Origin of the sequence: Streptomyces sp. JJ38, assembly GCF_019303475.1 — a bacterium.
GTDB lineage: Bacteria > Actinomycetota > Actinomycetes > Streptomycetales > Streptomycetaceae > Streptomyces.
Genome location: NZ_JABLSI010000011.1, coordinates 1 through 57,671, shown reverse-complemented (window position 1 = coordinate 57,671; position 57,671 = coordinate 1). Strand labels below are relative to the sequence as shown.

Annotated in this window: 45 protein-coding genes (1 of these 45 running past the window's edge); 27 read left to right on the top strand and 18 right to left on the bottom strand. The window is 71.4% G+C overall.

Going from position 1 to position 57,671, the window contains the following annotated elements:
* The 4 genes from HPT28_RS07875 to HPT28_RS07860 all read left to right on the top strand — a co-directional run.
* A protein-coding gene (locus tag HPT28_RS07875) for a serine/threonine-protein kinase (RefSeq protein ID WP_219090235.1) crosses the window boundary here: on the top strand, positions 1-772 show its final stretch. Its footprint begins 1,565 nt before the window's first position; the window shows 772 of its 2,337 coding nt (coding positions 1,566-2,337); the start codon falls outside the window, past its left edge; the stop codon is at positions 770-772.
* 223 nt (positions 773-995) lie between these two features.
* Complete coding sequence (locus HPT28_RS07870; RefSeq protein ID WP_219090234.1) at positions 996-3,272, top strand: serine/threonine protein kinase; 2,277 nt, start codon at positions 996-998, stop codon at positions 3,270-3,272.
* 235 nt (positions 3,273-3,507) lie between these two features.
* Positions 3,508-5,106 carry a succinic semialdehyde dehydrogenase gene (locus tag HPT28_RS07865; RefSeq protein ID WP_219090233.1) on the top strand — a complete coding sequence of 533 codons (1,599 nt, stop codon included), beginning with the start codon at positions 3,508-3,510 and terminating at the stop codon, positions 5,104-5,106.
* 58 nt (positions 5,107-5,164) lie between these two features.
* Entirely contained in the window at positions 5,165-7,015 is a 1,851-nt protein-coding gene (locus tag HPT28_RS07860) for a GMC family oxidoreductase N-terminal domain-containing protein (RefSeq protein WP_219090232.1), read from the top strand.
* 51 nt (positions 7,016-7,066) lie between these two features.
* Here the strand turns inward: HPT28_RS07860 and HPT28_RS07855 are convergent, their stop codons facing one another.
* From HPT28_RS07855 to HPT28_RS07845, 3 genes are all read right to left on the bottom strand, one after another.
* Positions 7,067-7,654 (bottom strand): hypothetical protein, encoded by a 588-nt coding sequence (locus HPT28_RS07855; RefSeq protein WP_219090231.1) that lies wholly within the window; start codon positions 7,652-7,654, stop codon positions 7,067-7,069.
* 266 nt (positions 7,655-7,920) lie between these two features.
* Positions 7,921-9,066: an LAETG motif-containing sortase-dependent surface protein gene (locus HPT28_RS07850; RefSeq protein WP_219090230.1), complete on the bottom strand. Its 1,146-nt coding sequence runs from the start codon at positions 9,064-9,066 to the stop codon at positions 7,921-7,923.
* Positions 9,067-9,282: 216 nt separating this feature from the next.
* Positions 9,283-9,735 carry an ATP-binding protein gene (locus HPT28_RS07845; RefSeq protein WP_219090229.1) on the bottom strand — a complete coding sequence of 151 codons (453 nt, stop codon included), beginning with the start codon at positions 9,733-9,735 and terminating at the stop codon, positions 9,283-9,285.
* On the opposite strand from HPT28_RS07845, the gene HPT28_RS07840 reads away from it, so the two are divergent.
* The 5 genes from HPT28_RS07840 to HPT28_RS07820 all read left to right on the top strand — a co-directional run bounded on the left by HPT28_RS07840 (position 9,736) and on the right by HPT28_RS07820 (position 21,375).
* Positions 9,736-9,924 carry a DUF397 domain-containing protein gene (locus HPT28_RS07840; protein ID WP_219090228.1) on the top strand — a complete coding sequence of 63 codons (189 nt, stop codon included), beginning with the start codon at positions 9,736-9,738 and terminating at the stop codon, positions 9,922-9,924.
* 203 nt (positions 9,925-10,127) lie between these two features.
* A complete protein-coding gene (locus HPT28_RS07835; RefSeq protein WP_219090227.1) occupies positions 10,128-13,829 on the top strand; it encodes a LamG domain-containing protein in 3,702 nt (1,233 codons plus the stop codon).
* Between the two features lie 134 nt (positions 13,830-13,963).
* Positions 13,964-20,341 carry an RHS repeat-associated core domain-containing protein gene (locus HPT28_RS07830; RefSeq protein ID WP_219090269.1) on the top strand — a complete coding sequence of 2,126 codons (6,378 nt, stop codon included), beginning with the start codon at positions 13,964-13,966 and terminating at the stop codon, positions 20,339-20,341.
* A gap of 504 nt (positions 20,342-20,845) precedes the next feature.
* Complete coding sequence (locus tag HPT28_RS07825; protein WP_219090226.1) at positions 20,846-21,034, top strand: DUF397 domain-containing protein; 189 nt, start codon at positions 20,846-20,848, stop codon at positions 21,032-21,034.
* A 176-nt stretch (positions 21,035-21,210) separates the two neighbouring features.
* Complete coding sequence (locus tag HPT28_RS07820) at positions 21,211-21,375, top strand: hypothetical protein (RefSeq protein WP_219090225.1); 165 nt, start codon at positions 21,211-21,213, stop codon at positions 21,373-21,375.
* Positions 21,376-21,458: 83 nt separating this feature from the next.
* On the opposite strand, the gene HPT28_RS07815 is transcribed toward HPT28_RS07820, so the two are convergent.
* From HPT28_RS07815 to HPT28_RS07800, 4 genes are all read right to left on the bottom strand, one after another.
* Positions 21,459-21,968 carry a hypothetical protein gene (locus HPT28_RS07815; RefSeq protein ID WP_219090224.1) on the bottom strand — a complete coding sequence of 170 codons (510 nt, stop codon included), beginning with the start codon at positions 21,966-21,968 and terminating at the stop codon, positions 21,459-21,461.
* The gene (locus HPT28_RS07810) at positions 21,965-22,900 is read right to left on the bottom strand and encodes a class I SAM-dependent methyltransferase (RefSeq protein ID WP_219090223.1); all 936 of its coding nucleotides are present in this window, start codon (positions 22,898-22,900) and stop codon (positions 21,965-21,967) included. The genes HPT28_RS07815 and HPT28_RS07810 overlap by 4 nt, the downstream gene beginning before the upstream one ends.
* Positions 22,901-23,064: 164 nt before the next feature.
* Entirely contained in the window at positions 23,065-23,652 is a 588-nt protein-coding gene (locus tag HPT28_RS07805) for a hypothetical protein (RefSeq protein WP_219090222.1), read from the bottom strand.
* Between the two features lie 428 nt (positions 23,653-24,080).
* Complete coding sequence (locus tag HPT28_RS07800; RefSeq protein WP_219090221.1) at positions 24,081-24,368, bottom strand: chorismate mutase; 288 nt, start codon at positions 24,366-24,368, stop codon at positions 24,081-24,083.
* 285 nt (positions 24,369-24,653) lie between these two features.
* Between HPT28_RS07800 and guaA the strand changes: the two genes are divergently transcribed.
* From guaA to HPT28_RS07785, 3 genes are all read left to right on the top strand, one after another.
* Positions 24,654-26,234 (top strand): glutamine-hydrolyzing GMP synthase, encoded by a 1,581-nt coding sequence (gene guaA, locus HPT28_RS07795; RefSeq protein WP_219090220.1) that lies wholly within the window; start codon positions 24,654-24,656, stop codon positions 26,232-26,234.
* A 157-nt stretch (positions 26,235-26,391) separates the two neighbouring features.
* Complete coding sequence (locus tag HPT28_RS07790; protein WP_219090219.1) at positions 26,392-26,832, top strand: cold shock domain-containing protein; 441 nt, start codon at positions 26,392-26,394, stop codon at positions 26,830-26,832.
* A gap of 240 nt (positions 26,833-27,072) precedes the next feature.
* Positions 27,073-27,855: a thioesterase II family protein gene (locus HPT28_RS07785; RefSeq protein WP_219090218.1), complete on the top strand. Its 783-nt coding sequence runs from the start codon at positions 27,073-27,075 to the stop codon at positions 27,853-27,855.
* Between the two features lie 311 nt (positions 27,856-28,166).
* Here the strand turns inward: HPT28_RS07785 and HPT28_RS07780 are convergent, their stop codons facing one another.
* Together HPT28_RS07780 and HPT28_RS07775 are read right to left on the bottom strand one after the other, a co-directional pair.
* A complete protein-coding gene (locus HPT28_RS07780; protein ID WP_308119124.1) occupies positions 28,167-31,214 on the bottom strand; it encodes an AAA family ATPase in 3,048 nt (1,015 codons plus the stop codon).
* 1,302 nt (positions 31,215-32,516) lie between these two features.
* Positions 32,517-33,191, bottom strand: a complete 675-nt coding sequence (locus HPT28_RS07775; RefSeq protein ID WP_257578226.1) for a maleylpyruvate isomerase N-terminal domain-containing protein — start codon at positions 33,189-33,191, stop codon at positions 32,517-32,519.
* Between the two features lie 274 nt (positions 33,192-33,465).
* Here HPT28_RS07775 and HPT28_RS07770 point away from each other — a divergent pair, with 274 nt between their 5' ends.
* The 3 genes from HPT28_RS07770 to HPT28_RS07760 all read left to right on the top strand — a co-directional run bounded on the left by HPT28_RS07770 (position 33,466) and on the right by HPT28_RS07760 (position 36,602).
* A complete protein-coding gene (locus tag HPT28_RS07770; RefSeq protein ID WP_219090216.1) occupies positions 33,466-34,473 on the top strand; it encodes a GlxA family transcriptional regulator in 1,008 nt (335 codons plus the stop codon).
* A 264-nt stretch (positions 34,474-34,737) separates the two neighbouring features.
* Positions 34,738-35,847, top strand: coding sequence for a hypothetical protein (locus HPT28_RS07765; protein WP_219090215.1), 1,110 nt, complete (start codon positions 34,738-34,740; stop codon positions 35,845-35,847).
* A 335-nt stretch (positions 35,848-36,182) separates the two neighbouring features.
* The gene (locus HPT28_RS07760; protein WP_219090214.1) at positions 36,183-36,602 is read left to right on the top strand and encodes a peptidoglycan-binding domain-containing protein; all 420 of its coding nucleotides are present in this window, start codon (positions 36,183-36,185) and stop codon (positions 36,600-36,602) included.
* Positions 36,603-36,841: 239 nt separating this feature from the next.
* Here HPT28_RS07760 and HPT28_RS07755 read toward each other — a convergent pair whose 3' ends face one another.
* From HPT28_RS07755 to HPT28_RS07745, 3 genes are all read right to left on the bottom strand, one after another.
* Complete coding sequence (locus HPT28_RS07755) at positions 36,842-37,048, bottom strand: DUF397 domain-containing protein (protein ID WP_219090213.1); 207 nt, start codon at positions 37,046-37,048, stop codon at positions 36,842-36,844.
* A gap of 174 nt (positions 37,049-37,222) precedes the next feature.
* Positions 37,223-37,939, bottom strand: a complete 717-nt coding sequence (locus tag HPT28_RS07750) for a response regulator transcription factor (protein ID WP_219090212.1) — start codon at positions 37,937-37,939, stop codon at positions 37,223-37,225.
* A complete protein-coding gene (locus HPT28_RS07745) occupies positions 37,936-39,201 on the bottom strand; it encodes an ATP-binding protein (RefSeq protein ID WP_219090211.1) in 1,266 nt (421 codons plus the stop codon). The genes HPT28_RS07750 and HPT28_RS07745 overlap by 4 nt, the downstream gene beginning before the upstream one ends.
* 136 nt (positions 39,202-39,337) lie before the next feature.
* On the opposite strand from HPT28_RS07745, the gene HPT28_RS07740 reads away from it, so the two are divergent.
* From HPT28_RS07740 to HPT28_RS07715, 6 genes are all read left to right on the top strand, one after another.
* Positions 39,338-40,900, top strand: coding sequence for a PspC domain-containing protein (locus HPT28_RS07740; protein ID WP_219090210.1), 1,563 nt, complete (start codon positions 39,338-39,340; stop codon positions 40,898-40,900).
* Positions 40,897-41,196 (top strand): hypothetical protein, encoded by a 300-nt coding sequence (locus HPT28_RS07735; protein ID WP_219090209.1) that lies wholly within the window; start codon positions 40,897-40,899, stop codon positions 41,194-41,196. The genes HPT28_RS07740 and HPT28_RS07735 overlap by 4 nt, the downstream gene beginning before the upstream one ends.
* Positions 41,197-41,287: 91 nt before the next feature.
* Positions 41,288-42,223 (top strand): AraC family transcriptional regulator, encoded by a 936-nt coding sequence (locus HPT28_RS07730; RefSeq protein ID WP_219090208.1) that lies wholly within the window; start codon positions 41,288-41,290, stop codon positions 42,221-42,223.
* 44 nt (positions 42,224-42,267) lie between these two features.
* Positions 42,268-43,104 carry a carbohydrate-binding protein gene (locus HPT28_RS07725; protein WP_219090207.1) on the top strand — a complete coding sequence of 279 codons (837 nt, stop codon included), beginning with the start codon at positions 42,268-42,270 and terminating at the stop codon, positions 43,102-43,104.
* 166 nt (positions 43,105-43,270) lie between these two features.
* Complete coding sequence (locus tag HPT28_RS07720) at positions 43,271-44,665, top strand: helix-turn-helix domain-containing protein (protein ID WP_219090206.1); 1,395 nt, start codon at positions 43,271-43,273, stop codon at positions 44,663-44,665.
* 196 nt (positions 44,666-44,861) lie between these two features.
* The gene (locus tag HPT28_RS07715) at positions 44,862-46,136 is read left to right on the top strand and encodes a M64 family metallopeptidase (RefSeq protein ID WP_219090205.1); all 1,275 of its coding nucleotides are present in this window, start codon (positions 44,862-44,864) and stop codon (positions 46,134-46,136) included.
* Positions 46,137-46,265: 129 nt separating this feature from the next.
* Here the strand turns inward: HPT28_RS07715 and HPT28_RS07710 are convergent, their stop codons facing one another.
* Entirely contained in the window at positions 46,266-46,754 is a 489-nt protein-coding gene (locus HPT28_RS07710; protein WP_219090204.1) for a DoxX family membrane protein, read from the bottom strand.
* Between the two features lie 176 nt (positions 46,755-46,930).
* Here HPT28_RS07710 and HPT28_RS07705 point away from each other — a divergent pair, with 176 nt between their 5' ends.
* From HPT28_RS07705 to HPT28_RS07695, 3 genes are read left to right on the top strand one after another with little or no spacing between them, the layout of a single operon-like run.
* Complete coding sequence (locus tag HPT28_RS07705; protein WP_374226934.1) at positions 46,931-47,113, top strand: hypothetical protein; 183 nt, start codon at positions 46,931-46,933, stop codon at positions 47,111-47,113.
* Positions 47,113-47,292, top strand: a complete 180-nt coding sequence (locus HPT28_RS07700) for an ADP-ribosyltransferase (RefSeq protein ID WP_219090203.1) — start codon at positions 47,113-47,115, stop codon at positions 47,290-47,292. Before HPT28_RS07705 ends, HPT28_RS07700 begins: the two co-directional genes overlap by 1 nt.
* Positions 47,293-47,315: 23 nt before the next feature.
* On the top strand, positions 47,316-47,699 hold the full coding sequence (locus HPT28_RS07695; RefSeq protein ID WP_219090202.1) for a hypothetical protein: 384 nt from the start codon (positions 47,316-47,318) through the stop codon (positions 47,697-47,699).
* A 67-nt stretch (positions 47,700-47,766) separates the two neighbouring features.
* Here HPT28_RS07695 and HPT28_RS07690 read toward each other — a convergent pair whose 3' ends face one another.
* A complete protein-coding gene (locus HPT28_RS07690) occupies positions 47,767-48,861 on the bottom strand; it encodes a C40 family peptidase (protein ID WP_219090201.1) in 1,095 nt (364 codons plus the stop codon).
* A gap of 248 nt (positions 48,862-49,109) precedes the next feature.
* Here HPT28_RS07690 and HPT28_RS07685 point away from each other — a divergent pair, with 248 nt between their 5' ends.
* Complete coding sequence (locus tag HPT28_RS07685; RefSeq protein ID WP_219090200.1) at positions 49,110-49,463, top strand: hypothetical protein; 354 nt, start codon at positions 49,110-49,112, stop codon at positions 49,461-49,463.
* Between the two features lie 4 nt (positions 49,464-49,467).
* Here HPT28_RS07685 and HPT28_RS07680 read toward each other — a convergent pair whose 3' ends face one another.
* Positions 49,468-50,091 (bottom strand): DUF1707 domain-containing protein, encoded by a 624-nt coding sequence (locus HPT28_RS07680; protein ID WP_257578224.1) that lies wholly within the window; start codon positions 50,089-50,091, stop codon positions 49,468-49,470.
* Positions 50,092-50,158: 67 nt separating this feature from the next.
* Here HPT28_RS07680 and pcrA point away from each other — a divergent pair, with 67 nt between their 5' ends.
* Positions 50,159-52,708, top strand: a complete 2,550-nt coding sequence (gene pcrA, locus HPT28_RS07675; protein ID WP_219090199.1) for a DNA helicase PcrA — start codon at positions 50,159-50,161, stop codon at positions 52,706-52,708.
* A 71-nt stretch (positions 52,709-52,779) separates the two neighbouring features.
* Here pcrA and HPT28_RS07670 read toward each other — a convergent pair whose 3' ends face one another.
* Entirely contained in the window at positions 52,780-54,438 is a 1,659-nt protein-coding gene (locus HPT28_RS07670) for a M23 family metallopeptidase (RefSeq protein WP_308119123.1), read from the bottom strand.
* A gap of 242 nt (positions 54,439-54,680) precedes the next feature.
* A complete protein-coding gene (locus tag HPT28_RS07665; protein WP_219090198.1) occupies positions 54,681-55,574 on the bottom strand; it encodes a triacylglycerol lipase in 894 nt (297 codons plus the stop codon).
* Positions 55,575-55,852: 278 nt separating this feature from the next.
* Between HPT28_RS07665 and HPT28_RS07660 the strand changes: the two genes are divergently transcribed.
* A complete protein-coding gene (locus HPT28_RS07660) occupies positions 55,853-56,263 on the top strand; it encodes a cobalamin B12-binding domain-containing protein (protein ID WP_219090197.1) in 411 nt (136 codons plus the stop codon).
* A gap of 51 nt (positions 56,264-56,314) precedes the next feature.
* Here HPT28_RS07660 and HPT28_RS07655 read toward each other — a convergent pair.
* Positions 56,315-57,671 (bottom strand): DUF5691 domain-containing protein (locus HPT28_RS07655; protein WP_257578223.1); only part of this gene is annotated, 1,357 nt, incomplete at its 5' end.

The following is a 57,671-nucleotide window of genomic DNA, read 5'->3' as shown; positions in this document are numbered from 1 at the left end:
CGCGGCGATCGTCGTCGTCCTGGTCGGGGTGCTCGGCGCGGTGCTCGCCTTCACGCTCAACAGCGGCGACGGTGACGACCCGTCCGGCAAGGACGACGCGTCGTCGAGCGGCGTCACCTCCGGCGGCGACGGCGGCGGCTCCGGCGACGGTGGCACCGGCGGAGGGGACGGCAACACCGACGGCGAGAGCGGTTCCGAGGGAGGCGCCGGGGACGACGGTGCGAACGGCGGCGAGGACGCGGGCGGCACCGGCGATCCGGGCAGCGGCGAGGACGGGGGCGGCAACGACGAAGAGCCCGGCAACGGGCTGCCCGACGGCTACACCATGGTCACCGACGACCGCTTCCACTTCTCCATGGCCATGCCCGAGGGCTGGAGCCGCGTCGGCATAGCCGGCCGGAACTCCGGCGGGATCTACGCGGCCGAGAAGGGCGGCGTTCCCAGCGTCCAGGTCGACTACACCAGCAGCCCGACGGACAGCGCCATGTCGGCGTGGGAGCTGCTGGAGAAGGCGGTCAAGGGCAACTTCCGCGACTACTCGCTCGTCGGCATCGAGCCCGTCACGTGGCGGGACTACCCGACGGTCGCCGACTGGACGTACGAGCACACCCGCGACGGCCAGCGGCTGCGCTCGCTCAACCGCGGCTTCCGCGTGGACGCCGGACGCGGGCACGCCATCCTCATCACCTGCCGGGCCGACGCCTGGGACGGAGAGGAGTGCCGGACGCTGCGCGAGACGGCGTTCGCGACCTTCAAACCCGAGGAGAAGTAGAGGGGACGGGGAAGTGTACGGGGGTGGACAAGCGTGGGACGCGAGGGCCCGGGTGTGCGCCGGTTGCGCGGTCGCATGCTCCGCCGAGTGCGCCGAGGTGTCCCGCGGCGCCCCGACAGCACGTATCGTGAAAGGCCGGAGACCGTAAGCATCCGCAATCGGGCCGCCACGGAGCGCTTCTGACGGTCTCGGCGCGGTGTGGTCCGCCTGGTGGGGAGGCGTCGTGGACGAGTTCGCGGGTCGGCTGCTGGCCGGCCGCTACCGCCTGCCCCGGCCGTCGCCGGAGGACCACGAGCTGTGCGAGGCCGTCGCCTACGACACGGCCAGCGGTCAGGAGGTCCTCGTCCGCCAGGTGCCGCTGCCGGAGGTGGTGGACGCGGAGGTGCTCGGGGAGCCGGGCACCGCAGGCTGGCCGCGGTCGCGGGCGACGCGGGAGCCGGGCGACCCGGCGGTGCGCCGCGCCGTGGACGCGGCCCTGGCCGCCGCCCGGATACCCGACCACCCCCGGCTGGACCAGGTCTTCGACGTCTTCGTCGAGGACGACGGCCTGTGGATCGTCAGCGAACTCGTCGCGGGCCGGACGCTCGCCGCCGTCATCGCGGACGGCCCCCTGACCCCGCACCGGGCCGCCGAGATCGCGGCCGACCTGCTGGCGGGCCTCAGCGCCGTGCACACCTACGGCTGGACGCACCGGAACATCACCGCACGGTCCGTGCTCGTCTGCGACGACGGGCGCGCCCTGCTCACCGGCCTCGCCTCCGGAGCGGCGGAGGAGGCCCTGTGCGGGTACGACCCGCTGCCGACGGAAGGCCCGATGGCGCCGGACGTCGACGAGCCGTCGCCCGAACAGCCCGCCCGGGACAGTGGCCCCGGCCCCGGCCCCGGCTTCGAGCCCGAGGAGCGGCCCCGGCCGGAGCCCGAGCCGGAGCCGGAGCGTCGGCGCGCGCAGTACGGTCCCTGGGGCGGTGACAAGCCCGGGCCGGCCGCCCATCGCTCCCCACTCCCGCCGCTGCCGCCCGAGTACACCTACGCCGAAGCCGGACGGGACGCGGGCCATGACGACGTGCCGCACGACGCGTACGCCGAACACGACGCGTACGGCGTGCCGTACGGGGACGCCGACACCGCGCCGGACGTCTGGGGCGAGCCGGAGCCGGAGCCCTGGTCCGAGCCGGTGACGCCGGGCCGCTACCGGGGCCCGGAGACGGCACTGGCCGCCGAACGGGCCCGGCAGGCCCGGATGACGACGGTCGGCCCGGTGACCGAGCGCTGGGCGCCGGAGCAGGCCGGCCCCGTCCACGAGAACTGGCGGCTGGCGCCGCCCGTCGGCCCGGCGGCGGACCTGTGGGCCGTCGGCGCCCTGCTCTACCGTGCGGTGCAGGGGCACGCCCCCTATCCCGAGGACAGCGTGCCGGAGCTCGTGCAGATGGTGTGCGCGGAACCGCCCGCGTTCGCCGAGGAGTGCGGCCCGCTGCGTCCCGTCATCGAGTCGCTGCTGCGTCAGGACCCGACGGAGAGGCCGCAGTTCGAGGAGCTGTGCGGCTGGCTGCGTTCGCTTATCCGCTCGGCGCCCGAGCCGGACGCCGGCCGTAACCTCGTCACGGCGCACCCGTCGCTCACCTCCGGGCGCCGCACGGACCCGCGGCGGCTGCCCATCCTGCGGCTGCGGGGGGAGTTGGTGCGGCGCAGGCGGACGGAGAAGCGGCCGGTGCCGGTGCCGAGGTCGCGCCACCGGGGCGGCCGGTCCCGGCGGCCCCGCAGCCCGCGTCGGCTGGGGCTGCTGCTGCTCGGTGCCGTGCTGCTGGGGCTGGTCTCGGCCGTCACCGCGGCGGCGCTGCTGATGCCGCCCGCCGACCCGTCCGACCGGAACCGGCCCGGCTCGGTCGGCGAGGTGCCGGGCGAGCGGCCCCGGGAGGAGCAGGACCCGCCGCCGGGCTCGCCGGAGCCGGGCGCCTCGGAGGACGCCGAGCCGCCGGAGGAGGAGCCCGAGCCGGGGCAGTCGTCGGAGACGCCGCAGTCCGGGGAGCCGGACGGCGAGGAGCAGGCCGTGCCGGACGGCTACGTCCTCCACCGCGATCCGGCCGGGTTCCAGATCGCCGTGCCGGAGGGATGGACGCGGGGGCGTACGAGCAACGGGCAGGTCCGGTTCAGCCAGGGCGCGCTGCAACTGGTCGTCGTGCCCGGCCGGGACGGGACGGGGACGTACGGGACGGACCCGCGCGAGTACCAGCTCGCCGATGAGCCCGAGCTCGCCGACTACCGCGAGTCCACCGCCTGGAAGACGGTGAGTGGGGTCCGCAGCATCACCGTAGGCGACACGGCGATGGCGGAGGGCGAGTTCGTCTGGGAGTCGGGCGGGCGGCGGACGCTCGTGCGCAACCGGGCGATGCTGCTGGGGTCCAAGTACCACGTCGTGCTGGTGCGGGGCCCCGAGGACCGCCGGGCCGAGATCGACGCGCACTTCTCCCAGGTCGTCGACACGTACCGCGCCACGGGCTGACCGGCTGCGACGCCCTTGGCCGCCGGGCCGCCGACGCCCTTGGGCGCTGGGCCGCCGACGCCCTTGGTCGCCGGTCGGCCAGGCCGCCGTGACGCGGCACTCGCCCCGCCGGGACGGCGCGTCCGGCCTCGCTCGGACGGGTGAACGATTCACGCCAGTGATTACTGGCAGATTTTGCAAAAACAGTGTTACCGCCGGGTACCCAATCGCTTTCCCGGGCCGTACCCTCCCCTCTATGACGGACTCCCAGCACAGGAACCCGGTCGCCGCTGCGCCCGCCGGCGCCCGTGGCGCCGCCGACGTCGTCACCCCGGAACTCCTCGCCCGCCTCACCCGCGACGTCCGCGGCTCCGGCCGCACCGCGTCGCACACCCCGCTCACCGGCGACCGCCTGGCCGAGCTGCCGGAGTCCACCCCCGAGGACGTCGCCACCGCCTTCGAGCGGGCCCGCGCGGCCCAGCGCGCCTGGGCGGCCCGGCCCGCCCGTGAGCGCGCGGCCGTGCTGCTCCGCTTCCACGACTCCCTCCTCCGCCGCCAGGCCGAGGTCCTCGACCTCATCCAGCTGGAGACGGGCAAGGCGCGGCTGCACGCCCACGAGGAGATCCAGGCCGTCTGCCTGGCCGCCCGGCACTACGGCCGCAAGGCCCCCGCCTACCTGGCGCCCAAGCGCCACGCCGGCGCCGTCCCGCTGCTGACCCGGACCCGGCAGCTGCGCCAGCCGCGCGGTGTCGTCGGCATGATCTCGCCGTGGAACTACCCGCTGGAGCTGAGCGTCGGCGACGCGTTGCCCGCCTTCGCCGCGGGCAACGCGGTCGTCATGAAACCGGACACCGAGACCGCGCTCACGGCCCTGTGGGCCCGGGACCTCATGGTCGAGGCCGGCATGCCCGCCGACGTCTGGCAGATCGTGATCGGCGAGGGACCCGTCGTCGGCCCCGCCGTCGTCGAGCGCGCCGACTACGTCTCCTTCACCGGCTCCACCCGCACCGGCCGCGAGGTCGCCCAGCGCGCCGCGGCCCGGCTCGTGGGCAGCACGCTGGAGCTGGGCGGCAAGAACGCCATGATCGTCCTGCCCGACGCCGACCTCGACAAGGCCGCCGCCGGGGCCACCCGCGCCTGCTTCTCCTCGGCCGGCCAGCTGTGCATCTCGATCGAGCGCCTCTACGTGCACGCCTCCGTAGCCGACTCCTTCGTGGAGAAGTTCGTCGCCCGCACCCGGGCCATGCGGCTCGGCGCCTCCCTCTCCTTCGGCGCCGACATGGGCTCGCTCGTCTCCGAGGCGCAGCTGGGGACCGTCTCCCGGCACGTCGACGAGGCCGTGGCCAAGGGCGCCACCGTCCTCGCCGGCGGGACCGCCCGCCCGGACATCGGCCCGCTGTTCTACGAGCCGACCATCCTCGAGGGCGTCCAGGAGCCCATGAGCGTCTGCACCGAGGAGACCTTCGGCCCCGTCGTCTCCATCTACCGCTACTCCGATCCGGACGAGGCGGTCGCCCAGGCCAACGCCACCCCGTACGGCCTGAACTCCAGCGTCTGGTCCCGCAGCGCCCGCTCGGCCTGGGACGTCGCCGCCCGGCTGCGTACCGGCACCGTCAACATCAACGAGGGGTTCGCCCCCGCCTACGGCAGCGTGCAGGCACCGATGGGCGGCATGGGCGACTCCGGGCTCGGCCGCCGCCACGGCTCCGAGGGCATCCTCAAGTTCACCGAGGCCCAGACCATCTCCCAGCAGCGTCTGCTCCCGATGGCGCCCTCCCTGGGCATGTCCGACGCCCAGTACGCGGCCTTCATGTCCCGCTCCCTGAAGGCCCTCAAGGCGCTCCGCTTCCGCTGAGCCCCCGTTCCCGAGCCGTCGTCCCCCCTCTTCCGCCTCTTCCGCCTCGGAGGTACCCGTGTCCCAGGACGAGTCCGTCCGCACGCCGTCCCCGTCCTCGTCGTCCGCCGACGACGGTTACGACTACGACGTCATCGTCGTCGGCTCCGGCTTCGGCGGCTCCGTCACCGCGCTGCGGCTCTCCGAGAAGGGCTACCGCGTCGGCGTCCTCGAAGCCGGACGCCGCTTCGACCGGGAGACGCTCCCGAAGAACTCCTGGGACATGAAGAACTACCTGTGGGCCCCGGCCCTCGGGCTGTACGGCATCCAGCGCATCCACCTGCTCAGCAACGTCATGATCCTGGCCGGAGCCGGGGTCGGCGGCGGCTCCCTCAACTACGCCAACACCCTCTACGTGCCGCCGCCCGCCTTCTTCCAGGACCGCCAGTGGGGCCACATCACCGACTGGCAGGACGAGCTGAAGCCCTACTACGACCAGGCCAAGCGCATGCTCGGCGTCCGGCTCAACCCGACCATGACGCCGTCCGACGTCCACCTCAAGGCCGCCGCCGACCGCATGGGCTGCGGCGACACCTTCCACATGGCCCCCGTCGGCGTCTTCTTCGGTGACGGCGAGGACGCCGACGGCGCCGCCAAGGCCAAGCCCGGCGAGACCGTCCCCGACCCCTACTTCGGCGGCGTCGGCCCCTCCCGCACGGCCTGCACCGAGTGCGGCGAGTGCATGACGGGCTGCCGACACGGCGCCAAGAACACCCTCAACGAGAACTACCTCCACCTCGCGCAGCGGGCCGGAGCCGTCGTCCACCCCATGACGACCGTCACCGCCGTCACCGAGGACGGGGAGGGCGGCCACGCCGTCACCGTCGTCCCCACCGACCAGCGTCGCCGCCGCAAGGCCAAGCCGCGCGTCCTGCGCGCCCGCCAGGTCGTCATCGCCGCCGGTACCTACGGCACCCAGACCCTGCTCCACCGCATGCGCGACGAGGGCCTCCTGCCCCGCCTCTCGCACCGCCTCGGCGAACTCACCCGCACCAACTCCGAGGGGCTCGTCGGCGCCCAGACCGCCGGCATGCGCTACCGCAGGAAGTGGGGCAAGGACGCCACCCTCGACTTCACCCGCGGCGTCGCCATCACCTCCTCCGTCCACCCCGACGCCAACACCCACATCGAGCCCGTCCGCTACGGCAAGGGCTCCAACGCCATGGGCTTCATGACGACCCTGGCCGTCCGGCACAACTCCCGGCTGCCGCGCGCGCTCGGGCACGTCCTGACGTACCTCAAGCACCCCTCGCAGGCCGTGCGCTCGCTGTCCAACTACAAGTGGTCCGAGCGGGTGATCATCGGCCTCGTCATGCAGTCCCTGGACAACTCCCTGACGACGTACCGGAAGAAGAAGGGCCTCGGGAAGGGTCTGCTCACCGCCCGGCAGGGCCACGGCGCGCCCAACCCCCTCCACATCCCCGAAGGCGCCGAAGCCTGCCGCCTCCTGGCCGACGAGATCAACGGCTTCGCCGGTACCAACGTCGGCGAGGTCATGGGCACACCGCTCACCGCCCACTTCCTCGGCGGCTGCCCCATCGGGGAGGACGCCGACCACGGCGTCATCGACCCCTACCACCGCCTCTACGGCCACCCCGGCATCTCCGTCGTCGACGGCGCCGCCGTCTCGGCCAACCTCGGCGTCAACCCGTCGCTCACCATCACCGCGCAGGCGGAACGCGCCATGTCCCTGTGGCCCAACAAGGGCGAGGCCGACCCGCGCCCCGAACAGGGCGCCGCCTACACCCGGATCACCCCCGTAGCCCCCCAGGCCCCCGCCGTCCCCGACTCCGCGTTCGCGGCCCTGCGCCTGCCCGTCCTGCCCGTCCCCACGGTGCCCCCGAAGGCCCCCGCCTCCGGCACCGACTGACGCGGCGTCGCACGCGGCCTCGGGTGCCGGGGCCGCGTCCGACGCGGAGTCCTACCGTTGCGGGAGCCGCTGCTCACGGCTGACCGGCGGCTTCGCGGAGACGGCCTGCTCAGGGAACGGGACGCGCAGGGCGTCCTGGCGCATGCCCTGCCGGAGGAGTTCCTGGAACACGGCGTCGGCGTGCGTGGTGCTGACGGTGATGTACTGCCCGTCCCGGCTGACCATCTCGATGCCCGGGCCGGGCTCGACGACGATGTTCTTCCGCGACATCCGCCACCGGTTCGACCGGCTGAACTCCGCCTTGCCGATGTAGGCGATGGCACCCACGGGGACGTTGACCTTCTTCTGTCCGGTCGAGACCCGCAGCACGCCGTCCTTCAGCTCCATCCGCGCGGCGGCCATGTAGTAGGCGATGCCCCCGACGAACAGGACGCCCAGCAAACCCGCCAGCACTGCCCACAGCCAGACCGAGCCGCCCTCGGCGTCGGCCATCGCGCCTCCGATGCCGCCGAACGCCGCACCGCCGAACAGGCCCAGCGGCCCCGCTTGCAGCCACACGGTCCGCGGGTGGTGCGCCCACTCGAACCTGCCTTCGGACACCTCACCGTTTATGCGTACGTACGTGTTGTCCTGCGCCATGCTTCGCCTCCCCGTGCTCGCACATTCCGGCCATGTGGCCGGAACTCCCCTGCTCAGGGGTACGGCCAAGCCTAGGCACGGCAGGCGCTCGCCTCGTGAAGGGGGTGCGGCGTGCGGAGTTCACGCCCGGAGCACGGCAACCGCGCCGCCTGCCCGCACTGTCCACCCCTCGACCCCAACCCCGGAACGCGCTGGGCCCCGGCCTCCCAACGACGGAGAACCGGGGCCCAGCGGCCGTCTGCTGCGGCCTGATGCTCGCCTGAGGCTCAGGCGGCGGCGTCGGCGTCCTTGCGGCGACGGACGACGAACATGGCACCGCCACCGAGGGCGATGGCCGCGGCACCCGCGATGGCGAACATCGGCAGGTTGGAGTCCGACCCCGTCTCGGCGAGCTTGCCGGTCGGCAGCTCCTCCACGCCGCCCTGCGGGGCGGGACGGTTCTTGGGCTCCTTGTCCTTGTCCTTGTTCTCCTTGGCCTCGCCCGGGTCCTTGACCTCCGTGCCGGGCGTGACGACATCGAAGTCGTACCAGGCGTACGAGGAGCTGATGCACTCCTGGCCGTTGACCTCGGTGACGTAGTCACCGACGCTGAGCGCGTAGCTCATGCCGGCCGGGGCGTCCTTGTCGATCATGACGCGCAGCTCGGCCTCGACGAAGCTGTTGCCGGGCAGCACCTCGGTGCCACCGAAGTAACCCCCGGCGAACACGTCGTCGCCCAGGTTCTTCCACTGACCGTCGTCCGGCGTCTTGTACTGGAGCGTGACGTGCGGGCTGAGGAACTTGTCCTCGTCCAGCTCGTAGTTCTCGACCTCGGCCCAGAAGGCGACGTCCTTGATCTCGACGTCGGTGGTGTTGGCGATCTGCATGGAGAAGTTGTGCCAACCGCTGCCGGCGACGATCGTGCCCGGCAGGCCGCTGATCGTCGTCTCCAGCGCGGTGTCGACGTACTCCTCGTCGACGAGCTCGCACCACTCCAGCTCCCCGCCGGGGAGGGCGTCCTCGTCCTCGTCCTTGGACTCTTCCTCGTCCTTGGACTCGTCCTCGTCATCCGACGCGTTCTCGTCGTCGGAGGTGTCGTTCTCGTCCTCGTCCGAGGTGTTCTCGTCGTCGGACGTGTTCTCGTCCTCGTCCGAGGTGGTGTCCTCGTCCGAGGTGGTGTTCTCGTCCTCGTCCGAGGCGTTCTTGTCCTCGTCCGAGGCGCCGCCCTCGTCGCCCGAGGTGCCCTCGCCCTCCGAGCCCTCGGTCGTGGTCTCCTCGGTCTCGTCCGCTGCCGGGTCCGTCTCGGTCTGCGAGGTGCCCTCGCCCGTGCCGCCGGTGTTCTCGTCGGCGTAGGCGGGCGACGCTGCCAGAAGCGCGGCGGGAGCAATGACAGCCGTGGCGGCGGCAGCCGCTACTGCACGGCGAATACGCATGTGTGACCTCTTCGATGGTCGTCGCAAAGAAAGCGTCAATGGGTGCCGGCGCGCCGGTGATACGTGACCGCGCTGCTCGGGCAGGACGACAGTAGAGCCGCCCAAACTGCCTGTCAGCAGGTAATTCCCTGTTCCGGGCGGCGGCTGGGGCGGGTAGGTGTAGGCAAAAGCGACACGCCGGGGCAGTTGCCCACGCGGCTGGCTTTTCTGTGTGACTCATCTCACGTGTGCGAGTCGAGAAGCCGTGTCCCTACCGTTATCGAGCGCCGTACAACCTTTTCCGAGTGCGACTACGCGCGGGGTGTCGCCGTCCGCTCGCTCCCCGAGTTCGAACCAGACCACCTTGCCGCCGAGGCGCCGGTGCGGGTCGTGGAGTGGCCAGCCCCAGGCCGCCGCGCACAGGTCGAGGATGCGCAGTCCTCGCCCGCCCTCGCCCTCCCCGCCCCCGGTGGCGACGCGGGGGTCGGTGCTGCTGACGTCGCACGTGCTGACCCGCAGGCACCGGCGTGCGGGCTCCCATTGTGCCCGTACGGTGATCGGCCCCTTGGTGTACCGGTGTGCGTTGGTCACGACCTCGCTGGTCAACAGCTCTGCCGGGTCGGCGAGTTCGTCAAGGCCGTACGTGCTCAACGTCGTGCGCACGTGGCTGCTGCGCGCGATGGTGCACACATGTCCGAGGTGGCTTGGCGGAAGTCTTCCTTCTGTGCCGAGGCAAGCAACTGCGTAGAGGTAGGAGGCGGGGAGGACGGACACATCGTCGTACGGGAGTCCACGAAGGGCGAGCGCGTGCTCCACACCTCCCGTGAGCGGTTCCGCGTGCTGCTCGCAGCCGTGCGGCAGGGCCGCCTCGGCGCGTAGCCAGCCAGTGCCGAAGGCGTCGGCATACGAGCGGTGAAGGGGGGTCGGTGTTCGTCTGACTGGGACGGTCCGTGGGCCGGCCGGGCTGTCCGGAACGCAACTACTCACTTGTAGGGAACTGTTGACATGTCCATCCGTGACTGATGGGCTACCGAGCGTCCCCCCACGACGCAGTACTGACCACTTCTTTACTGGGGGGACACATGTCTCGCGCGGGGCGACGGGTTCGCTCACGAAGAACCATCGGAGCCGCAGTCGTCGGGGTACTGCTGGGAGGCTTGGCCCCCGCTGTTCCCCATGCGGCCGCAGCAATCCCGACGGCCACGGAGACGGCATCGCAGCCACCCACCGAGGAGCAAAAGGCACTCTCGGAAGCCAAGAAGGCCGGCAAGCGTGTGGAGGTCACCGGACAGCGCACTGAACACACAACGGTGTTCGCCAACCCGGACGGCATGACCTTCACACTGGAGGAGTCGGCCGTTCCGGTGCGGGTCGAGGCTTCGGGCGGCGGCTGGCAGAAGCCGGACCCGACGCTGGAGAAACGATCCGACGGAACGATCGCCCCGAAGGCCGCGGCGGTGGAGATGTCCTTCGCCAACGGTGGCGATGGTTCCGATCTCGTGAGCATCTCCGAGGATGGACGCTCCCTCTCCTTCGACTGGCAGGGCAAACTGCCCACCCCTGAACTGGCCGGCCCCAGCGCGTTGTACCGCGAGGTCCTACCCGACGTCGACCTCCAAGTCACCGCGACCGTTGAGGGATTCCAGCACGTCTTGGTAGTCAAGACGCCGAAGGCCGCACAGCTCCCGGAGCTCAAGCAACTGGACTTCGGCCTACGGGCGCGGGGCCTCGAGGTGCGCGCCGACAAGGGCGGCAGTCTCGACGCTGTGGACGCAGAAGGAAAGGCCGTGTTCCGCGCGCCGCCCGCCCAGATGTGGGACTCCTCAGGCGAAGCCTCGGCCAAGGCGCAGGAGGCCAAAGCGCCTGGAGCTGCGAACGCCGCCGAGCCGAAGCGGAAGGGTTCCGGCAACGATCCGGAACAAGACCCAGCCACAGACCCTGGACCGGGCGACAAGGTCGCCCGGATGAAGGTCAAGGTCCACTCGAAGAAACTCTCCGTCATCCCGGACAGCTCCATGCTGCGGGAAACAGACGAAGCCGCATTCCCTCTGTACATCGACCCGACTGTGACGTGGGGAGAGTCCGAGCGCACGCTGCTTCGATCCGACGGCTACGAGGACTACGCCTGGGGTAACGGGAGCAACAACCACGGCGAAGGCGTGGGCAAGTGCGGTACCTACAACGGGTACTACTGCGGCCCCGGGTACCGGCAGCGTCTCTACTTCGAGTTCTCTCCCTCGGAGTTGGCTGGAAAGCACATCCTCGACGCCACGTTCCGGGTGACCCAACCGTGGTCGTTCACCTGCACAGCGCACACGGTCCAGCTCTGGCGCACGAACAACATCTCGTCCTCCAGCACCTGGCCGGGGCCCAAGCACCTGGACATGATGGGCGACCGTTCCGTGTCGGCCGGTCGGGAAAGCCTGTGCAGCCCCTCTCAGCCCGATGCGCCCACCGAGTTCCACGACAACCCGAGCGAGACCAACGAGAACCTGACGCCTACGGTGCGAGACTTCGCCAGCGGAAAGTTCTCTCGCTTCACCTTGATGTTGAAGGCCGCAGACGAGTCCAACACGGGGGCTTGGAAGCGCTTCAGGAACGACGCAGTCCTGGCCGTTGACTACGTCGGCAAGCCGGCCCGGCCAACGAACATCGGCCTTGTCACGGGTGCTGGCACAGTGTGCGAAACGGAACTGACGGAACCCGCCATTTCCGCTGACCCGTCTCCGACCTTGACAGCGACGCCGCAGACCGAGCGGGGCGGTGAAGAAGAAGCGCAGCTTCGTGTTTATTTCGACGTTGATCAGCGCAACAGCGACGGCTCATGGTCCGACTCGCCAGCTTCTAACGGCGACCTGCGGCCGTCCAGCGGATACGTGGGAGACAACGCGAAGGTCACCATGTCTTGGCCCACCCTCGCCGAAGGCCCTCTATACCGATACAGGGCATGGACCAGGTCCTACTACGCGGGTGGACACCTAGATGGACCTTCCAACGCATCCGGCACTGGGTGGTGTTACTTCGAAGTCGACCCGACAGCACCGGAAGCTCCGTCTCTTTCGCTGAGAAGTCCGTATACCGAGTGTGACACCAACGAGTGCGAAGCACATGGTGGGCCAGGTATCCCAGCTCGAATCATGATCAGCGCATTCTTTCCTCCTGACGTTGATTACTCGGCCTATCAGTATAAAGTTAGTGGGAGTGACTCTTGGAATTCCTCTGAGAAGGTGTGCAGTGTCAGCGGCTTCACGTATTGTCGCCCGGGGGCGATAGTCACACCGGAGCGCTCTGGAACGCAGCGTGTCTATTTTCGACAGAGGGACTCGCTGGGGCGATGGGGTGAGCATGCCGTTCTTGACTTCTTGGTGGCCGCAGGAGAGGGGCCCGTAGCTCGGTGGCACCTCAGCGAAGGACAAGGCGCCGCGCAGAACTCGACGAGCGCCGGCACCCATGACGCCACCCTCCAAGGCGGAGCCGTCCGGAACGACCGTGGGCGGCGCGGAACGTTGACGCACGATTCCTCGGGAACGCCGCTGGATGTTCCGGTGACCGACCGAGGGTTGGACCTGAACGGCACCACAGCTTATGCGGCCACCGACGGCCCGGTGCTGGAGACCAGGTCGGCGTACACCGTGTCGGCATGGGCTCGCTTGGAGTCGACCGCCGAGGACGCCGCAGTCCTATCGCAGGACGGAACGTCGTACAGCCCATTCGTCCTCGCCTTTGACGACGGTCACGGCCACTGGTTGTTCGGTGTTCGAGAGGCCGACGCACCAAGCCAGGAGGGCGACTACTGGGGTGTGGCGTCGGACTACCCGGCGAGGACCGGCGTGTGGACGCACCTGGCTGCCACGTACGACGCAGGCACCGGGAAGGTCAGCTTCTATGTGAACGGTGTCCTGCAGGGCACCAACACGGCAGCGGGGTCTTGGTCAGCGGAAGGCGCTCTCCAGATCGGCCGTTACCTTTCCGGGGGCGGGCACCGCGGTTACTTCAACGGTTCCATCGATGAGGTGGCGGTGTGGCAGCGTGCGCTCACCAGTCAGGAGATCGCCGACGAGGCCCGCCTGCTGACCTCCGATCAGTACGCCGGGGCTGAGCTCGTCGCAGCATGGAACCCTGCCAATGCCACCGGAACCGCGGTGTCCGACACGCAGTCCGGTTACGGACACACGCTCACTCTCTCCGGAGGAGCATCTCTGGATGGGGAGTCGATCGTCCTGGACGGTGTGGACGACGCTGCGTCCAGCCCGGGACCATTGGTCGACAGCACCGGCTCTTTCACGGTCACCACCGCGGTGGCCTTGGACGCGGAGAGGCTGAGTGCCAAGTCCACCGGCTTCACCGGCCAGGTGCTGGGCCAGCGCACGGCCGACGGTTCCGCCTGGGGCTTCTGGTTCGAGATGACCGGAAAAGAGACGGTGCTCGACGACAACGGAAACGAAAGTACCGTTCCTGTCGGTGTCTGGCATTTCGGCCGACTCAACAGCGACGGCACGTTCAGCTCCGTGAAATCGGACCAAGTCGCGGAGATGAACGCCACGACACGGCTCACCGGTACCTACGATGCCCAGGCCGGCACGATCAGCCTGTACCTCGGTCATAACCAGAACGGTGACGACAAGGGGTTCACAGCAAAGCTGGGATCCGCGGATCTCGCCATCGGCCGCGGTTTCAGCGACGGCGTCTGGAAGCACCACCTGCCGGCCCGTGTCTCGGATGTCCGCATCTGGGTGGGCGCTATGGCAGGTGTCGAGCAGGTCCGTACGACGGTAGGCGACTAACGGCCTTCCTCTTGTGGTGGCGGCGTGGACCGCGCCGCCACCACTGCACTGTTCTTTTCTTCTACGGTCATGGGTGGGGAACCGAAGCCATGCGAATAGTCCGACGTGCGTCAAAGCCGACTCTCGTAGCAGTGATGGCAATGTCGTTGCTCGCACCGACTGTCGCCACGGCCGAGGCTCAGGGGAAGAACGGTGGGCTCGGTCGCCCTGATCTGCCGGAGCATCGGGTCAGCAACGTCAAGGCTGTGGAGGGCCTTGCTGCGGAGCAAGCCCGCGCCCAGGTCTCGAAGGACCGAAAGGCCAACGAGAAGCAGGCTGCGAAGGCGAAAGCAGAACAGAATGTGGCCTGGCCAAGAGCGGGACAGGGCACCTTGAACTTCGACACGTCGGGCAAGGATTCCGTCAAGCCGGGGGGATTGCCCGTCACGATTGACGTGGCCAAGGGAGATCCCGAAAGCGGACGGATCACCGTCCTGAGCCGTAAGAAGGCGGAGCAGGTCGGCGTTGACGGCGTGCTGCTGACCGCAGAGGTTGCCGATGCCGGCACCGCCAGGATCGAGATCGACTATGGCGAGTTCGCCGGGGCTTACGGCGGTGGGTGGCCCAATCGACTCCGGCTCGTCACGTTGCCATCCTGCGTGCTCACGACACCGGAGAAGGAGCAGTGCCGGAAGATCACCGAGCTCGACTCCCGGAACAACGTCTCGGAGCGATCGGTATCCGCCGACGTATCGCTGGACGCAAGCAAGCAGGGCCAGGTAGCGCAGCTCGGCGGCAGTGGCGACGTCACCGTCCTGGCCCTTACATCGAGCGCGACCTCCACATCCGCTTCAGGCGAGTCACCCGCAGGCAGTGGGGACTACTCAGCGACACCGCTTGCAGAGTCCGCCTCCTGGGAGGCGGGGAGTAGCTCCGGTGCCTTCACCTGGTCGTACGACTTCACCATGCCGCCGGCAGCGGCTGGACCGACTCCAGCGCTCTCGCTGGCCTACGACTCGGGCAGCGTGGACGGCCGGACGGCGACGACCAATAACCAGGGCACAGCGGTAGGCGAAGGCTTCTCCCTCACGGAGTCGTACATCGAGCGCTCCTACGTGGCTTGCGACGATGACGGCCACGACGATGTCTACGACCGCTGCTGGAAGTACGACAACGCGCAACTTGTGCTCAACGGCCAGGCGAACCGCCTGGTGAAGGACGACGACAGCGGTGCATGGCACCTGGCCAACGACGATGCCTCCAAGGTCACCCGACACACCGGGGCTGACAACGGCGACGACAATGGTGAGTACTGGACCGTTGTCACCGGGGACGGCACCAAGTACGTGTTCGGACTGCACAAGCTTGACGGCGCCGGGGAGCAACGCACCAATTCGACCTGGACCGTGCCTGTCTTCGGGGACGATGCCGGAGAGCCGGGATACTCGAACGGCGGTGCCTTCAAGGATCGTTCCTTGACCCAGGCGTGGCGCTGGAACCTCGACTATGTCGAGGACACCCACGGAAACGCCATGACGTACTGGTATGCCAAGGAGACGAACCACTACAGAAAGAACAAGGCAGAGACGGCCAACGCATCCTACGTCCGCGGCGGGTACCTGAAGGAGATCCGGTACGGCCAGCGCGCGGGTGCGCTCTTCACCGATGATCCCGACGCCAAGGTCACCTTCTCGCATGCGGAACGTTGCACGGTGGGGGACTGCGCGGAGCTGACAGAAGATACGGCGAAGAACTGGCCGGACGTTCCGTTCGATGCCATGTGCTCCAGCGGTGACAGCTCCACCGACTGCAGCGCGACGGGGCCGGCCTTCTTCAGCCGCAAGCGCGTAACGGGCATCTCGACGTTCTCGTGGTCGGCACCTGACGGCTCCTACGACCCCGTGGACTCATGGACGTTGAAGCAGGACTACCTCGATGGCGGCGACATCGGGGACACGACGGACCACGTCCTCGTGCTGAAGTCGCTGGAGCGTACGGGCAAGACTGGCACAGCCGTCTCGGTGAACCCGGTCACCTTCACCTACCAGATGCGCCCGAACCGTGTGGACGCAACAGACGACATCCTTCCGCTCACCCGGCCGCGCGTCTCCACAGTGACCTCGGAAACCGGCGCGATCACCACGGTGACGCTGTCGAATCCTGAGTGCCGACGTAGCGAGGTCATCGACGCCGCCGAGGACACCAACACCCGCAACTGCTATCCGCAGTACTGGCACATCAACGGTGCGCAGGAAGCGTCAGTCGACTGGTTCCACAAGTACCGTGTACTCGCAGTCACTGTTTCCGACCCCACGGGGCACAATGAGGCAGTCGAGCACGCGTACTCCTACTCCGGGGCAGCATGGCGTCACAACGATGACCCGCTCATCTCAGCCGACGAGCGGACGTGGTCGAACTGGCGCGGATACCGACAGGTCACGGCCTACACCGGAGCTGAGAGCACCACTCGCTCCCGGGTTACCTCCGTGTACTACCAAGGCAAGGACGGAGACAAGAGAGCCGACGGCTCGACCCGATCCGTCGACCTACCGCCCCTGGCATCTCCGGCTCTCGGCATCCCGACTGTCGCCGACAGCGCAGCCTATGTCGGGCGTCTGCGCCAGCAGGTGACCTACAACGGATCGACACCGATCTCCGTCGTGGTGAACGACCCATGGAGCAGGGAAACCGCACGGCAGGACGTACCGTCTGCTGCTGACCAGGTTGCTCGCTATGTGCGGACCGAGCGCACAGCGACTCACACGCACCTCACCGCTGCGCAGTCCTGGTGGGAGCGAGCCCAGACGACATCCTTCGATGACCACGGCATGCCCGTGAAGGTCAGCGACTCGGGCGAGGTGGGCAAGTCCGGAGACGAGACCTGCACGCGAACCTGGTACGCACGCAACGCCAGCCGCGGCATCACGTCGCTGCCTTCCCGCACCCGTACCGTGGGGAAGGCATGCTCGGTCTCCGAGACGGGGCTGAGCCTCCCCTTGACCACCGCTACCCGCGGGGACGTACTCGCCGACGTGGCTATGGTCTACGACGACCCCGAAGCGACAGCTTGGGCGCCCGGTCAAAAGCCGACCAAGGGCGCCGTGACGTGGACTGGGCGGGCAACCGGATACTCAGCAATCATCGGCCTCGACGGTGAGCGGGATGTCACGGGATGGCAGACGACCAAGCGTGTCACTCACGATGCCCTGGGTCGTGTTGTCTCTGCTACCGACGCCGCAGGAAACACGGGGACCACGGCCTACACGCCAACCAGCTCGGGCCCGCTGACTCGCACCGTCACGACGAACGCCAAGGGACACAAGGAGTACGTGTTCCTGGACCCACGGCGTGGGCTGCCGTTGCGGACATACGACGCGAACATGAAGAAGACCGAGCAGACGTACGACGCTCTCGGTCGGCTCACCGCCGTCTGGCTTCCGAACCGCAGCAAGGGAGCCGGGTACAGCGCCAATCTCAAGTTCGGGTACCACCTCAGCAGTACTCAGCCGTCTGCCATCTCCACTTCGTCGCTTCAGGCTGACGGGAGCTCTTACACCACCAGCTACGAGATCTACGACGCTCTGCTGCGGCCTCTCCAGACGCAGAAGCCGACCCCCGTGGGTGGTCGCCTGCTCACCGACACGCGCTACGACAGCAGGGGGCTGGCCTACGAGACATACGCAGACATATTCGACAGCACCGCCACCCCGAACCAGACGTATACGCGAGCCGAGTACGGGGAGGCGCCGAAGCAGACCGCCGTCGCCTTCGACGGAGCAGGCAGGGAGACGAGCTCCTCTCTGTACACCTACGGTGAAAAGCGTTGGTCGACCGTGACGACGTACACCGGCGACTCCTCGGCGACGACAGCCCTTGACGGGGGCTCTGCTCGTCGCACGATCACCGATGCCCTCGGCCGCACAACGGAGATTCGCGAATACTCGAGTGAGAGTCCCGCGGACAGCGCATACGGAACTGGGCCCGGCGTCGCCTACACGTCGACGAAGTTCATTCACTTCCTCGACGGTCAGCAGGCCACCATCACCGGCCCCGATGGCGCGACGTGGACGTACTTCTATGACCTCTTCGGCCGTCAGACGGTCTCGAACGACCCGGACAAGGGCGAGGTGAAGACCGAGTTCGACGCTCTCGACCAGGCGATCAAGGTCACGGACGCCCGCGGCGACGTCATCCACACCGCCTACGACGAACTCGGGCGTGCGACCGGCACCTGGTCGGGTACGAAGACCGATGCGAACCAACTGACGTCACAGACGTACGACACGGTGCTCAAGGGCCACATCAGCGCATCGACCCGCTACCTCGGGGGGAAGAACGGGCAGGCGTACACAAAGGAGGTCACCGAATACGACAGCTTGAACCGACCAATCACTCGGCAACTCCACCTCCCGACATCCGACCCCCTGGTCATGGCGGGCTCCCCATCCACTCTGACCTTCGAGTCCCACTACAGCATTGACGGGAATCTCAAGAGCGCGACCGAACCCGCCCTCGGCGGCCTTGCCGCTGAGTCCGTCGAATACGACTACACGGACCTCGGGCAGGTCCAGGGCGTCGGCGGAGCAACCGGCTACCTTCTCCACGCCGACTACTCGGCGAAGGGTCAGCTACAGCAACTGACGCTGGGCACAGCCAACACGGAGGCACACAAGAAGGCCTACGTCACCAACACGTACGAGGAGGGGACGGGCCGACTCCTACGAAGCCACGTGACGGACCAGACCCACCCGTACATGCTCCAGGATCTCAACTACCGTTTCGATGACGCCGGTAACGTCACATCGATCGCCGACCCCACGCACCTCGGCAACACCAGCGCAGCGGAAACCCAGTGCTTCGCCTACGACGGCTACCGTCGTCTGACCCACGCCTGGACGCCGACGTCCCAGGACTGTCAGGCAGAGCGCAGTGCCACAAGCCTCACCGGTCCCGCGCCGTACTGGACCAGCTACACGTACAACGACGCCGGCCTCCGCACCTCCGAAACCCAGCACAAGGTAGGCGGCTCGGAGAAGACGACGTACTGCTACGAGGGAGACCAGCCGCACGCGCTGTCCGGTACGAGCACCACAGCGGACTGCTCAACCCCAGAGCGCAGCTACGCCTACGACGTCACCGGCAACACCACCGGCCGCCCGGGAGAGACCGCCGCACAGGAGCTGAGCTGGTCCGAGGAAGGCCAGCTGACGAAACTGACCGAGGGCGATACCTCCACGGACTACATCTACGACGCCGATGGCACGCTCTTGGTCCGTGACACCGAGAACGGCGAGCGCGTCCTCTACGCGGGTGCCACGGAGCTCCACCTCCGGGCGAACGGTGACACCTGGGCTCAGCGCTACTACCGAGCCGGCGACCTCACTGTGGCTGTCCGCAGCAATGAGTCGGGGGAGCAGAAGGTCTCGTACCTCGCAGGTGATCACCACGGCACCTCCAGTCTCGCCATCGACTCCGAGACCCAGGACTTCGCCAAGCGGTACATGACCCCCTTCGGCGCGGAACGAACCGGCGGCGCGGTAGGCGCCTGGATCGACGACAAGGGCTTCCTGGGCAAGACGACCGACAAGAGCACCGGCCTGACGCACGTGGAAGCTCGTGAATACGATGTGAACACAGGCATGTTCATATCGGTAGATCCCCTTTTGGAAATCGATAAGCCGCAGACACTCAACGGCTACAGCTATAGCATCAACAACCCGCTTACCTTCTCCGACCCAACTGGTGAAGGACTTGCTTGTGGTTTCAACGGACTGCCAGCCTGTCCGACCCGCCCTGACGGAAGTCGAGGGAATGGTCGTCCGAACGAAGCCGTCGACTACAGCAAGCCGATTCCTCCGCATCCGTGCAATAGTAATTGCGGTGGTGGGGGTAGAGGTACGCACCCCGAGGGGTCTGTCGTGGACGTAACCAAGGAAAAATTCTTTGGTGAATCGCTAGACGACGACACCTATGAATTTTTGCGGGATATGGGCTACAAGGGTTCGCGTTCCTTCACTATCGCGGAAGCGGCGGAGTTGGCTCTCTCGGAAGACTCGGGTACCGCCTATACAACCCTCTGTAGAATGCAAGGCAGGGATCCCTTGAGTTGCCAGGCTGATATGGTCGAAGCTTTCGCTGGGGATAGCTTCATCAAGAGGCATAAGCGTGACTTGGTGGCCGGCGGAATCCTCGTCGCTGGCGGGGTAGCTGCCGCTTTCTGTCCAGCAACGGCGGGTATGACTTGTCCGATTGCGGCAGGTGCCGTCTCGGGTGCCGGTGCCTATGCGGCCACGAGTGCTGGAACAGAGAATTGGAGTACCGGAAAGTTTGTCATCTACGGGGTAGCTGGCGGGGCTACGAATGGCGCGGGTGCCTACCTTGTGTCTCTGGTGAAGAATGGCAAGACTGTCTCTGCTGCGCGCGTCACTTCCCTCGAGGGGCGTCACATTCAGCTCCAGCTCGAGGTGACGCAAATGGAGCTGACCACTGTGAGGATGGTGGAGTATGCGCGAAAGCAGGGGATTGTTGAATAGTGCTCGACGGTGCGGAGTTAGGTGATATCTTGATTGCGAAGTACTTGAAGCTTCCGCGTGCTACTCGGATTTGCGTAATGGCAATTTCGATAATAGTGGCATATATTGCGTGCAAGCCGCTGCCGCCGTTTGCTGAGATTTTGATCCCCATGTCGATAGGTGGCCTACTTGGTGCGGCGGCTCGAGACTTTCCAGAGAGGGGAGACTCTACTTGACCATCCCTTCGTGGCGTAGGGACCGTGGCCGCGGGAGAAGTTGGGCGTCGTGGCGAGAAGAGGCGGAAGTTCGACGCGAAGTTCCCAGAGGGGACGTGCGGATCGTTTCCGAGGGAGGGAAGCCGGAGCGCACGTCGCGAAGGGCGATGGGCCTGTACTGCTCGACGCTGAGGCTCAGCTGAGCAAGTACCGCCAACTGCTCGACCGCATGGAGTCCATCGGCCTGGACGCCCGTAAGTCCCGGGACGTCATCCACGACATCATGAAGAGTCTCTGAGGGGGGGACAACGTGAACGAGGTGACCTGGCAGAAGTCGTCCTACTGCGCGGAGGGCAACAACTGCGTCGAAATAGGGGACGGCACTGACGGACGCGTCGTCGTGCGGGAGTCCGCGGAGGGGGCGCGCATGCTCCACACCTCGCGCGAGCGGTTCGCCGCGCTCCTCCCTGCCGTACGGCAGGGACGCCTCGACCTGTAGGCGCAGCATCACCGGGGCACCGACGCGCGAGCGGGGCGGGGCGCGGGGCCGGGCGTTCCCTTCGAGGTGAACGCAACGTCGAGAGGGCTGCATGGGAGCTCGCCAAGCTCCTGACTGGAGTTCACCGCCTGCCGACGGGGGTTTGAGTAACTGCGAGGAGTGGGATGCGGGGGCGTATGGAAGAGGAACTTGAGCTCTATGAGCGCCGGGCGCGGAGAGCGGAGATAGCGGCGTGGATCGTGATCGCCGTCTTCGCCGTTCTGTTGTGCCTGGTCGTCTTCGTGGCAGTTGTTGTGTTGTTCCTCGTGGTCGCCCTCTTCGGGGCGGCGGCCCCCAAGTAGCGTCGACGACGCAGAGGTCAGGCGGCCGACTGTCGGCTACGGCGTTCGGGAGGCTGTTGTCGGCCTTCGCCCGGCCGTCTGCTCTACCAGGGGTGGCGGTACCAGCGTCGGTGCACCGCTGGTTCGACGCACAGTACGGCGGCGCCTGCGACCGCGCCGACCAGAAGGGCGGGCCCGCCACCGTTGATGAGCGCACCGAGGCAGGCTGCGGCGAGAACGAGTGGCCGCAGCAGGGTCAGCGGACCGAGGCCGATCACCATGGCGAGCGTGCTGGCGCGGAACGGCAGGGTGAAGTAGGCGGCGAGCGCCAACAGCACGGCGGTGGCGTACACGGTGAGCGGGAGCAGGTAGCCGAGGCCGCCGGCGGTCAGAAGGCTGTACGTCTGCTCCTGGTCTCCCGCGGTCAGCAGCAGAAGGGTGGCGGTCAGCGTGGGGGCGAGCAACAGGACCGCCCCGACGCCGAGCCCGCGCAGGGCGGCTCGGGTGCTGGCCCGCCGCTTGCGGATGCGGGCGTCGCTGCCCGTGTAGGCACGAAATCCGCTGAACGCCGCATCGACCAGACCGAGGATCAGAAGCGGTATGGCGGGTGTCATCGGCCGGCCTCGGCGAGGTGTTCCCCACCGACGAGACGGCGGGCGTTCCGTCCGAGGGCCCGGCGGAACGGTTCCTCCAGCCGTGGGCGCACCCCGATGATCGGGCGCAGCGTGGTGCAGAACGGATTGGCCGAGCCGCGGGGCTCGTACAGCAGTGCGCGGATGCCCGGTACCGCGGCCGCGTTCAGCAGCGATTCGTCGCTGTGGGCGCGCCGTGCGGAAACGACGCCGTCGTGTCGGCCGAGAGGGTGGCGCATCCGGGCCCGATGGAACACCCAGGCGCCGACGGGTGCGAGACGGGTTGCGGCGATGTCGAAGTGGCAGAAGGCGTGCGCCTCTGAGACGGCCTGCGCGTGGAAGAAGTCGGTCAGAGCGGAACCACGGAAGTGGTGCAGCACGCCGGTGGAGACGTAGACGGTCGCGGCCTCGGGGAGGTCGAAGGCGTTGCCGTGGACGAAGCGGCAGCCGAGCCGCTCTTCACGGGCGAGACGGTCCGCTTCGCCGACGAGCGCGGCGTCGAGGTCGACCCCGACCAGCTCGACGTCCGCGCCGAGGGCCCGCGTCGCCGCCAGCCAGCGGACCAGGTAGCCCAGGCCACAGCCGACGTCGACCAGGCGGTACGGCCCGGGCTGCCCGGTGGTCTCCCGGATCGCGGTGAAAAGCGGGCCGAGGATGTGGACCAGGCGCTCGCCGATCCGAAGCTCCTCGCTCAGGCGCTGGAGCTCGGTGTGCACACCGATGAGCAGGCGGTCCACGGCGTGGGGGTCGAGTACTCCGGCCTGATCTGTGGGCAGCCCGGCGACCAGCCGGGCCGCGCGCTCGTCTCCGCTCTCGCGGAGCTGCTGAACTACGGCTGTGCGCCGGACCGGGAGCCGGTCGCCGCTGTGGGGATCCACCGCCGTGATCAGGTCGGATATCTCGAGCAAGTGCACGAGGCAGAACCTTACGGCCTGCCTCGGCCGGCTCGGCGGGTCAGCTGCCCCGGCGCTCAAGCCGTCCGGTCGGCGCGTGCGGTCGGCGCGTCCGGGCGGCTCTTCCGGAGAGACGTGGGGCAGGCGCTCTCCGAGGCCTGCCCCGGCCCGGCTCCCTGGGGTGGTCAGAGCGTCGGCATGGCGGTGCCGAGCAGGTTGGTGGCGGTGCCGAGGGCGTTGGGGAGCTGGGAGTCGCCGTCCTCGTTGACGAGGTCGACGAGGGCGCTGCGTTCGCCCTGCACGGTGGGGGTGGTGAGGCGGGCACCGGGGGTGGTGAGGTCGGTGAAGCCGGTGTCGCTGGTGGCGGGGTTGGTCAGGGGGAGGTCCGCGCTCAGGGCCGGGGTGGTGGTGCGCAGGGCCTCGCTGCCGGTGGACAGTTGGGCCGCCGTGCCGTCGAGGCCGGGTACGGGGGCCTCGGCGGTGAGGGCGGGGGAGTCCAGGATGGCGCCGAGCTCGGGGACGGCCGGGACGGTGACGCGCTCGTCCTGCATGAGCGGCGGCAACGTGGGCGTGGTCAGGGGGGAGGACGGGACGGTCGCGAAGACCGTGGGGGCCTCCGCCACGGGCAGCGCCGTCTCGACCGACTCCAGGGGGACGTTGACGGGTACCGGCACGCTGCTGTTGTCGGCGGCCGCCGCCTGGGCGGCGGGCGTGAGTGCGCTCGCCGCGCACATCGACAGTGCGGCGAATGTGCCCTGCTTGGAGATCTTCATGGCCGTCTTCGTCCTCTCAACGCCGTGCTACGCGAATTCCCCCGTCTCTCCGGTGACAACGACGCGGACCGCCGCGCCAGTGCGCACCTCCACCCGAACGGCTGACCTTTGCCCCCGCCCAGGCGGGTGTGGGGCTCGGTTACGGGGCTGCGGGGCGGGCGGTCCGGGCGCCCGGGGCGCGGTCGGCCCCTGGGGGGCCGGGGGCCGACCGCGGGAGGAGTGACCGGGCTGCTGTCCCCTGCCGTCCGGTCACCCGGGCCGGAGCGCGGTCCCATGGCGGGCCGCCCTCGTGGGGCGGGCACGCCGCACGCTCCGGTGTGGGCCGTCCCGCGAGCCGCCGGGCGCCCGGCGGGCATCGGGGACACCTCGGACAACGAAGGCCCGGCGGGGCGGGTCACGCACCGTACGGGTGATGGGGCGGGCAGGGCTCAGACGCGGCCGCGGCTCAGTTCGAGCAGGGTCATCGCGAGGGTCGTGCCGTGGCCGCCGAGCTCGGCGCGGAAGCGGGCGAGGATCTCCATCTCGCGGGAGAGGTGGACGCGGCGGCCGCCGCCGGCGATGCGGGCCTCCTGGATGGCGGCGGAGACGGCCATGCGTTCCCGGACGAGGGCGATGATCTCGGCGTCGAGGCTGTCGATGCGTTCGCGGGACGCCGCGATCTCGGCCTCGGGGGAGGCGGGGGCTGTGGTGTCGCTCACGGTGGTCGCGGTGCTCATGGAAGGGCTCCTTCGTGCTGGGGAGCCCCGGCCCGTCCTCGGCCCGGGTGGGTGGGGAACGCACAGGCGCCCCGGGCCTTGATCGGCCCGGGGCGCCTGTTGGGGTCTGTGGTGTCGCCTACGCGCGACGACGGTCGACCTGAGGGCAGCCGGACGGGCCGGTGCCATAGGTAAACCAGAAGCGCGGGTGCATAGGCATGCGGCCAGTATGCCACGGTGGGTGCCGTGCGGCGTCGGTAGAATGGGGGAACATTCCTCCCTGCTCCACCGCCGAAAGGCCGTCTCGTGGCTTCAGTGCCCACCCCGCCGGACGTCGTTCTCGTCGTCGACTTCGGCGCGCAGTACGCCCAGCTCATCGCCCGCCGCGTGCGCGAGGCCCGCGTCTACAGCGAGGTCGTGCCGTCGACGATGCCGGTCGACGAGATGCTCGCGAAGAACCCGAAGGCGATCATCCTGTCCGGCGGCCCCTCGTCGGTGTACGCGCAGGACGCGCCGCGGATCGACCGGGCGCTGTTCGAGGCCGGGGTGCCGGTCTTCGGCATGTGCTACGGCTTCCAGCTCATGGCGGAGGTGCTGGGTGGCACGGTGGACAACACCGGGGCGCGGGAGTACGGGCGCACGCCGCTGACCGTCTCCAAGCCCGGGTCGACGCTCTTCGAGGGCACGCCGGTGGAGCAGAGCGTGTGGATGTCCCACGGTGACGCCTGCTCGGCGGCGCCGGAGGGCTTCACGGTGACGGCGTCCACCGACGGCGTGCCCGTCGCCGCGTTCGAGAACGACGAGCGCAGGCTCTACGCCGTCCAGTACCACCCCGAGGTGATGCACTCCACGCACGGGCAGCAGGTGCTGGAGCACTTCCTGTACCGGGGCGCGGGGCTGGCTCCGAGCTGGACGGCCGGGAGCATCGTGGAGGAGCAGGTCGCCGCGATCAGGGCGCAGGTGGGCGGCAAGCGTGCCATCTGCGGGCTGTCCGGCGGGGTGGACTCGGCGGTGGCCGCGGCCTTGGTGCAGCGGGCCATCGGTGACCAGCTCACCTGCGTGTACGTCGACCACGGCCTGATGCGCCAGGGGGAGACGGAGCAGGTGGAGAAGGACTTCGTCGCGGCCACGGGTGTGCAGCTCAAGGTCGTGGACGCGGAGAAGCGGTTCCTGGACGCGCTGGCGGGCGTCAGCGACCCGGAGCAGAAGCGCAAGATCATCGGCCGGGAGTTCATCCGGGTCTTCGAGCAGGCGCAGGCGGAGCTGGTCGCGGAGGCCGGTGAGGAGGGCGCGGAGGTCGCCTTCCTGGTGCAGGGCACCCTCTACCCGGACATCGTGGAGTCCGGCGGCGGCACCGGCACGGCCAACATCAAGTCCCACCACAACGTGGGCGGGCTCCCGGAGGACCTGGAGTTCGAACTGGTGGAGCCGCTGCGGCAGCTCTTCAAGGACGAGGTCCGGATGGTCGGCCAGGAGCTGGGGCTGCCGGAGGAGATCGTCCAGCGGCAGCCGTTCCCCGGCCCCGGGCTGGGCATCCGCATCGTCGGCGAGGTCACCAAGGAGCGCCTCGACCTGCTGCGCGCCGCGGACGCCATCGCCCGCGAGGAGCTGACGGCGGCGGGGCTGGACCGGGAGATCTGGCAGTGCCCGGTGGTGCTGCTCGCGGACGTGCGTTCGGTGGGTGTCCAGGGTGACGGCCGCTCCTACGGCCACCCGGTCGTTCTGCGCCCGGTGTCCTCGGAGGACGCCATGACGGCGGACTGGTCGCGGCTGCCCTACGACGTCCTGGCGAGGATCTCGACCCGGATCACGAACGAGGTGCCGGACGTCAACCGCGTCGTCCTGGACGTGACGAGCAAGCCGCCGGGCACCATCGAGTGGGAGTGAGCGGGGCGGCCCCGGGGCCGCTTCGCACCGTCCCCGCCGGGGACGTGTTGGCCGTCGCCGTCGCCCGCCGAGCGGGCGGCGGCGACGGCGTTTTCGCTGGTGTATCGTTCCCGGGTCAATCGATAAGTAGTTACTGGCTGTTGTGGTGAGGTGTGCGGTGTCGCTGGGTCGAGTGGTTCGTTTCGACGACGTGCGCGGGTACGGGTTCATCGTTCCGGATGAGGGTGGCGAGGACATCTTCATGCACGCGAACGACCTTCAGGACGAGAAGCACCTGTACAAGCCGGGTACGGTCGTGGAGTTCCGCCTCGGGCACGGAGACCGGGGGCCGAAGGCGTCCATGGTGAGCATCGTCGAGTCCGACGGGGGGCCGCGGAGCGCCGTCGGCCAGCCCGCCTCCGACCGGGTCGCCCAGGCCGCCTACGCGGCCGAGGCCGACGACGACGTCATGTGCGACGTGCTGTCGCCGACCGAGTTCCGACAGGAGCTGACCGAGGCGCTGCTGGACGCGGCGCCGACGCTGACCGGCGGACAGATCCTCGCCGTGCGGCAGCGGCTGGAGCGGCTGGCCCGCGGCCACGGCTGGCTGACCGCCTGAGCCGTCCCGGACTCTCACCCGGTCACGACCCGGGGTGGCGGCCTGTTCGCCGCGGCCCCGGGTCGTCGCGTGGGTGCCCGGCGGAGCCGGCCGCCGACGGTCGTGGCGGGGTCGTGGCGGGGACGAGGCGCGCACGAGTAGGGGTCTTAGGGGGTTCTGCCGGGCCGGGCCCGAGCCGTACTGTGGTGATCACGCTCAAGGGCAGCACGCCCGGTGATCAGCAGGAGAAAGGGCTCCGTCATGTCGGCCGCATCCGGTAAGCACGACACCTGGTTCCGCAGGTTCCAGTCGGCGTCCTCGGGCGCCGTGAAGCTGGTCGCGCTGCCCCACGCCGGTGGTTCCGCCCCGTACTTCCTGCCGCTGGCCCGCGCGCTGGCGCCGGAGCTGGACGTCCTGTGCGCGCAGTACCCGGGCCGCCAGGACCGCTACCGCGAGCCGCTCGTGGAGAGTCTCGACTCCCTCGCCGACCAGCTCTACGAGGCGCTGACGGCCGAACCGCCCCAGCAACTCGTGCTGTTCGGGCACAGCATGGGCGCCATCCTCGCCTTCGAGCTGGGTCGGCGCGTCGAGCGCGACGGGGGTGGCGAGCTGCTCGGTGTCATCGCCTCCGGACGCCGAGCCCCGTGCCGGCACCGCGAGGAGACGGTTCATCTGCGCGACGACGACGGTCTCGTCGCCGAGATCCGCGAACTCAGCGGCACCGACCCGGGCGTGTTCGACGACGAGGAGCTGCTGCGCATGGTGCTGCCCGCCCTGCGCGCCGACTACCGGGCAGTCGAGACCTACCGCTACCAGCCGGGCGAGCCGCTGCGAGCGCCGATCAGCACGCTGACCGGCGAGAGCGACACCCGGGTGACGCTGGAAGAGGCCCGCGCCTGGGGGGAGTTGACCAGCGGTCCCTTCCAGTTCCGCTCCTTCCCCGGCGGGCACTTCTACCTCAACAGCCAGCAGGCGGCCGTCACGGAGGCCATCCGGGAGAGCGTCGCCGCCTTCCGCCTGGCCGCCGCGTCGGCCAAGCACTGACGAGGGCGGGCCGAACAGGGTGGACCCGGCCGCCGGACGCGTGAGCGCACTCGTCCGGTGAGCCGAAGGCGACCCGTCACGCGGAACTCGACCGCGAGGCAGGCCCACAGCGTCCGGCGCCGTCCAGCGCCGGACGGCAGATACCACCCCTGAGCGCAGGGCAGCGGCCCCTTCCCCGCCGCGCCCTGCCACCTCTGGGGGTCACGCCCCCGGACCCCCAGGGGCGGGAGCCCGGCGGACGGCACGCCCCGCCACCGCCGGGCCCCGCCCGAACCCGAGCCGGGGTCGGCCGCTGGTGCCGGCGGACCGGGTCAGCCGTCCAGCCTGGGCACACCCGACCGCACGGAGGACAGCCGGGTGGCCAGCTCCGTGCGCTGCTTGACGTCCAACTTCCGGTACACCCGCGTCAGATGCTGTTCGACGGTGCTGACGGTGATGAACAGCTTGCTGGAGATCTGCCGGTTGGTGTGTCCCTGCGCGGCGAGCGCCGCGACGCGCCGCTCGGCGCGGCTGAGACCGGTGCCGGTGCTGTTGGCGTTGCCGCTGCTGTTGGTGTTGCCGGCGCCGGGGGACTTCGCGTCGTCGCCGGAGTGCTGCCGTCCGCCGCGGGGCCGTGGGCACAGGGGGAGGTCGGCGGCGGCCCGGGCCGTGCGCTGCGCGAGCGCGGGCGAACCGGTGCCCTGCGCCAGCTGGCCGGCTCGCTGGAAGTACGGGCGCGCCCCGGCGTCGTCCCCGGCCACGCGGAGCGCCTGCCCGGTGTCGGCCAGGGCGCGGGCCAGCTCGATACGGTCGCCGCAGGCCTCCAGCAGTTGGACGGCCTGGGCGCGCAGCCCCCCGCCCCGCTCGGGCGGCACCAGCCCGGCGAGCACGCGCAGGGCCATGCCGCGGGTGCGGTCGTCCACGCTCTGCCGGACGTCGAGCTGCTCCTCCAGCAGCCGGACGGCCGCGCAGTGGTCGCCGAAGGCCAGGTGGACCCGGGCCAGTTCCAGCCGCCACGGCACGAGCGTCGCGGTGTCCATCCGCCAGGTCGTGACCTCCTTGCCGCACCGGTGCAGGTCGTCGGCGGCGGCCCGGCGGCGTCCCGTGGCCAGGTGGTAGCGCGCGCGGGCGAGGAGGTAGTGCAGGCCGAGCGGGGTACGGAACGACTCGGCCGGTACGGGCTTGGCCAGCCAGCGTTCGGCCTCGCCGTGGCGGCCCGCCTCCGTCGCGGCTCCGATCAGGGTGCTCAGGGGGCCGGCCACGGCCACCGCCCACGCCTGCGGGGTGAGCACGGTCAGCGCGGTGCGGGCGTGCTCCTCGGCGTCCCCGAGAGCGCCCAGGCGCAGCTCCGCCTCGGCGTGGATGGCGTGCAGGACGGCCTTCCAGCTGGGCGCGTAGCCCACGGAGGGGCGGCCCAGCAGTACCCGAGTCCAGGTGACGACGAGGTCCGGGCGCCCGGCGTAGAGCATGGCCAGCAGCGGCGCGGCGAGCGGGCCGAGCGCCCCCTCGTCGGCCGTGTAGCGCTGGATCATCACCTCGGCGTTGCCCACCGTGTCGTGCCGGGCCCGGTCGGGGGTCAGCGTGTCGGCGAGCAGCGTCATGGCGTCCAGGTGCCGGCCGGTCGTGGAGGTCGCGGTGCCGGCGTCGGCCACGTGCCGGGCGTCGGCGCGGGCCTGCGGGTAGCGGTCGGGGTGGACGAGCGAGATGAGCAGGCGGGCGGCGTCGAGCCGGGCCCGTACGTCGGGCGCGGGGTGCGCCCGGGCCGCGACGGCGCGCACGATCCGGCAGGCGGTGTCCGGCCGACCGTGCCACAGCAGCGTTGGCACGGCGCCGACGGCCTCGGGCCCGTACCGCTGGTCGGCCATCGTGCCCGTGTCCGTGTCCGCGCCCGTGCCCGTGCCCGTGCCCGTGCCCGTGCCCGTGCCCGTGCCCGTGCCGGTGTCCGTGGCCTCCGCGTCGTCACCGGGGCCGTCGGCGTCCCGGCCGGGTGCGGTCAGGGCGCCCAGGTCGGTAGCGGCCGCGAGGGGGTTGATCTGCCACCGGGAGCGCAGCAGAAGCGTGTCGGCCTCCGTCCAGCGGGAGCCCGGGCGCGCCGCGCCACGGGCCAACCGCAGGCAGGCACCGGTGACATCGGGGCGCCCGGCGTCCAGCGCCTGGGCGGCGGTCTCGTGCAACGCCGCGTCGGCCCAGGCGGGTTCGGCCCAGTCGGCGCTGACGAGGTGCGCGGCGACGACCCCGGGCTCGGCACCGTACTCGTGCAGGACCTCGGCGGCGCGGCGGTGCAGGCGGAGGCGCTCCTCCGTCGACAGGTCGGCCAGGACGGCGTCGACGATGCGCGGGTGGCCTAACCCGTCGGACGAGACCAGACCTGAGCGCCGCAGCAGCCGCAGGGACTGGGTGGTGAACTCGGGGCTGAGGCCGAGGAGCCTGCCGAGCACGGGCAGCGGGGTCGGCCTGCCCAGCACGGCCAGGGCCTGTGCGGCGCCGCGGACTTCGGGCTCGTGGCGGTACAGGCAGCGCAGGACGGCCTGGTCGAACGTGCCGTGGAGGGCGGAAACGGGGAGGGGCTGGACGTCGGAGACGGCCGACGCCTCCGAGGGCGGGGGCGGCGCGGTGCAGGACTCGTCGAGGAGCGCACGCATCAGCAGGGGGCTGCCGCCCGTCAGCGTCGGTGCCTCCCGGACGACGCTGTCACGTGCCTCGGACGGAACCGGGTGGATCCGCGCCAGTCGGGACAGGGCGGCGTCCGTCAACGGTTCGAGGCTGATCCGGGAGACGTGCGGTTGGCTGAGGAGCTCGGCCCGGAACTGCGGGTGCTGGGTGCGCAGCATCGGCGACTCGGTCAGGAGGACCATGATGTGCTTGTGCCGCAGCCGCCGTATCGCGTACAGGAGGCACCGCAGGGAAGCGGCGTCGGCATGGTGGACGTCGTCGATCGTGACGACGAGCGGCAGCGGCCGGGCGAGGTCGAGCAGCGAGGTGAACAGGCCGTAGGCGGCGGAGGTGGCGGTCGGCGGCGGGGAGCCGGGCGCGGGCGGGTGGAGCGCGTCGTCCTCGGGAGTCCCGGGGGGCGAGGTGGTGAGCGCGAGGTGGCGTACGACGGTGGCGGCCTTGCGGGCCGAGGCCCGCTCCAGCCCGGAACTGTCGATGAGCTGGTCCATCACGCCGAAGGGCAGATGGCGTTCGACCTGCGAACCGGTCGCACTCATCAGATGGCCTCGCCCGCCGGTCACCTGGGCGACGAAGGCTTCCAGCAGGGCTGTTTTCCCGCTGCCGACGGCACCGCTGATCAGGCATACCCGGCCGCCCTGCGACTCGGTACAGGTGTCGAATGCCGTGCGCAACTGTGCAAGCTGCGCTTCCCGCTGTATCAGAACCACTCGCGTCTATCCCCCTTGAACGCGATGACATGGAATGAACCAACGTTTTCAGTTGTCTCTGCAGTTGTTCTCGCCGGGCTCTTACGGTCGGGCTGTTCTGGCCTGGCTGTACTCGCCGGTCTGTGGGTGCTGTGCACGGACCGACGGTGGACGGGGCGCGGGCCCACCGGTCGAGGCGGTGCGTGGGAAGGCGGGGCCACGGCTCCGGCTTCCTCCGTGCCGGGTGCGCGTACCGGCCGGTGTGCTGGCGGTGTTCCGGCGCCGCGACGGTGGCCCGTGCCCGCCCCCTGCGGGCCGGCCGTGATGTCGGCTGTCGTGGCTGTCCGCGTCGGTCGGGCCGATCGGGTCCATCGGGTTGGTCGTGGTTCCCGCCCGGCGGGGCGGGAGTATGCCGCGTGTTCCGGTGATCGTCCGGAACGGGCGCCGATGGATGAACAGGGCAGGTGTGTAAGGCTGTCGGACGACCGAGGGAGCCATGGGGCGCTTCCGGGAAGCACCGCCCGCACCAGGCGTTCGCGCTCTCGAGGACCACCTCCACACTCGTCGTCCCTCGGCGTTCCGGTGCGTGACGCACGGGCACACCGGTACAACGCGGGGTCGGATTCTCGCCAACGGCGCACAGCTTACAGCCCGGTTTTCTCCAGCAGCCGTACCGCTGCGTTGCCGGAGTGAGGCAGTCTCCGGATCGGCAGCACGCCAGGAATCCACCATTCCGACCCTGTTCGGCCCGGCAGGAGTTGACAAGGCGTCATCTCTCAACAAGCCCGGTGGGCCCACTCCGGGCGACACGTCCGCCTCCGACACCCCCCAACGGCGGGTGACCCCCTCCCCGGCAGAGCGGCGGCCGTGCCGCGGACAGGGGGGACGCGGGCGCCGTGAGGTTGGGGGTTGGTGGCCCGATGCCCGCTCAACAGAATCGGACCACGTCACGGATGCGGAACACCCCTTCGAGGAGCGGCACATCGGGGACGGGCAACGGGAAGGACCCCACCCGCGTCGACGAAGCCCACTCACGGCGTGGTGCTCGGTGGCGGACTCGCCGGAATGCTCGCGGCCCGCGTGCTCCGGCGGCACCTCGACGGTGTCACCGTCATCGACCGCGGCGAACTGCCCCACGGACCCGTCCCGCGCAAGGGCGTGCCCCCGAACGGGCCGCCGCCACGTTCCCCAGGGTCAGCGTGTACGCCGACTTCCGGGCCGGCGTCCCCGGGCAGAGCGGACTCGTCCTGCCCATCGAGTGGGGCTCTCACCGGACGCGGTCGGGCAGATGCTCGTGAAGGGCGTCAGCGCGTGCCGCGGGCCTCAGCGCGGGGCGCCGTACCACTGCCACGAGGTCCGGCGGGGCAGACCCGTGAGGTTGGTGCGGCCGGTGCTCCACAGCAGGGTGTCCGCGGCGGTGTGACCCTCCGGCGCCTCCGGGAACAGGCGCGCTACGGCTGCCGCGCTCGCCGCCTCCGGCGGGGTCCAGTCCAGCCCGAGCCCCTGGGTGATGTCGTGGGTGTGCATGGAGAGTTCGACGATCCCCATCGCGGCGAAACCGGCCGGGTCGGAGTTCCCCCACGGATGCCAGGCCCGCACCTCCGGGCCCGTGCCGCGGACCGTCGTGGTCAGCAGCTTCGACGCGATGCCGATGCCCTCCAGACAGCCACTCACGGGGGCCTGCGGGTCGAGGGAGGCCAACAGGGTGATGAAACGGTCGGTGGGCCGGGCGATCAGCAGGCCCGCGTAGCCGACCAGCCCGAGGGCGAGGTGGTCGAGGGTCTCCCGGCAGCTCCACTCCAGGCCGCCCGCGGGACGGGACCAGTCGGCGTCCGTCCCTCGCTCCAGCACGGCGAGGCACGCCTCGGCGGTTTCCGACAGCAGCCGGGGCCAGTCCGCGGGAGCCTCCGTCGAAGCCTGCTTCCCCCGCCCGTCCACGTGCCCGTCCCCACGCTCGTCCCCACGCTCGTCCCTGTGCTCGTCCTCGTGTCCGTTCATGGCGCTGTTCCCCCGTCGTCGGTCGGTTGTCGCTGACCTCCTCACGCTCGCAGCCCGCCCGCATACCGGGACAGTGACAGCGCTGACGGCGAACACCAATTTCCTGCCGCACCCTGCCCCTGCCCCGACTCCCGCAGCCGCCTCTCGCGGCCCGCGACCCGCCGGACGTGCCCAACTCCACCGAAAACCGGCTCCGTTCGGCGCTCAGTGGTCCGCTCGGCGCCCCGGGCTCGCGACGCGTGCCTTCCGTGCGATCTTCCGTAACATCGTTGCCATGGCTGCTGGTTCGGTCGCCGTCATCGTCCCCACGTGGCTGCGCGCCCCGTCCTGGGACCTGTACGAAGTGAGCATCCCCTGCACCGTCTTCGGGCCCATGCAGGCCGACCTCGCCGACCCCTGGTACGCGTTGAGACTCTGCGCCGACGGCGACCCCATCGCACCCACCGAGCCCTCCGCGTCCGGCGATCCCGCACCGATGGGCCTGACGCTGTCCACCCCCTACACGTTGGACGACGTGGCCGGAGCCGACACCGTCATCGTGCCCTCCGTCCCCGACGCCTGCGTCGCGGAGGGCAAGCCCCTGCCGGAGCGGCTCACCGCCGCCCTACGCGCGGCCCACGCCGCCGACGCCCGGATCGTGTCGCTGTGCACCGGTGCCTTCGCCCTCGCCGAGGCGGGGCTGCTCGACGGCCGCCGCGCCACCGCCCACTGGTCCCACGTGGCGCAACTCGCCCAGCGCTACCCGAACGTGGAGGTGGACGGCGCGGTGCTCTACGTCGACGAGGGCGACATCCTCACCAGTGCGGGCGTCAACGCCGGCCTCGACCTCTGCCTGCACCTCGTCCGCCGCGACCTCGGCGCCCGGGTCGCCAACCAGCTGGCCCGGCGGATGGTGGTACCCGCCCACCGCGCGGGCGGGCAGGCCCAGTTCGTCGAGCAGGCCGTGCCTCCGACCGACGACGGCAGCCTCACCCCCGTACTGGAGTGGGCTCGCACCCGCCTCGACGCGCCGCTGACCACCAAGGACCTGGCCCGGCGTGCCGCGACGAGCCCCCGCACCCTCCACCGCCGACTGCTCGCGGCAACCGGCACCACCCCGCACCAGTGGCTGCTGGCCCAGCGCCTGGACCGCGCCCGGACGCTGCTGGAGACGACCGACCTGCCCGTCGAACGGATCGGTGAGCTCAGCGGGCTGGGCACGGCCAACAACCTGCGCCACCACTTCCTGCGCCGTCTCGGCGTCTCGCCGAGCGCCTACCGCCGCGCCTTTCCCCGGAAGTGACCGCGCCCGCCGGACCACGGTGACGGCGGAGGTGACCGGCAAGGGTGCGAGCCCGACCGCGGTGGCCGGGGACATCGACTTGGTGACGAGTGCGCAATAAAACCGCCCCTGCCCGTCCGATGCGACGCAGTATGGAGCGACCGTACGAGTACGACTCAACGCCAGGGGGCAGTTCACGTGACGCCGACAGGAACGGGCGGGCCGGTGGGCACGCCGACGCCGACACGGCACCCGCACCCATATCCGCACCCGCAGTCGCGGTGGGTGCCGCGTCGGCAGCTGGGCGCCTATCTGGCCGCGGGGTTGCTGCTGACCATGTTCGGCCGCCTGATCGTGACCTGGATCGCTTTCGGCTTCGGCTTCGTGGACACCAGTGTCGGCGAGTTCCTCCAGGCGGTGCTGTTCGACCGCTCCATCGTGGTGGAGCAGGAACTGCTCGCCGAGCACCAGTGGGCGCTCACCGTGGCGCTGCTGGTGGTCGGTCTCCTCGCCCTGCTCGGGCGGCGCGTGGCCAGGGGCGGCGCGCTGCTGCTCGCCTTCCTCATGGCGGCCATCGCCCTGCGCGAGCTGGTCGGTCTCGCCACCGACGAGCGTTTCCGCGACTGGTACGTGGGGAGCAACGGTCTGGCCGGGCAGATCATCGGCACCTGGGTGATGGCGCTGCTGATCGCCGTCGGCGTGCTGGTCCTGATGCTGCGGGCCGGGGACCGGCCGGCACCAGGGGCGCCTGCCGCCGCCCGGGGGCCCGGAGCCGCCCGGTACACCGTCGTCGGCGTGCTGCTGATCGTCCTGTGCCTCGCCGAAGTGGGCTGGATCATCAGGACGCTCGCCGACGGTGTCGATGCCGGGGACTACTTCCTGGGGCTGGTGGACGCCTCGGTTGACACGTACGGCAACCAGATCGCGGGCAGTTGGGCGTTCTTCGGGTTCGCCTACGCCGTGGCCCTGCTCGTCACGGGCCTGCTCGCGCTGCTGCGTCGGCCCGTGGTGCGCGGCGCGGCCCTGACGCTGGCGGGCACCCTGCTCTACTTCCAGCTGCGCTTCGTCGTCAACACGACGTTCGCCGAGTCCCTGTTCGACGACGCGCAGTGGCCGCATCCCACGTGGAGCATGCAGACCGACCACCTGGAGGGCTGGCTGCGCATCCTCACCATGGTGGGCGGCGCCGTGCTCGCGGCGGTCGTCATCGCCCTCGTGCTGGGTGCGCCGGAGCGTGACCGGGCCGGCACGGAGGCGGTCGTCCCGCCGGGCGCGATGCCGCGGTGGCCCGCCCCTCCCGCCCAGCCGGCACCCGGCACGGGGCCCACGCCGCCGAGCGCGCTGCTGACCGCCCCGCCGAACCTCCCGCCTCCCCCCGCCGCCCCTCCGCGTTAGCCCCCGGCTCCGGCACCGTCTCCACGGCGGTTCAGAGCCCCGTGCGCATCGGGCTGATCCCCCGCGCGAACGTCCCCGGCTCCCGGCGGGACCTCTACCGGGTGCGGGAGGGGTCCGAGGGCCCCTCACCTCAGCCCGGGAACCGCGCCAGGGGACGTCCCGCAGGGCTGTCCCCTGGCGCGGCGTCCCGGCAGGTCAGCGCCCGGGACGTCCCGCGTGTACCTCACTTCCCCGGAGATCGTTGCGGCCCCCGGTCCCGGCCCCGCAGCCTGGTTGCCGAGCTGTCCGAGAAGCCGTCGCCCTCGGCACGGCTGACTCCCGGAACCAGGAGAACCATGAACCTCCGCGCCAAGACCGCGTCCGTCCTCGGGGCGGCGGCCGTCGCCGCCGCCTCCCTCGTCGTCGTCCCCGCCGGCACCGCACACGCCGCGTACCCGACGTGCAACAGCAACAAGAACCTGGACACGAGTTACGGAAACGTCCGCCAGCCCTACTACACCGGTACCGGCTCCCGGAACTGCGTCCTGGGCGTCGGCGACGACTCCATCGCCGTCACCCGCCTCCAGATCGTCCTGCGGGACTGCTACGGCCGGAACATCACCGCCGACAGCCAGTACGGCAAGAACACCCGCGACGCCGTGGCGTACGTCCAGAACTACGAAGGCGTCCCCGCCGACGGGACCTACGGTCCGCTGACCCGTAAGGCGATGAAGTGGAAGACGAGCTACGGCAGCTGCGTCCGCCTGGGCATCTGACGCTCCGGTAGCACCCGGCCCTCCGACGGTCCCGGACCGGGGCTGGGCACAGCAGCGTTACCCGGTGAGGGGCGGCCCTACGCAGGCCGCCCCTCACCGGCGAAACCCCGTGCCGACGATCACCGGCTTCCGTTCCGGCCTATCTGCCCGCAGAACTCACGTGCGCCAGCCCTGTCGGCCGACTCCTCGCCGGACCTCGCTGCCGACTCGTCTCCGGCTTCGGCGTGTGACCCCTCCCTTCAGGGGCGGCGGGCTCGGGCTGAGGGGCACGTGGTGTGGGTGAGGAACGCCGTCCAGGCGGCCGGCGTCAGGTGGACCGACGGGCCGTCCGCGCGCTTCGAGTCCCGCACGGCCACCACCGACGGGATGTTCACGGCCACGTCCACCCACTGCGAGTCCGGCTGTCCGCCGCTGTAGCTCGACTTGTGGAACTCGAAGTCGGACACGCGCTCACAACTCCTTACGGATGTCATCGATCAGGGACAGGGAATCGCTTGGGGCGAGTGCTTGCCTCGCGGTGCGATCGAAGAACGTGCGGTACGTCGAAGGGGGGCGTCGTCCCGCTCACCGGGGGCAAGACGGTGTGGGCCGAACTCGCCCTGGGGTGAGCGGGGCGGACGTCAGACCAGGCGGCGGGCCGTGGCCCAGCGGGTGAGTTCGTGGCGGTTGGAGAGCTGGAGCTTGCGCAGGACCGCCGAGACGTGGGACTCCACGGTCTTGATGGAGATGAACAGCTGCTTGGCGATCTCCTTGTAGGCGTAGCCGCGGGCGATGAGCCGCAGGACCTCGCGCTCGCGCTGGGTGAGCCGGTCGAGGTCCTCGTCGACGGGCGTGGCGTCGGAGGAGGCGAAGGCGTCGAGGACGAAGCCGGCGAGCCGTGGGGAGAAGACGGCGTCCCCGTCGGCGACCCGGAAGATCGCGTTCACCAGGTCGGCACCGGTGATCGTCTTCGTGACGTAGCCGCGGGCACCGCCCCGGATGACGCCGATGACGTCCTCGGCGGCGTCGGACACGGACAGGGCGAGGAAGCGCACCGGCTGGTCGATCGCGCCCATGAGGGAGGCGCTGCGGCGCAGGACCTCCACCCCGCCGCCGCCGGGCAGGTGGACGTCCAGCAGAACGACGTCCGGGCGGGTGGCGGTGATGACGGAGACCGCCTGGTCCACGTCACCGGCCTCGCCGACGACCTCCACGCCCGTCGTCGCCGTCTCGCCGATCTCGGCCTGGACGCCCGCGCGGAACATGCGGTGGTCGTCGACGAGGACGACCCGCACCCGGCGCCGTTCCGCCTCCGCCGGTTCGCCGGACGCCTGCCCCGGTGCCGTCTCGCCGCTCATGCTGTCTCCGCCCTCTCCATCTCCAGCTCCACTTCGGTGCCCTCGCCGGGCGCGGTACGGATGCGCGCCGTGCCGCCGTTGCGCTCCATACGGCCGATGACGGACTCGCGCACGCCCATCCGGTCCGCGGGTACGGCGTCCAGGTCGAACCCGGGGCCACGGTCCCGCACGGAGACGAAGACGGTGCGCCCCTCCACCTCGGCGAACACCTGGACCGCGCCGCCCTCGCCACCGTACTTGGCCGCGTTGACCATCGCCTCGCGGGCGGCCTGCACCAGCGCCGACAGCTTCTCGTCGCAGGGGCAGTCGCCCACGCAGACGACCTCGACCGGGACCCCGTGGTGGTCCTCCACCTCGGCCGCCGTCTTCTTCACCGCCTCGGCGAGGGTCCGCGGCGTCTCCGGCTCCTCCTCGGCGCCCGCCCGCGGCGCGCCCCGGTACAGCCACTCCCGCAGCTCCCGCTCCTGGGCCCGGGCGAGCCGGGCGACCTCGCGCGCGCTGTCGGCGTTGCGCTGGATCAGGGTGAGGGTGTGCAGCACCGAGTCGTGGACGTGGGCCGCGACCTCGGCCCGCTCCTGCGCCCGGATGCGCATCGTCCGCTCCTCCGAGAGGTCCTGGGTGATCCGGACGAGGTAGGGCCCGGCCAGCAGCGCGATACCCACCAGGACGGCCAGCGAAGCCTGGAGCACCGCACCGAACTGCTCGGCCGACCCCTGGATGACGACGAACCCCGTCACCCCGACGCCGACGAGCACCATGCCCGCCGCGCTGCGCGCGATCGGCAGGAGCCGGTGCCGTCGGCCGACCTCCTCCCAGTGCGCCCGTCGCGCGTTGTCGGCCTGCCGCCACACGACGGCCACACCGATACCCATGATGACCAGCGGCCACAGATAGGCGTTGGCTCGGCCGAACTGGAGGTTCGCCCCGAGGGCCAGCAGCGCCGCGAACATCACCAGGACGGCGGAGATCTGGCCCCGGTCCGGACGCCGCAGCCACCGCCGCGCGCCGGGCACGCCCGGCTGTCTGTCGGCCTCGACTCCGCCCGCCCCGAGCGGGACGACGAACCAGAACACCGCGTACAGCAGCGCGCCCAGCCCGCTGGTGAAGAACAGCAGCAGGAAGACGATGCGCACCCACAGCACGGGCAGCGCCAGGTGCCCGGCCAGCCCGCGTGCCACGCCCCCCAGCCAGTTCCCCTCCGAGCTGCGGTAGAGCTTGCGCAGGGGAGGGTCCTCGGCGGGGGCGGGCGCGACGCTGGTCATGGTGCGATCGTCACACGCGGCACGGGACGCGGGCATCAGGGTTGTCCCCGACCGTGCCCCCGAGCCGTGATCTCAGGGGCACCTCCGGGACAGCCCCGGATGCCGCGCCCGGCGACGACGGGCGACGATGGGGCGCATGGTGAGTGACGAGGACGGGCAGGCCGGGCCGCGGTCCGTGCCGGGCCCGGGGTCCGGCACGGCCGGCGGCCCGGGATCCGGGGCGGGTGGCCCGGGCGAGGTCCGTACGGGCGGCCCGGGCGCGTCCGGCGCGGACGGTGGCAGGCCCACACGGCCGGAGCGGAGCAGGCGCACGAAGGTTGTCGCCGGGGTGTGCGGGGGCATCGCCCGCCACTACGACGTCGACCCGGTGATCCTGCGGGTGCCGCTCGCCGTCCTCTCCGCCATCGGCGGCCTCGGCCTGCTGCTGTACGGCTTCGCTTGGCTGCTGCTGCCCCTGGAGGGGGAGGACGAGAACGAGGCGAAGCGGCTGCTGTCCGGGCGGGTCGAGGGCCCCGGCCTCGCGGCCGTGCTCTTCACCCTGGCCGGCAGCGGCTTGATGCTCTCCTCCCTGGGCAACAACGGGCGGAGCATGTCGTTCTCGATCCTGGTGCTCGCGGCGGTCGCGGCGGGGGTCCACTGGTCGCAGCGGCGGCGTCGGCAGGACGCGCCGCGCGAGGCGGAGCCCGGCCACGCCGACGTCGGACCCCAGGCGCCACCGGAGGCGCAGGCGCCGCCGGTACCACACGCCCCCTCGTGGTGGCGCGAACCGCTCACCAAGGACCCGAACGCGCAGGATTCCGGGTATCTGTGGGGCCCGGCCGACGCCTACCCGCAGGGCCGCGAGCCCGCCCCGGTCGGCGGCGCCCCCACCGCCGGGCACGGCGACCACGCGTGGCCCGGCCCTGTCCCCGGCTTCGCTCCCCCCGGCTCCGGCCCGCCCGGCGCCGGTCCGCCGGTCCGGCGCGGGTGGCGCGACTGGCGGCTGGGCTGGGCGATCGTCCCGGCCGCCGCACTCGCGGGCTGGATCGGCGTGGCCGCGGCCTGGGACAGCGACTCCCTGTCCACCGCGCTGGTGACGGGGCTGGCCTGCGCGCTCGCCGTGCTGGGACTCGGCCTCGCGGTGGGCTCGTTCGTCGGGCGCGTGGGCGCCGGCACGGTCATGGTGGCCGTCATGACCGCCGGTCTGCTGACGGGTTCCGCGGCCCTGCCGGACGACCTGTCCACGTCCTGGAGCAGTACCCGGTGGGCGCCGGCGACGGCGGCCGACGTCCGGCCCGCCTACGACCTCGGCAGCGGTGAGGGCGTGCTGGACCTCTCCGGTCTGGACCTCGCCGAGGACCAGACCGTCAGCAGCGAGCTGAGCGCCGGGGTGGGCGAGCTGCGCGTCATCGTGCCCGAGAACGCCAGGCTGGTGCTCGACCTGGACATCGTGGTGGGCGAGTACCGGCTGACCGGCGGGAGCTTCGACGGCGACGGGGGCAGCGGGAAGGGCGGCGGCGTCGGCCTCACCGAGACCGTCACCGTGGAGCCGCGCGGTGACGCCGAGCCGAGAGGCACCATCCACCTGGGGGTGGATCTGGTGCTCGGCGAGGTGGTGGTGGACCAGGCGATCGTCGAACCCGCCCCCGCGCCGCAGCCCTCCGAGAAGCCCGCCGACCAGGCCCTGGGACGGACCGACAGGGAAGGAGCGAGGCTGTGAACCATCCTGCGGCCCAGCCCGCGAACACCTCCGCGAACACCTCCGCGGACCATCCCGCCGAACGGCGCCGTTTCGAGCCGGCCAAACTGGTGCTCGGCCTCTCCCTGCTCGCGCTGGCCGTGGGCTACCTGCTGAGGGAACACGGCAGCCTGGACGTTTCCGCGCGGGTGCTCGCCGTCCTGCTGCCGTGCGCGCTGCTGCTGACCCTGCTGGTCGCCGGGCTCGCCCTGCTCGTGCGCCGCGCACGACGACGCCGGGCGGACGCCCGGGGCCGGTCCGGGGGCCGGCAGGGCTGAGGCCACGCCTGGCCGCCGACGGGGGTGTGGCGGCGGGCGGGCTGTGGGACCGTGGAGCGCACTGGTCTGGACCTTGTTGGAGGGTGTGGGCATGCGCGGAACGACGGTGTTACCCGGCTCGGGGGACGAGGAGGAGGCGGCGTTCCCCACGCACCGGCTGGCCGTTCCGATGCCGAACGTCCTGCCCTTCGCGGTCGGCACGTTCGACACCATCGGGCCGATGTCACGGGCCGTGTTCCCGCACCGCCACACGTTCTACGAGATCCTGCACGTCACCGGCGGCACGGGCCGGCACGTCATCGACCTGACCCCGTGGGAGCTGCGGCCACCCCACCTGGGGGTCATCGTGCCGGGGCAGGTGCACCACTGGGAGGACGCCGTCGGCCTGGACGGTGCGGTCGTCCTGTTCACCGAGGACTTCCTGCTGGACCACCCCGGCGACGCGGATGCCCTGCGCCGGCTGGGCGAGCGGCCGTGGCTGCGTCTGGACGAACACGAACACCGGCGCGTCGGACGGCTGGTGGCGGAGCTGGACGAGGAGTACCGGCGCGGCGCCGAGGGGTTCGCGAGCGTGCTGGCCGCTCTGCTGCACGTACTGGTCGTCCGGGCCGCCCGGCTCGGGGCGGGGGAGAGCCGGGCGGCCGGGGGTGGCCGTACGCGCGCGGTGGCCGAGGAGTTCCTGCGGCTGCTGCGCCGCAACGAGCCGGCGCTGTGGTCGGTGGGCGTCTGCGCGGACCGGATCGGGGTCACGCCGGGCTATCTCGCCGAGGTGGTCAAGGCGGCCACCGGCAGGACGCCGGGCGGCCTCGTGCGGGAGGCGCGCGTCCACGAGGCGAAGCGGCTACTGGCCCGGACGGACCTGACCGTGCGGCAGGTGGCGGCCCGGGTGGGACTGGCCGACGCCGCGTACTTCTGCCGCTTCTTCCGGCGGGAGACGGGGATCAGCCCGGGCGACTTCCGGCGCGGCGTCGATATTCACCACGACCACCGCATCGAGTCCATCGCCCGCCCCGCACGGCCTGCGTAGTTTCGTTGCCGGACCAGCACCCCCCACCACCCACTGGAGCTGACATGGACGGCGAAGACCGCACCGAACCGCGCGGGACCGCGGGCCACCCGAGCCGGAAGACGGTGCTGCGTGCCGCTCTGGCGGTCGGCGTGGCCGCACCCGCGGTGCTGGCGGGCGCCCCGGCGCTCGCCCGGAGCCTCAGCGCCGGCGAGGGCGACCCCGAGCTGACACCGATGTGCGATGACGGTGACGATCCCACGCCCCCGCAGATGGAGGGCCCCTACTTCAGGCCGAACTCGCCCCGCCGTACCTCGCTCCTGGAGCCGGGCACGCCCGGGGTCCGGCTCACGGTGACGGGCTACGTCTTCGGGCTGGCCTGCCGGCCCGTCCCGGGCGCCCTCCTCGACTTCTGGCAGGCGGACACCAACGGCGCCTACGACAACGCGGGATACCGCTTCCGGGGCCACCAGTTCACCGACGACCGGGGCACCTTCACCCTGACGACGGTCGTGCCCGGCCTCTACCCGGGGCGGACGCGGCACCTGCACGTGAAGGTGCAGGCGCCGGGCCGCCCGATTTTGACGACGCAGCTCTACTTTCCCGGTGAGCCGCGCAACCGGACCGACTCCCTGTACGATCCCCGGCTGCTGATGGCCGTCCGGGACACAGGCGGAGCGAGGGCGGCCGACTTCGACTTCGTCCTCGACGTTCCGCAGTCCCCGGACCCGACGGATCCGCCGACCGATCCGCCCGGCGGCACGACGTGGCGGGCGGGCACGGCGTACCGCGCGGGGGACCGCGTCACCTATGGCGGCACCGGCTACGTCTGCCTGCAGGCCCACACCGCGATGGCCGGCTGGGAACCGCCCCACGTCCCCGCCCTCTGGCGCACGGCCTGACAGTCGGAGCGAGCGGCTGCGCCGCCGGGTTCCCGTCCCCGGGAGGCCGCCCGCCGGGGCCTTCTCAACGCGGCGCGGGGTAGCCCCGGCGGCGGTGCACTACCGAACCGTGGCCGCCCCCGGCCCGGGGCCCGCCCCCGTCGGCCGGGGCCGCTAACGTGGGCGCATGGGAGACGCGCGAACGTCCGGTCCGGCCCGGGGGAAGGGGCGGGTGGACGCGGTGGAGGAGGGGCCCGGGGCCGTGGGGCGGCGGGTACACCGCCTGCGCACGGAACGGGGGCTCACGCAGCGTCAGGTGGCGGAGCCGGTGTACACGGCCGCCTACATCTCCACCGTCGAGTCGGGAAGGGTGCAGCCCTCGGAGAAGGCGCTGCGCCACATCGCGGAGCGGCTGGGCACGACACCGGAGGAGTTGAGCAGCGGTCGCCCGGCCCACCTGGCGACGGAGCTGCGGCTGCGGCTCGCGGAGGCCCAGCGCGCTCTGGCCACGGCGGACCCGCGGGAGGCCGCGGAGCGGTACGCGGACGTCGAACGGGACGCCCGGGCGCACGGGCTGGCGGCCGAGTTGGCCGCGGCGCGGGTGGGGCAGGGCCAGTGCGCGGTCGAGGCGGGTGAACTCGACCTGGCGCGCGGTTTCTTCGAGGAGGCCGAGACGGTCCTGGTGGAGTCGGGGGCCACGCTCCCCCAGCGCGTGCCCGCCCTGCGCGGCCGGGCCCTGACGCACCTGCTGGCCGGGGAACTGCGCTACGCCTGCTACCTGCTGGAGACGGCGCTCGACGAGCTCAACTCCTCGGGGTTGACCGACCCCGAGGCGCTGGTCCTGCTGTACTCCGCGATCATCGCGCCGTACATGGACCTGGGGGCGCACGCCCGGGCGGCGCAGGCCGCCGAGCTGGCCCTGGCGCTGTCCTCGGAGGTCTCGGACCCGGCGCTGGTGGCGCGGTTGCACCGGACGGTCGCCCGCACGTTCCTCGCTGAGGGGCGGGTGGCGGAGGCCGACGCCGCGCTGGTGAAGGCCGCCGATGCCTACCGGCAGTTGCAGATCAGCCCGGAGCTGGCGCACTGCCACTGGATGCGCGGCTACGTCTTCGCGCAGTCCGGTGATCTCGCCCGGGCCGAGGACGCCTATCGGACGGCCCGCGACATGCTCGCCTCGCGCCGGGCGGGGCTCTACACCCACCAGGTCGGCGTCGAGCTGGCGGACGTGCTGCACCGGCGGGGCAAGGACGCGGAGGCCAAGGCGCTGCTGGACGAGCTCCTCGCCGGTTTCGGCACGGGCCGGGGCGCCGTGCACGAGGCGGGTGCGCACCGGCTGCTCGGCCGCATCGCGGAGCGGCGGGAGGACGTCGAGGGGGCGGAGCGGCACTACGTCACCGCGCTGAGTCTGCTGGAACGCGCGGGCGCGGCCGGGGACCTGGCGGACGTCTGCCGCCTGCTGGGGGACCTGTTCCGGCGCACGGGCCGCCCCGAGGCGGCCCTGGACGCCTACCGGACGGGCCTGGGCCACCGGGCGGCGCCGGGAACCACGACCCTGGGCCCGGCACCGGTCAGGCCCTTCTGACCGTCCGCGCCGAAGCGGCGTGCCGGAGAGACCGATTGAGCATGCGCTGATGTCTTGTCAGGGACGCGTCGCGTCGCTAACTTAAATGGCCACGCGAGTCTAGTTAACTCCGCATTTAACTCGCCTCTGTGCCACCGCGCCCGCCTCCGGTACGGCCCGGCGCGCACCACACCGCACCCCCCACGAGGAGACGTTCATGCGTCGACGCCGTTCCGCACTCCTTGCCCTGGCCGCCCTCTGCGCCGCGTCCCTGACCGCCCTGCCCTCCGGAGCGGCCGTCGCCGGTCCGCCACCCCCCGGCGAGTGGCGGGAGGTCTTCTCGCCCGACGGTTCCATCACCCGCGTCCACATACCCGTGCGGGCCGAGCAGGCGCCCGACGCCCGCGAGCGGGAGGCGGCGGCCGCCGCCGAGGTGATCCCCATCAGGGAGACCGGGCCCTCCGACCGCCGCTTCGACGTGGTCGTCGTCGGTGACGGCTACACCGCCGCGGAATCGGCGACGCTGCGGCGCCACGCCGAGGAGAAGTGGGCCGAGATCGCCGCGACCGCCCCCTGGAACCGGTACGAGGACGGCGTGAACGTGTGGTTGGTGAACGTCGTCTCCCGGGAGTCGGGTGTCGATCACGACCCGCGGTGGGGCGTGTACCGCGACACCGCCCTCGACATGCACTTCTTCTGCGGCGGCATCGAACGCCTGCTGTGCCTGAACGAGTCGAAGGCCCAGGCGTACGCCGCGCAGGCGCCGGAGGCGGACGCCGTCATCGCCGTCGGGAACACCACCAAGTACGGCGGCGCCGGATACCCGAGCCTCGCCACCGTCGCCGGCGGCAACGACCAGGCCGGGCGCATCGCCATCCACGAACTCGGCCACTCCGTGGGTGGCCTGGCGGACGAGTACTACACCCCCGGCACGACCTACACCGGTGGCGAACCGTCCGCGCCCAACGTCACCCGGAACCCGAACGGCGGGAAGTGGTCCGACTACCACGGGCGGACGACGCCGGACGGCGGCGTGATCGGAGCCTTCCAGGGCGGCCATTACCACGAGTACGGCATCTACCGGCCCTCGCAGGACTCGTTGATGCGCAACATCAACAAGCCGTTCAACCTCGTCGGCCTCGACGTCATGGACCGCGCCATCAGCGCCGAGATCAGCGGCCTCCCCGGCGCCGACTGCACCGGCCACGCGCACACCCGGACCGGCAGCCTGCCCGCCGGCGGCTCGGCCGACCAGCCCGACGGCGGCTACTTCGGCGCGGCGGCGGGTACTCACCGCGCGTGCCTGCGCGCCCCCGAGAGCAGCCGGTTCGCCCTGTCCCTGCTGCGCTGGGACGGCGGCGCCTGGCGGACGGTGGCCACCGCCGACGCCGACGGCAGGCTGGAGCACACCGGCGCCCGGGGCTACTACGCCTACCGCGTCCGCGCCGCGTCGGGCTCCGGCGCCTACACGCTGGGGTACGACGTTCCCTGAGCGCCGCGGCGGTTCACCGAACCCCCGTGACGGGCGGAGAGCGGCCGGGTCCCGGGAGGGCCGGGCGCCGGGAGGGGGCGGGTCGTGTGACGGCCCTCGCCTCTCCCGGTGCCCTCGGCCGCCCGAGCCTCACCCGAAGAGCTGGCCGCCGTTGCGCCTGCGGCGCCTGGCCAGCGCGGCGTCCAGCGAGTACGTCGGGGTCCCCGCCATGATCAGCGGCACCCAGGCCATCAGGTAGGGCAGGTCCTGGCTGTAGTAGTAGGGGCCCACGCTCCAGCTGATGGTCAGCCAGAAGGAGAGGGAGATCAGCGCGCCGCCCAGCGCCGCGAGTCGTCCCAGCAGCCCGAGGAGCGTACCGAGGCCCACCGCCAGCTCGCCGAAGGCGATCGCGTAGCCGAAGCCCTCCGGGCTCGCCAGCGCCATGTCGAGCAGCCAGGGCGCCGCCGCGTCGGTGATGGAGAGCAACAGCGGTTCCATCGACCCGGGGAAGTCCGGATCGGTCAGTTTGTCGAGCCCGGCGTAGACGAAGGTCACGCCGAGGAAGACGCGCAAGGGCAGCAGGGCGTACCGCGCCGCCGTCTCCCGCAGGCCCCCGGGCTCCGCGACCCGCGCGTGCATCCCTGGACGATTCTCGAAGGCCATCGCGCCGCCTGCCCTCCTGTTCGCGGACGCCGTCGTCCGCGGTCCGGCCGCTTGACGCCGATTGTCCTGCTCAAGCCTCTGTCCGGCCATACGTGCGGCACCGCCGTCGTGTTCAGCCGCGGTGGAGGCCGATTCCGGGGGCGGGCGTGGGGGTGCGTGATTTCCAGGCGGATGGGGTGTCGGATCAGTATCACGGTGCTGAGCAGCGGTGGAACAAGGCGGCGAGCGAGGTGCGTTCGATCGTGCGGTTGCTGAAGTCGACGTTGGAGAAGAACGACGGGACGGCGGCGCAGACGTTGCAGCGGGCCAAGGCCGCGGTGGACGGTGTCGGCTGATGACGGGCTGGGACCTGAGCGTCCCGAAGGGCACGCCGGCGCTGAGGGTGGAGAAGGTGTCGGCGTTCGGCGCGGGCGAGCGTGAGCTGCTGCTCGGGCGCGGCACGAGCTACAGGGTCACCCGCGTGGTCATGCACAATGGGCAATGGCAGCTTTACGGAGAGATCCTGCGGAAGTAACCGATCGGGCTGGTGGAACACACATGGGCAGCGAGAGTCATCTGACACCCCGCATGAGCGAGGACCTCCGGCCGGATCTGGTCGGCGGCTCGGAGGACTACGGCTACGTCGCGGAGGGGCCCGTCAGCTATGTCGCGATCGGCGCCGAGGACGGCGTGCTGGGCTACCTCTGGGCGTCCGACGCCGAGGACGCCGCCGGGTTCGAGCCCCTTGGGGACGCGGGGGACGTGGCGTTCAACGCCGCGGTGGCCTGGGCGCAGGCGCTGAGGGAGTGCCGGGCGAAGGGGCTGTCGCCGTTGCGGGCCCTGGGCGAACTGGTCGAGGAGGCGGGGGACGACGCCATCGGCCGCGCCGTCCCCGGCACCCGGGCGGAGGCCACCCTGAAGGCCCTGCGCGAGGCCCCGTAGGCTCCGGCGTCCTCGGCGTCCTCGGCGCCGTCGCCCTCGTCGCACCCCCCGTCGCGGCCGTCGTCGGTCAGGCGGGGCGGGTCGCGGCGGCGAAGGGCATCGAGTCGACGGGGGCGACCGTCACCGTCGATCCCGGGCGGGGCGCGTGGATCATCTGGCCGTTGCCGATGTAGAGGCCGACGTGGCTGAGGCCCTGGTAGAAGAAGACGAGGTCGCCCGGGGCCAGTTCGGCGCGGGACACCCGTCGGCCGGCGTCGACCTGGGTGTACGTCGTGCGGGGCAGCGAGACGCCCGCCGCCCGCCAGGCGGCCTGGGTGAGGCCGGAGCAGTCGTAGGAGCCCGGGCCCGTCGCACCCCAGACGTAGGGCTTGCCGATCGCGTCGCGGGCGAACGCGATGGCCTGGGCAGCCCGTCCGCTCGCTGCCGGGACGGGGGTCGCCGGGGCCGGTGCCCCGGGTGAGGGCCGTGCGCCCCGGTCGGCCCGGCCGTCCTCGCCGCCCCGGTCACCCTCGGTGCGTTCCCCAGGGGCGCGTTCCTCGGGGGTGAGCTGCTTCAGTAACCGTTCGGCCTTCGCCAGCTTCCCGCGCGCCGTCTCCTTGTGCCGACGGGCCTCGCGTTCGGCCGCGCGGACCTCGTCCGCCCGCTCGGCGCCCTCGCGCCGGAGCTGTGTGCTCTCCCGGAGCCGTCCGCGCAACTGCCGCAGGGTCCGGCTCTGGCGCAGCCCGGCGCGCTCCCGGGTGGCGGCGTGGCGTAGGAAGTCCTCGGGGTCACTGGCCAGGGCCAGTTGGGCCGGGGTTGCGGCCTGGCCGTTGCGGTACTGGGTGGTGGCGTGGGAGCCGAGGGTGTCGCGGGCGGCGTTCACCCGTGCCGCCGTGCGGGCGGACCGGTCCTGGAGGGCGGTGAGGCGCCGCTCCGCCTTGCGGGAACGTTCCTTCGCCGCGTGGTGCAACTCGCCCGCCGCCTCCGCGTCCCGCTGTAGGCGGTCCACCTCGGCGCGCACCTGGCGGGCGTCGGGGCGGGGAGCGGCGAGCGCGCCGCCCGCGCCTGACACGGCGGCCGTGGCCGTCGCCGCGCCCGCCAGGGCGAGGCTCGCCCACGCCCTCGTTCCCGGTCCCCGCACCGAGCGGGTCCACGCACTGCGGTCCTTGCGATGTGCTGCCATGGGCCCGGACGCTAGGGCTCCACGGCCCCCGCGGACCCGGCGATGACCGGCACTGTCCGCATTCGGTTCACTGTCGACCGAGTCTGCCGACGGAGCGTGCGGACGGCACCGCTCCGCGTCGGCCCCTGATCGTTCCGGGCCCGACGGCCGCGGGCCCGACGGTTTCCGCCGGGGCGAGGGTTCCGGCCCTGTGTGCCGAGCCCGACCTCCCCACCGCCGCCCGAAGCGCCGCCGGTTACCCTCCGGTCATGGACGTCCTGATCAATGTCTTCGTCGCCCTCCACGTCATCGGCATCGCCGCGCTGCTCGGTGGCTTCCTCTTCCAGACGAAGGCCATGCGCGCGGGCGAGGCGCGGATGCTGCCGGGCATGCTGCACGGCGCCCTGACCATGCTCGTCACCGGCATCTGCCTCGTCGGCCTGAACCAGGCCGAGGACCACGAGGTGAACAACCTCAAGATCGGGATCAAGCTCGCGCTGCTCGTCGTGATCCTCGGCCTCGTCTACGTCAAGCGCGACGACGCGAGGGTGCCCGCGTCCGTCATGGGCACCGTCGGCCTGCTCACCGTGGTCAACATCTTCATCGCGACCCTCTGGACCTGAGCCCCTACACGTCGCGCCCGCGGCGCCGGAACAGCTCCCAGCGGTTGGGGTAGCGGACCCGGACGTCGCCGAGCGCCGTCGAGCCGGTCAGCACCACGGTCGGCGCCCCGGGCGTGGGCGGGTCCACGGCGCGGTTGCGCAGCGACCCCACGTACACCCGCATCCCCTGCGTGCGCACCGACCAGCCCCGGGGGACGACGACCGTGACGTTGCCCATGGCGGCCTTCACCTCAAGGGACACTTCGGAGACGCGGCAGACGGCCTCGCTGAAGTCGATGCGGATGTTGCCCATCCTGGAGGCGGCGGAGATCTGCCGTGGGACCTCCCAGTGCCCGGCGTGGACGATGTCCCCCGCGCCCGTCCGCAGGACCAGGGGCTCGGCGGGCGCCCCGGGGAAGCGGCCGTCCGCCGGGAGGTCGTCGGTCAGCGGCGCCAGCTCGCCGTAGGTCTTCGCCGTGTAGGCCCGCTCCAGCCGCTCCTCCAGCTCCGGGAGGTCGATGCGCCCCTCCCCGGCAGCCTCGCGCAGCACCTCCGCGACCGCCTCCCGGTCCGCGTCCGAGGCGCGCAGCTGCTGTGCGTCCCCGGAGCCGTCGGGGCGGGGAACGGGCGCTCGGGAGGCGTCGGTCATACCGGTCAGTGTAGGAGTGGGGAACCGGCCGTTGGCCGTCGGCGGCAGACCCTAGACTCGGTAGGCGATGAGCAGCCTCTTCGACGACAGCTTCCTGGCCGACCTCGAACCGCCCCGGGACGACGAGCCGCCGCCCCCGGCCGAGGGCGGCTTCGGCGTGCCCGGCCAGCCGGGCGACGTCACCGGGGAGGTGGCGGAGGAGGTGCCGGACGGCCTGTTCACCGGTGCCTACGCGGGCGGGCGCGGCCCCGACGCGCACTACCGCGACGGGGCGCCGCGTCCCGTCATCGACCTCGAGGCGCTGCTGACCGGGCTGAACGAGCAGCAGCGCGCCGCGGTCGTGCACAGCGGCGGTCCGCTGCTCATCGTCGCCGGTGCCGGCTCCGGCAAGACGCGGGTGCTCACCCACCGCATCGCCTATCTGCTCGGGGCCCGCAAGGTGCATCCGGGCTCGATCCTCGCCATCACCTTCACCAACAAGGCCGCCGGCGAGATGAAGGAGCGGGTCGAGGAGCTCGTCGGGCCGCGCGCCGGGGCGATGTGGGTGTCCACGTTCCACAGCGCGTGCGTGCGCATCCTGCGCCGGGAGAGCAAGAAGCTCGGCTTCACCTCCTCCTTCTCCATCTACGACGCCGCCGACTCCAAGCGCCTCATGGCCCTCGTCTGCCGTGATCTCGACCTCGACCCGAAGCGGTACCCGCCCAAGTCGTTCAGCGCGAAGGTCTCCAACCTGAAGAACGAGCTGATCGACGAGGAGGACTTCGCGGGGCAGGCGACCGACCACTTCGAGAAGACGCTCGCCGAGGCGTACACGCTGTACCAGGCGCGGCTGCGCGAGGCCAACGCGCTGGACTTCGACGACATCATCATGACGACGGTGCACCTGCTCCAGGCGTTCCCCGACGTCGCCGAGCACTACCGCAGGCGCTTCCGGCACGTCCTCGTCGACGAGTACCAGGACACCAACCACGCCCAGTACACGCTGGTCAGGGAGCTGGTCGGGGTCGGCGCCCCGGAGCCCGCCCGGGAGGGCGAGGACGGGAGCGCGGACGGGGTCGGCGACGTGGACGGGGCACGGGCCGTCGAGCGTGGCGAGCTGTGCGTCGTCGGCGACGCCGACCAGTCGATCTACGCCTTCCGGGGCGCCACCATCCGCAACATCCTCCAGTTCGAGGAGGACTACCCGGACGCGACGACGATCCTGCTGGAGCAGAACTACCGCTCCACTCAGACGATCCTCTCCGCCGCCAACGCCGTCATCGAGCGCAACGAGAACCGTCGCCCGAAGAACCTGTGGACGCAGGCCGGGTCCGGCTCCCGCATCACCGGTTACGTCGCGGACAGCGAGCACGACGAGGCCCAGTTCGTCGCCGACGAGATCGACCGGCTGACGGACGAGGGCACGGCGAGCCCGGGCGACGTCGCCGTCTTCTACCGCACCAACGCCCAGTCCCGGGTCTTCGAAGAGGTCTTCATCCGGGTCGGGCTCCCCTACAAGGTCGTCGGCGGGGTGCGCTTCTATGAGCGCAAGGAGGTCCGGGACGTCCTGGCCTACCTGCGGGTCCTGGCGAACCCGGAGGACTCCGTCCCGCTGCGCCGTATCCTCAACGTGCCCAAGCGCGGCATCGGCGACCGCGCCGAGGCGATGATCGAGGCCCTGGCCTCCCGGGAGAGGATCGGCTTCCCGCAGGCCCTGCGCCGGGTGGACGAGGCGTACGGCATGGCGGCCCGCTCGGTGAACGCCGTCAAGCGCTTCAACACGCTGATGGAGGAGCTGCACACCGTCGTCGAGTCCGGTGCCGGACCGGCCACCGTGCTGGAGGCCGTCCTCGAACGGACGGGTTATCTGGCCGAGTTGCAGTCGTCGAACGACCCGCAGGACGAGACGCGGGTGGAGAACCTCCAGGAACTCGCCGCCGTGGCGCTGGAGTTCGAGCAGGCCCGCAGCGAGGACGAGCCCGGGACGCTGGCCGACTTCCTGGAGCAGGTCGCCCTCGTCGCCGACTCCGACCAGATCCCCGACGAGGACGAGCGGGAGGAGGGCAACGGCGTCATCACGCTGATGACCCTGCACACGGCGAAGGGCCTGGAGTTCCCCGTCGTCTTCCTCACCGGGATGGAGGACGGCGTCTTCCCGCACATGCGGGCTCTGGGCCAGGTCAAGGAGCTGGAGGAGGAACGGCGGCTGGCCTACGTCGGCATCACCCGGGCCCGCGAGCGGCTCTACGTCAGCCGGGCCACGATGCGCAGCGCTTGGGGGCAGCCCGCGTACAACCCGCCCTCCCGCTTCCTGGAGGAGATCCCCGCCGACCACCTGGACTGGCGGCGCCTCGGAGGCGGCCCCGGCGGCACCGCCTCGGCGAGCGTCGCGCGGCTGGCCTCGTCCTCGTCCGCCGCCTCGGCGCGGCGGGACGGCTCCGGCTTCGCCACCCGCCGCGTCCAGGAACGGCCGGTCGTCTCCCTGGCCGCGGGGGACCGGGTCACGCACGACAGCTTCGGGCTCGGCACCGTGGTGTCCGTCGAAGGCAGCGGAGACCGCGCGCAGGCGACGATCGACTTCGGGGACGCCAAGCCGAAGCGGCTGCTGCTGCGCTACGCGCCGGTGGAGAAGCTCTAGGACCTGCTCTGGGCCCAAGTCTGGTCATGCGCGGCCCCGGCGGGAAGGGCCGGACCGGGCCCAGGCCGTGGCTACGTCGGGTCGAGGCCCTTGGCGCGGAACCAGGCCACCGGGTCCACCGCCGAGCCGCCGCCTGGCCGCACCTCGAAGTGCAGGTGCGGGCCGGTGGAGTTGCCGGAGTTGCCCGCGTAACCGATGGTGTCGCCCGCCTTGACCTGCCCGGAGCGGATACGGGTGCTGCTCAGGTGGCAGTACCACGTCTCGGTGCCGTCCGGCGCCGTCAGGATGATCATGTTGCCGTAGGCGAGATCCCACTTGGTGGTGATCGTCCCGTCGGTCGCCGCCTTGACCGGAGTGCCGTAGCCGACGGGGAAGTCCACACCCGTGTGGACGGAGATCCAGTTGAGGCCCGCCTGGCCGAAGTACGCACTCAGCCCGCGCTGGTCCACCGGCAGGGCGAACTTGGGCCGCAGCGCCTCGCGCCGGGCGGCCTCCTCGGCCTTGCGCTTGCGCGCGGCCTCCTCCCGGGCCTTCAGGTCGATGCGCTCCTGGGTACGGCTCGCGCGGTCGCCGAAGTCCCGGGCTTCGGCGGAGAGGCCGGCGAGCTGGGTGTCCAGCTTGTTGTTGACGGCCACGGCCTCCGCGCTGCCCGTGTCCGGGGCGGCCTGCGCCGGGTTCTCCTCCGGGGTGTCGGCGACGCCGCTGACGGAGGCCGCGGAGATCCCGGCCACGCCCATGACGGCGACGGAGGGCACCGCGACGGTCAGCAGGGCCGAGCGCTTGGGCTTCGCCGCACGGCGGCGTCCGGCCCGGGTGGACGCCACGGGCTCCTCCGGCACCGTCGCCGTGTCCTCGGAGTACCCGTCGCCCTCGGCGTACGCCGTGTCCTCGGGGTACGCGGTGTCCTCGGGGTACCCGCCACCTTCGGGGTACGCGACGTCCTCGGCGTACCCACCGTCGTCATCGCGGTCCTCCGCGGTGTCCGCGGTGTCCGTGGTGTCCGTGGAGTCCGTGGAGTCCCAGGCGTCGTGGGGGCGCTGGACCCCCTCGTCTCCCTCGGGTCCGGCCGTCGCCTCGGCCGTTCCGGTGTCCGCCGGCTCGGGGGAGTACCCGGAGGCGTTCCAGGCCACCCCCTCGCCGTCGGCCCATCCGTGGTCCGGCTGGGACGGCACGGAGTGCAGCGGATGCTCCACCGCGCCCCAAGGGTCGGCCGCTCCGAGGCCGTGGGCGGCACCGGAGTCGTCGTAGGTTCCGCCGGTGTCGTAGGCGCCGGAGGAGAATCCGCCGGTGTCGTAACCGGCGGCCTGGGAAAAGCTGTTGCTCCCGGGATCGGAAGAGTGGAAGCTGCTCGCGTCCATGCCGACGCCGTAGCCGTCGGTGCCGTAGCCCGTGGCGAAGTCGGTGCCGTAGCCGTCCGTTCCGTAGGCCGAGCCGTCGTAAGCGGTGCCGCCGAACGGGATGTTGGCCTGCTCGTAGCCATGGTGGCCGGCGAGGCCGGCGGGCTGCTCGCCATAGCCGGGGTAGCCCATGGTCCCGTGGCCGTCGCCCGGCAGGGCGCCGAAGAGCGGGTCGGCCTGCTGGTAACCGGAGGCGGTGTCGGTGACGCTGCCGCCGTAGTCGGCGGCCTGCCCGTAGGGGTCCTCGTATCCGGCGTACCCGGTGTGGGGTGAATGCTCGGAGAACCCGGAGCCGACGGGAGTCGTCAGATCCGACGGGGGACGGTCGTTCACCACCAACTTCTCTTTCGCCTCGGAGACGGGGGCTGCCAGAGCAGTGTCGGCGACTGTACCGGGCGCGTCGTGACGTCGACAATGTTCGGCAGGTTTTGAGCTGGCCAAGAACGGGCAACGGTCCGTCCGTTTGGCGTACTACGAACCGGTAACGGGGGGCTCGTTCGAGCCTCATGTTCGGTTTCACGCCACTTCACGGTCGCGGTTTCTTCACCTTTCTCGGCGCCACCACCACCGCGGGTTCACGCGACGTCGACCGATTCCGCCCGCTTCGCGGCATCGGCATCCACCCCGGCCAGCTCGGTACGGACCTGCGCGATGACGGCCGGGTGCACCGGCAGCGCCAGATGGCCCACCCCCCGTACCCGCACACCGCGGCACCGCAGGTCGGGGTGGTCCAGCCGGGCCGTCTCGCGGGGCACCATGAGGGGGTCGCTGTCGCTCCAGAAGCTGACGAACAGCGTCCGGCAGCCCGGCGCCGGGCCGGCCAGCTCGGTCAGGACCTCCGAGCCCGGCCGCAGCTGCCGGATCAGCGGAGGCGCGGCCACGGGCGGCACCGCGCGCGTGCCCGCATGCGGGGTGCCCAGGGTGACGAGCGTGCGCACCCGGGCGTCACCGCCCTGCCGCTGTACGTGGTACCGGGCGATCAGCCCACCCAGGCTGTGCCCGACGACGTCCACCCGCCGGTGCCCGGTCCGCGCCCGCAGTTCCTCGATCCGCTCACCGAGCGTCTCCGCCGCGGCGCGGACGTCCCGCGTCAGCGGCGAGTAGTTGACGCAGGCGACCTCCGGCCTGCCGTGCCGCCGCAGCGCACGCCGCAGCAGGGTGAAGACGGAGCGGTTGTCGATCAGGCCGTGGAGCAGCAGCACCGGAGGCGGCCCGGGGAGCTCCGGTCCGGCGGGCCCGGCGGAGGCGGAGCCGGGGCGCTCGGGCCGCACTCCGGTGGGGTAGAGCGCCAGGCGCCCGGTCAGCACAGCCGCCTCGACGACCGCCGTACGCAGCGGGCCGGACACGGCCGACAGCCCGGAAACGCCGGGCAGCCCGGAGACCCCGCGGAGGGCGGAGATCCCGGAGAGGGGGGAGAGCCTGGTCAGCGCGGAGGCGCCCGGAAGTGCTGACGGAATCGGTCGTCGCATCGTGGCTCACCCCCGTCGCCGCGGCCGCCCGACCGGCCCGCGGCCGGTGCGGCGTACCGGCGGGTGCCGCCGCCGCGGACTCCGTGCGACGCTCTGTGTCTCCCCGCTCACGGACCTGTGACGGGTGTGGTGGTGGAGTCGCTCTCCCATTGTGTGATTTCCCCCTCCCCCCGCACCATGAAACGAGCGGGTGCGCGATGCTGGGGAGATAACGTTCGTTCACACCGGCACCCCGAGCGGCGGAGCCGGAGCCGCGATCAATGACGATGGAGGCAGTGATGGGTGTGTCGGGTCCGATCCGCGTGGTGGTCGCCAAGCCGGGCCTCGACGGCCACGACCGGGGCGCGAAGGTCATCGCCCGCGCGCTGCGGGACGCGGGCATGGAGGTCATCTACACCGGGCTGCACCAGACGCCCGAGCAGATCGTTGCCACCGCGATCCAGGAGGACGCGGACGCCATCGGCCTGTCCATCCTCTCCGGAGCCCACAACACCCTCTTCGCCAAGGTGCTGGAGCTGCTCGACGAGCGGGATGCGGGGGACATCAAGGTCTTCGGCGGAGGCATCATCCCCGAGGACGACATCGAGCCGCTGAGGGCCAAGGGCGTGGCGGCCGTCTTCACTCCCGGCGCCACGACGTCGGAGATCGTGGACTGGGTGCGCTCCAACATCCGGTCCGTCGCCGCCTGAGCACCCGGCAGCCCGGCGGTGCTGAGGGCGGCGGGCGGCCGCCCGCCGCCCTCAGCCCACCAGCTCCTCGTGCATGGCCGCCCGGACGGTCAACGTCGAGACCAGCCGCTGGAACGCCTCGGCCCAGTAGCCACCCGCGCCCGGCGCCTCGGCGCCCGACTCCTCCGGCAGCGCCGCCAGCGGGGCTATCCGGTCGGCCTGGGCCGGATCGAGGCAGCGCTCGGCCAGCCCCATCACCCCGCTGAAACTCCACGGGTAACTCCCGGCGTCCCGCGCGATCTCCAGCGCGTCGACGACCGCCCCGCCCAGCTCGGGCGACCACGGCACGGCACACGTGCCGAGCAGCCGGAACGCCTCGGACAGACCGTGTGCCGCGATGAAAGCCGCCGACCAGTCGGCCCGTTCGGACGACGGCAGCACCGTCAGCAGCCGGGCCGGATCGCCCGGCCCCTCGGCCGCCGGGGCCGTCGGCGCTCCGACGAGCGCCCGCGCCCACGCCTCGTCCCGCTGCCGCACGGCCGCCCGCGCCCAGGCCGCGTGCAGATCGTCCCGCCAGCCGTCCGCGACCGGCAGCGCCACGATCTCCTGTGGCCGCAGCCCGCCCAGATGCGCCGACCAGCACGCGAGCGGCGCCGCCTCGACCACCTGGCTCAGCCACCACATCCGCTCCCCGCGGCCCGAGGGCGGCTTCGGCGTGATCCCGTCCCGCTGCATCGCCGCATCACACGCGTGCGGCGCCTCGACGGCGAGGCCGCCCCCGGAACCGGAGCACCCGCTGCGATCCAGATGCACACAGGCCCGGGCCCGCTCCGCCATCCGGCCTGCCAGCGCGGAGCCCGGCAGCGCCGACAGCAACTCCGCCGCCATCGACCGCACCGTGCGGCTGCGGTCCGTCAGCGTCCGCTCCAGGAACTCCTCGTCCGCCGGGGCCAGGCCCTCCCGCAGCGTGTCGAGGAACATCAGCCGGTCCTCGGCGCGCTCGGCGGACCAGGTGCTCGCCAGCAGGCTCCGGGCCGCTGCCGGATCGTGCCGACGCAGCGCGCCCAGCAGCGCCGCCCGCTCCGCGAACAGCCCCTCCTCCCACAGCGAGCGCACGGCCTCGGCGTTCTCGGGCGCCACGGGAGCCGCCGCCGTCCCGGTGCGCAGGGCGAATCTCCAGTCCGGATTCAGCCGGGCCAGCCACAGCGCCCGGGGGCCGGCGAAAGCCAGCGCGTCAGCGCGCAGGTCCGTGCGGGCCCGAGCGGCGTCCAGCAGCGCCGGCAGCTGGGCGGCCGGGGCCCGGTAGCCGCGGGCGTTGGCCGCGGCGAGCCACTGCGGCAGCAGTTCGGCCAGGTCCGGCCCGGCGCCGCGCCGTCCCGCGCCCCCGCCCGGCTCGGCGCGCCCCGCCAGCAGGAGGGCCAGACGCCGG

What these genes read in the sequence shown, in the direction of transcription:
- HPT28_RS07770 (WP_219090216.1), top strand. Translation starts at nt 33,466, where the DNA reads ATGGCTGCTGGTTCGGTCGCCGTCATCGTCCCCACGTGGCTGCGCGCC.
- HPT28_RS07665 (WP_219090198.1), bottom strand. Translation starts at nt 55,574, where the DNA reads ATGCGACGACCGATTCCGTCAGCACTTCCGGGCGCCTCCGCGCTGACC.
- HPT28_RS07715 (WP_219090205.1), top strand. Translation starts at nt 44,862, where the DNA reads ATGCGTCGACGCCGTTCCGCACTCCTTGCCCTGGCCGCCCTCTGCGCC.
- HPT28_RS07835 (WP_219090227.1), top strand. Translation starts at nt 10,128, where the DNA reads ATGTCTCGCGCGGGGCGACGGGTTCGCTCACGAAGAACCATCGGAGCC.
- HPT28_RS07850 (WP_219090230.1), bottom strand. Translation starts at nt 9,066, where the DNA reads ATGCGTATTCGCCGTGCAGTAGCGGCTGCCGCCGCCACGGCTGTCATT.
- HPT28_RS07750 (WP_219090212.1), bottom strand. Translation starts at nt 37,939, where the DNA reads ATGAGCGGCGAGACGGCACCGGGGCAGGCGTCCGGCGAACCGGCGGAG.
- HPT28_RS07830 (WP_219090269.1), top strand. Translation starts at nt 13,964, where the DNA reads ATGGCAATGTCGTTGCTCGCACCGACTGTCGCCACGGCCGAGGCTCAG.
- HPT28_RS07785 (WP_219090218.1), top strand. Translation starts at nt 27,073, where the DNA reads ATGTCGGCCGCATCCGGTAAGCACGACACCTGGTTCCGCAGGTTCCAG.
- HPT28_RS07820 (WP_219090225.1), top strand. Translation starts at nt 21,211, where the DNA reads ATGGAAGAGGAACTTGAGCTCTATGAGCGCCGGGCGCGGAGAGCGGAG.
- HPT28_RS07680 (WP_257578224.1), bottom strand. Translation starts at nt 50,091, where the DNA reads ATGACCGACGCCTCCCGAGCGCCCGTTCCCCGCCCCGACGGCTCCGGG.
- HPT28_RS07695 (WP_219090202.1), top strand. Translation starts at nt 47,316, where the DNA reads ATGGGCAGCGAGAGTCATCTGACACCCCGCATGAGCGAGGACCTCCGG.
- HPT28_RS07685 (WP_219090200.1), top strand. Translation starts at nt 49,110, where the DNA reads ATGGACGTCCTGATCAATGTCTTCGTCGCCCTCCACGTCATCGGCATC.
- HPT28_RS07865 (WP_219090233.1), top strand. Translation starts at nt 3,508, where the DNA reads ATGACGGACTCCCAGCACAGGAACCCGGTCGCCGCTGCGCCCGCCGGC.
- HPT28_RS07800 (WP_219090221.1), bottom strand. Translation starts at nt 24,368, where the DNA reads ATGAGCACCGCGACCACCGTGAGCGACACCACAGCCCCCGCCTCCCCC.
- HPT28_RS07700 (WP_219090203.1), top strand. Translation starts at nt 47,113, where the DNA reads ATGACGGGCTGGGACCTGAGCGTCCCGAAGGGCACGCCGGCGCTGAGG.
- HPT28_RS07815 (WP_219090224.1), bottom strand. Translation starts at nt 21,968, where the DNA reads ATGACACCCGCCATACCGCTTCTGATCCTCGGTCTGGTCGATGCGGCG.
- HPT28_RS07745 (WP_219090211.1), bottom strand. Translation starts at nt 39,201, where the DNA reads ATGACCAGCGTCGCGCCCGCCCCCGCCGAGGACCCTCCCCTGCGCAAG.
- HPT28_RS07775 (WP_257578226.1), bottom strand. Translation starts at nt 33,191, where the DNA reads ATGAACGGACACGAGGACGAGCACAGGGACGAGCGTGGGGACGAGCGT.
- HPT28_RS07725 (WP_219090207.1), top strand. Translation starts at nt 42,268, where the DNA reads ATGGACGGCGAAGACCGCACCGAACCGCGCGGGACCGCGGGCCACCCG.
- HPT28_RS07760 (WP_219090214.1), top strand. Translation starts at nt 36,183, where the DNA reads ATGAACCTCCGCGCCAAGACCGCGTCCGTCCTCGGGGCGGCGGCCGTC.
- HPT28_RS07740 (WP_219090210.1), top strand. Translation starts at nt 39,338, where the DNA reads ATGGTGAGTGACGAGGACGGGCAGGCCGGGCCGCGGTCCGTGCCGGGC.
- HPT28_RS07805 (WP_219090222.1), bottom strand. Translation starts at nt 23,652, where the DNA reads ATGAAGATCTCCAAGCAGGGCACATTCGCCGCACTGTCGATGTGCGCG.
- HPT28_RS07710 (WP_219090204.1), bottom strand. Translation starts at nt 46,754, where the DNA reads ATGCACGCGCGGGTCGCGGAGCCCGGGGGCCTGCGGGAGACGGCGGCG.
- HPT28_RS07720 (WP_219090206.1), top strand. Translation starts at nt 43,271, where the DNA reads ATGGGAGACGCGCGAACGTCCGGTCCGGCCCGGGGGAAGGGGCGGGTG.
- pcrA (WP_219090199.1), top strand. Translation starts at nt 50,159, where the DNA reads ATGAGCAGCCTCTTCGACGACAGCTTCCTGGCCGACCTCGAACCGCCC.
- HPT28_RS07855 (WP_219090231.1), bottom strand. Translation starts at nt 7,654, where the DNA reads ATGGCGCAGGACAACACGTACGTACGCATAAACGGTGAGGTGTCCGAA.
- HPT28_RS07840 (WP_219090228.1), top strand. Translation starts at nt 9,736, where the DNA reads ATGTCCGAGGTGGCTTGGCGGAAGTCTTCCTTCTGTGCCGAGGCAAGC.
- HPT28_RS07690 (WP_219090201.1), bottom strand. Translation starts at nt 48,861, where the DNA reads ATGGCAGCACATCGCAAGGACCGCAGTGCGTGGACCCGCTCGGTGCGG.
- HPT28_RS07660 (WP_219090197.1), top strand. Translation starts at nt 55,853, where the DNA reads ATGGGTGTGTCGGGTCCGATCCGCGTGGTGGTCGCCAAGCCGGGCCTC.
- HPT28_RS07730 (WP_219090208.1), top strand. Translation starts at nt 41,288, where the DNA reads ATGCGCGGAACGACGGTGTTACCCGGCTCGGGGGACGAGGAGGAGGCG.